A 57,671-nucleotide genomic window follows, 5' to 3' on the forward strand; every position below is an offset into this window, starting at 1 on the left:
CAGATAAAGCAGGTAACACAGGTGAATCTCAGCCAGAGAGCTTCGAGGTTGACACAGTAGCGCCTGAATTAACCATCGATGAGCTTAAGCCAACAAACGATACCACTCCTGAAATTACTGGTAAAACAGAACCGGGAGCGATAGTTGATGTTGTGATCAAAGACAAAGACGGTGAAATTGTCTCTGAAGGTAAAGCAGAAGTTGATCCAGAAGGTAACTGGACGTATACACCGACTGAAGAATTACCAGAAGGTCATTACGATATAGAAGTAACTCCGACTGATAAGGCGGGTAACAAAGGTGATACTTCTAAAGAACAGTTAGAAGTTGATACAACACCTCCTTCTGACATTACTATTGATCCAATTGGTGGTGATGATTTCGAATCGAATGATCCTCAACCGGAAATTACAGGAACAGGTGAGAAAGGTTCGCTAGTGGATATCGTGATCACTGGTCCAGATGGCTTCGAAGAGAAGGCAACTGTTGAAGTTGGAGAAGATGGTAAATGGTCGTATAAGCCAGAAGCTGAGTTGGAAGAAGGTGACTACAAAATCGAAGCTACTCCTAAGGATGAAGCTGGAAACGTAGGTAATCCAACTGAACAAGATTTTGTAATCGACTTGACACCACCAGATATCGATATTGATCCGTGGGAAGATGATAATGATCCTTGGTTAGATATCGATCCTTGGGATGATGAAGAAGCAGCATGGGACGTGAGTGAAGCTGCATCTGTACAGGCTGTATCATTAGTTGCTGAGCCTCAAATTGCTGCATTCTCTGCTTTCGCTGCACGCTCACTATTTGTAGCTGAACCAGTAGTAACAGCATCTCAAGTAACGGCGGTTGATCCAAGTATTAATTATACTAATGATCCACAACGTACGATTAGTGGTAATACAGTAAATCCTAAAGAGGTAGCTGTAGAGATAAAAGATGCTAACGGTGCTGTGGTATCTAGTGGTTTAGCAGTGTTGTCTGCAGGCCGTTGGAGTTATAAACCAGCAGAACCTTTAGCAGATGGTATATATACACTTGTAGCCACTGCACGTGATGCTGCTGGTAATACTAGCCGTACAGTTTCTTTAAAATTTGGTGTAGATACACTTTCACCTGATTTGTCAGTTGAAGAGTTATATCCTACAAACGATACTACTCCAGCAATTTCTGGTTCAACTGAACAATATTCTAAAGTTCAAGTCGTGATTAAAGATAAGAATGGAAATACTGTTGTAGATGCACCAGCTTCTGTAGATAGCTCAGGCAATTGGACATTTACACCGCCAAGAGATTTAGCGGATGGAAATTACACAGTTGAAGTAACATCTACTGATTTAGCTAAGAACAAAAAAACTGAAACTCAGCAATTAACAGTTGATACTCAAGCTCCTGATGCTGTGATTATTAATCCAATTACAGATCCAAGTGACTTGAAACCAGTATTAACAGGTAAAGCTGAAGCGAATACTACTGTCGAATTAGTGATTAAGGACTCTACAGGTCGAATTATTGATTCTGCACTTGTTCCTGCTGATCAAAATGGTAATTGGACATATCCAATCAACAATAATTTACCAGAAGGTACAATTATCGTTGAAGCTAAAGCGATTGATGAAGCTGGAAATATCGGTCCTTCATCAAGCATCGGCTTCGATTTGGATGTAACTCCTCCAGATGCTCCAACGGCAACATTTAATGCAGATGGTTCATTAGTAACAGGTACTGCACAAGCTTTATCAACTGTTAAAGTAAAAGATGCAAACAACAACGTGATTGGTACAACCACTGCGGATAGCAATGGAAACTACTCAATTAAGTTGATACCAAGTTTGAATGATGGACAAAATGTATCTGTGACCGCTTCTGATGTAGCGGGTGAATCTGCACCACGTCAAGTGACTGCTCCAAACATTCTGTTGGATGCCATTGATAATGTTGCTAAAGCTGGTATTGAATACGAGTATCCTGTTACAGAGAAATTCATTAAAGATGCAATTTCTTATAATTGGTTGATTGGCTTCGCCGGTTTTGCGATTGGTAAAACAAGTGGTGCTACAGAGTTTACAATTGGTGCAAACAAAACTGCAGATGTGCAGCTTCAAGTAAAATCAGCATCATGGGGAACATTATTAGACTCAGTATCAATTGTTCTTTACCAGCAAAATAGTTCTGGTAAGTGGGTACCAATTGCCAATAATAAATCTGCAGGATTATTTGATTTCATCGGCTTATTTGGAGAAGTTGCTCATATCAATTTAGAAGATTTACCTGCAGGTAAATATTGCATAGAAATGAGTAATGGTAACCTTGCTTCTTTACCAGGTTATGTACAGACTAATTTAGTAATTAAAGAAACTAATACAAGTACAACGCCTGTTGTGAAGTCAATCACTGAAGCGAAGGGTAATGTCATTACTGATCTTGATGCTGTACATGGTAAAGATCTTGTAGTTGCCGGTGCTGTTGTGAAAGCTGTAAATGGTGTTGCGATTAATGGTGCAACAACAATTAAAGGCGAGTTTGGTACATTAACTATTGATGCAAACGGTACATATGCTTATAAGCCAAATGCAAACCTTAACGCGATTGGTAAAACGGATGTATTTAAATACACGATTACTGATCCTGTAACTGGTAAGTCTGATACAGCTCAATTAGTACTTCAAATTGATTCTAAATCAGGTTCACCATTGGCTTGGAGCAAATTCACACCAGAAGCAAACGCGAATGATGCTGATGCATTGGCGAATGAAACAGCAGGTAAGTTTAATTCTACTTACTTGAATGAAACAGTTTCTGCTAAAGGTTTGGATAAGTTGATCTTTAATGTGTTAAATGACAACAGCCATAACGGTGGTAACGGCGTTGACACAATCAATGACTTCCAATTAGGCAGCAGTGTGAAGATTGATGTTTCTGAGTTGTTATCTGATAGTGCAACTGCTCAAAACATTGATAAATTCATCTTTGTCGAGAAAGACGGAAACAATACGAAGTTAAGTATTGATCGTGATGGCGCAGGTACAACTTATAACAAGGTTGACCTAATTACTTTCAACAATACTGATGTTTCACTTCAAGACTTGTTGAACAAAAACCACTTGTTGTTCTAATAGACTAATGTGAAAAAGAGGAACTTCGGTTCCTCTTTTTTTATTCAAGAATAAAAAAAATGGGACATTTAAAATGTCCCATTCATTGTCTATAACTTATTTGAGTAGATTAAGAAAATTTAAATAATGTTGTACGAGGATTTGTTCTTGTTCCAATATTGGTGTATGACCTACACCTTTTAAGATGATAGGCTCTTGAGCATTTTTCAGTAATCCTTTCAGTTCAGCTGCAGCTTCTACATTAATAATTTGATCACGATCTCCCCAAATGATGAGTGTTGGTTGATCGATTGAACGAGCAGCTAGCGCAAATGTTTCAGGTGTAAATGATTTGGACATGAGAATAAGTTGCTCAACGAGTTTCGTGTTATTCGTAACATTGGATATCATGAGCTTTTCTTGTTCGACTTTCAGTTCGTTCGGTATAAATGGAGGTTGCTGCGTAGCAATTTTAAATAATCGATCAAAATCTCCAGGTTTAGAAACGATAAAATTTTTGAGTAAGTTTGGGTCTTTTAAGTAAGGCGTATTGGCAGATTTAAATACACCTGCACTGTTAATGAGTAGTAATGATTTAGTATCGATTGGATACTGCGCAGCATAAAGTAATGCTACAGCACCGCCCATAGAGTGACCGGCAACATTTAGATTTTGATCAACATGAATGGCTTCCGCAAAGCGACGTAATTTTTCGGTTAGATTTGGAATTGAATAATCAAAATCTGCAGCTACTTTACTATCACCTTGTCCAGGTAAATCAGGGATAATGACGTGATAATGTGGTGTCAGATAGCGAGCGACTCGGTTCCAATTATCCCGACTGCCTGCAAGACCATGAACAAGCATAAGTACTGGTTTGCCTTTGGTTCCACCTTCACTGTAAGCCCAATCGATGTCGGAGACTTTAATGCGCTTGGTATTCAGTCCAGCCCAAGCACGTTCTTGTTGTAAAATATTTTGTATATTTATACTGCTTGGCGCGGCTTGAGTTGTCGATGTAATAGAGATTGTACCGACTGCAATTGAAGCAGCAAGTAAGTGTGAAAATATCCTTTTCATTGTATTTCTCTGTGTATTGTTATTGTGCAAATTTAGATTAAGTGAGTCTGTTATGAAATGCATTTGCTCAAATCAATCATCCGATAAACTATAGGTCAATTATTGATGAATCGATCAGTATCAGCGGAAATGGCACAGTTGATCTTGGCCACAGTATCACAAATTCCTTATGGGAAAGTAGCCAGTTATGGTCAAATTGCTGCGATGTCAGGACTGCCTAAACATGCCCGTTTGGTTGGTCGTGTTTTGAATCAATTAGATGTGAGTAGCGACTTGCCTTGGCATCGTGTCATTAATGTGCAAGGTAAAATTAGTCATCTGCGTTTGGATGATCAAGGTTTTAATTGCCAGCAAGCTAGATTGCTTAAAGAGGGTATTGTGTTTAACAATGGCAAAATAGATTTTAAAGTTTTTGGATGGTTCGAGTAGCTCCGTATGATGGTATACGGAGCTATCAGTTATTATTGCTTTACGACAAAAACAGGTACATTGACTTCAGTGATGAGGCTTTGTGCGACACTGCCCATAATTAATTTCTTGAATCCTGAGCGACCGTGCGAGCTGATAACAATCAGATCAATATTAAGCTCATCAATTGACTTCATTATTGTGCGGTGAATACTTTCTCCTTCGAGTATTTTAGTCTCTACGTCTACTCCATATTCATTAAACTTTGCTTTAGCTTGAGCTAGGTTATCTTCAATAAATTTTCGTGCTCGTTCAATTAAAAGATTTGACTGCCCATCTGAGAGATATTCTGCTGCGATATAGGGATCGAGTGTCATCACTTGAACAACAGTAATGTTGCTGTTAAATGCTTTAGCCAAATCAACAGCATGCTGAACGACGTTGAGTGCTACTTCTGAACCATCCACTGGAACGAGGATATGTTGATAACTCATGTTGTTCTCCTTTTTTAACCGTTTTAATTAAAAGTGTATAAGTTCATCATAGACCTTAATTGTTCAAAATAAAACCAAGTGTAAAACTATGGTTTTTTATATTAAGTTATTGTTTTTGATTTATTATCTTAAATTTTAGAGATATAAGATAGTAACGAACTATGAAGAATGAAATTTGATTAACTGAATCATAAAAAGATCAATTTGAAAGTATTGTAATGAGTAGAGATGTAATTATGGGTGTTTCAGATCTCTATAAACTCTAGAGTTGATATTTAGAATTAAAAAAAGTATTAGCCTTACTTTAGCGACTATATTTTGAAAACCCACTCCGTTTGAGTGGGTTTTTTTATGTCTTTAAGAGTGATAATGATAAGATATTTGGAAAATAAGCAACTGAATTCTATATTTAATGAATAAGAAGTTTTTTGAATGGATTAAAGTAAATATTGGAAGTTGTTTATCATGGGCGATAACTTTTGGTTGGTTAATTTTTATCTATTTAAAAATTCACAACGGTGTAATACCTAAAGATTTAAATGAATTTGGTGATTTTATTGCGGGAGCTTTTGCTCCATTAGCATTTTTTTGGTTGGTTAGAGGTTTTTATCAACAGGGCAAAGGCCTTAAGCAAAATTCAGAAGCTTTAAAACTTCAAGCAACTGAGTTAGGAAAAACGACTCAAGCATTGGAATTGCAAGTAAAAGAAATGCAGGCTTCTGTAGAGCAGCAGTCACGTTTGACTAAGGTGTACGAAGAAGAACTTCAGCAAAAGCATTTTCAAGTGCAACCTTATTTTGAATATGCTTTTAAAGTGACGAAGAATTATTTAATTGATGAGCCTATATTTGATGTAGATGATAATGTCATTGATATTTATGAGGAAAGAAGAATCGAGTTTACTTTAACAATTAAGAACTTTGGTGATAGGGCAAGAAATTTGATAATTAGATCTCGTAAAGGACAACCCTATATTCAAAGAAAACAGTATAAACTTGAGAATTCAGAAAACTTTATTATAGTTTTTGAAGTTGATGGTAAGTTCGCGCAAGAATTAAGTGAGGGAAAACACAATTTGGTAAGGATGTTCAAAGTTCAATACCAAGATATATATGGTAAATCTTACGATGAATACATTAAGTGTACTGTCAACCCAATTACTTTCCATGATGATGACAATATTTATTTACATGAAGAAATTAATTTGGTTGCAAGAGAAGAAGCACTACAATCTTAATATAATTTTACGTAGATGATGTAATGTACTTCACTAAATTTTCAATATTATCGGTCTGCAACTGTTCACGCATTTTTAAAAACTGCTTTTCGTCTAAATCATAAAGTTTTAGAGAAAGCAGTTTTTTAATATCTTGTTCAGAAAAGCGATATTTAATAATTTTCGCAGGTACACCACCTACGACAGCATAAGGTGGCACGTCTTTGGTGACGACAGCACCAGTTGCCACCACTGCGCCTTCACCAAGTTTTACCCCTTGCATAATCATGGCACGACTACCAATCCAACAACCATCACCAATGACAGTATCGCCAGCAGGCACAAAACTACGCGTATCAAAAGGAAATGCTGAAATCCAGTCGGTACGGTGTAACTGATTTCCACCCATCATGATGACACACTCAGCGCCAAAACAGACAAAATTGCCAATATAAAGCTGATCGATGGGTTTTTCTGGTGTCGAAGGTTTGTCATGTAGATAACGCACTACACAACGCTCAAAACCTTGATCCCAATAGGCTGAGTAATAACTGTAATTGCCTTTAATATGAATATTCGGATTTTTGACTGTTTTAGAGATAAATTCGAATTCGCACCAGTGATTGATAGGGGAGTTGATCAGCTTTTCAGACATGGTGAAATAAAAGGAGAATATTTTAGGGCATTATATACCAATTAAAACTTACATCCTGAATAAAAACTTTTATATTCATTGAGCATTAGAAGAATGGAAAAGCTATGTTTGTTGAAACAGAATTTAGAGAAGATAGACCTGAAGAAATATATAGAATAATAAAGGAGTATCCTCTTGCATCTTTGGTCGCACAGACCCAAACAGGGTTAATTGCTGAACATATCCCGCTCATATTAGTAGATGAACAAACATTGAGAGGACATGTTTCATTGCAGAATACACTATTCAATCATTCGATTTTGAATAATCAAATACTATGCATCTTTAAAGCAGAGGATGCTTATATTTCACCGAATTATTATCCTTCAAAATTTGAAGATCACAAAAAAGTACCTACTTGGAATTATCAAGTCGTACACATTAATGGTGAAATTCAGTTTTATCATGATCAGAAAACTAAACTTGCAGTATTAGGTCAACTCACCCAACAACATGAACGTATCACGAATGGTAAAAATGCTTGGAAAATGGCAGATGCACCAAAAGATTTCTTGATGGAAATGCTCAACCATTTTGTTGTATTTGAAATTAAAATTGAAAGAGTCATTGCTAAATCAAAACTAAGTCAAAATAGAGAGGAAAAAGATTTTCGTAATGTTATTACGAAGCTTCATGAAGCTGGAAAAGTGCATCTAGCAAAAACAATGAATCAATTAAAATGAAAATAAAAAACCCCTCATCAGAGGGGTTTATAGCCTAAAATCTCAAGAATTAAAGATATTCTACGCTCACAATTTCGTATTCAACTTCACCTTGAGGTGTCGTAATTTTAACTTCATCGCCTTCATTTTTACCCAAAAGACCACGCGCGATAGGGGAATTCACAGATATTTTGTTAATTTTAAAATCTGCTTCGTCGTCACCAACAATTTGATACGTCTTACGTTCTTCAGTATCCAAATTTTCAATTGTAACTGTCACGCCAAAAACAACGCGTCCATTTTGCTCAAGTTCTTTAACGTCAATCACTTGTGCAGCACCCAATTTTCCTTCGATATCTTGGATACGGCCTTCACAGAAACCTTGTTGCTCACGTGCAGCGTGGTATTCCGCGTTTTCTTTAAGATCTCCGTGTTCACGTGCTTCAGCAATCGCTGCTGTAATACGAGGACGATCTACAGTTTTAAGTTGGTGTAATTCTTTCTCAAGCGCTTCTTTGCCTTGAGGTGTCATAGGATAACGTTGCATAGTTGTCCCTCAAAAAAGTAAGTATGAAAAATACTAAGTCTATAAATGAAAAAAAGCCCGCCACCAAGAGGTGGCGGGACTTCTTGGTAGTGTATTAACCTACTGTTTGTAAGTCTTGCAAACGATATACATCCATTGGCAATTTGATTGCTAAAGCTTGGCAAACTGCATCTGCACCATTAAGGGTAGTCGTATGATAGACCTTACCTTGAAGTGCAGAACGGCGGATTGAGAACGAATCCTGCTGAGCTTGTTTACCTTCTGTTGTATTGATAATGAGGTGTATTTCGCCATTTTTCAAGCGGTCCACAATATTTGGACGACCTTCAGTCACTTTATTTACACGTTCACATTCAATACCAGCCGCTTTGATGACATCGTAAGTGCCACCAGTAGCAAGTATTTTGAAGCCAAAGTCAGCAAGTTGTTTTGCAATACCAGCTGCACGCGGTTTATCAGAATCACGTACAGAGATGAACGCATGTTTAACTTCACCTTCCGTTGGAAGACCTGGTAAACGCTCATTTGCACCTAATACAGCTTTATAGAACGCTTCACCAAATGTTTTACCAACACCCATTACTTCACCTGTAGATTTCATCTCAGGCCCAAGGATTGGATCAACACCAGGGAACTTGTTGAATGGGAACACTGCTTCTTTAACAGAGAAGTGCTCAGGGATAATCTCTGTAGTGAATCCTTGAGATTCTAAAGATTGACCCGCCATACAACGTGCAGCGACTTTCGCTAAAGACTCACCGATACACTTAGATACAAATGGAACTGTACGTGATGCACGTGGGTTCACTTCTAAAATGTAAACGTCTTCGCCTTTAACAGCAAACTGTACGTTCATTAAACCAACAACACCAAGCTCTTTCGCCATCGCGATAGTTTGACGGCGCATTTCGTCCTGAATCTCTTTAGAAAGAGAGTAAGGAGGGATCGAACATGCAGAGTCACCTGAGTGGATACCTGCTTGTTCGATGTGCTGCATGATACCGCCAATCACCACGTCTTTACCGTCAGATACGCAGTCTACGTCAACTTCGATCGCGTCGTCTAGGAAGCGGTCAAGAAGAACAGGGGCATCGTTAGAAGCTTGAACAGCATCACGTAAATAGCGACGTAATTCTTCGTCGTTATATACGATTTCCATTGCACGACCACCAAGTACATAAGATGGACGTACTACAAGTGGATAGCCAACTTTTGCTGCTTCAGCCATACCTTCTTCAGCAGATTTTACAATGCTGTTGTTTGGTTGACGAAGTTGCAGACGTTGAATCATTTGTTGGAAACGTTCACGGTCTTCTGCACGGTCAATCGCATCAGGAGATGTACCAATAATTGGTGCACCAGCTTCTTCTAAAGCACGAGCCAATTTAAGTGGTGTTTGACCACCGTACTGTACGATGATGCCTTTTGGCTTCTCAATACGTACGATTTCTAACACATCTTCAAGTGTAATTGGTTCGAAGTACAGGCGATCAGATGTGTCATAGTCAGTAGAAACCGTTTCTGGGTTACAGTTCACCATGATTGTTTCATAACCGTCTTCACGCATTGCAAGCGCCGCGTGTACACAGCAGTAATCGAATTCGATACCTTGACCAATACGGTTAGGACCACCACCAATCACCATGATCTTGTCTTTGCTAGACGGGTTTGATTCACATTCGTCATCGTAAGTTGAATACATATACGCTGTGTCTGATTCAAATTCAGCAGCACAAGTATCTACACGTTTGTAAACTGGGGTTACGCCCAAGTTCCAACGATGTTTACGGAATTGTTTTTGTGAAATACCCATCAAGTTCGCAATACGAAGGTCAGATAAACCTTTACGTTTAAATGAACGGATGTTGTCCGCATTTAGATCGCCAAAACCTAAAGTTTTGATTTGGTTTTCTGTTTTGATGATGTCTTCGATTTGGATCAAGAACCATTTGTCGATCTTAGTAGCTTGGAATACATCTTCTAATGTAAAGCCGTGACGGAAAGCATCAGCAACATACCAAATACGCTCAGGACCCGGAACACGAAGTTCTTGTAAGATTTTCTCACGCGCGCCTTCAGCACCCACTTCGATTTTTTCATCAAAGCCAGTTGCACCCACTTCAAGACCACGAAGTGCTTTGTTCATGGACTCTTGGAAGTTACGACCAATCGCCATCACTTCACCAACAGATTTCATCTGTGTGGTTAAAGTTGCGTCAGCTTGTGGGAATTTCTCAAAGTTGAAACGTGGAACTTTAGTTACAACGTAGTCAATCGCAGGTTCGAAAGATGCTGGAGTTGTACCGCCAGTGATGTCGTTTTTAAGCTCATCAAGGGTATAACCAACCGCTAATTTCGCAGCGATTTTCGCAATAGGGAAACCAGTTGCTTTTGAAGCCAATGCAGAAGAACGAGATACACGTGGGTTCATCTCGATCACAACCATACGGCCAGTATTTGGACAAATACCAAACTGTACGTTAGAACCACCTGTTTCTACACCAATCTCACGTAACACTGCTAAAGATGCATTACGCATTAACTGATATTCTTTATCTGTTAATGTTTGTGCAGGTGCAACAGTGATTGAGTCACCTGTGTGTACGCCCATTGGGTCAAAGTTTTCAATCGAACATACGATGATACAGTTGTCGTTTTTGTCACGAACAACTTCCATCTCATATTCTTTCCAACCAATTAAAGATTCATCGATCAATAATTGTTTAGTTGGAGAAAGATCGAAACCGCGTTCACAGATTTCAAGGAATTCTTCTTTGTTGTATGCGATACCACCGCCTGAACCACCCATGGTAAATGATGGACGGATAATCACTGGGAAGCCGAAACGTGCTTGAATTTCTAAAGCTTCTTCCATTGATTCAGCGATTGCTGCTTTTGGACATTCAAGACCAATTTTACGCATTGCTTGGTCGAAAAGTTTACGGTCTTCCGCTTTTTCGATCGCTTCTTTCGTTGCACCAATCAATTCAACATTGAATTTTTCTAAAATGCCATGCTCATCAAGGGCAAGGGCACAGTTCAATGCAGTCTGACCACCCATTGTTGGAAGAACTGCGTCTGGGCGTTCTTTCTCAATGATCGCTGCAACTGTTTGCCAAGTGATTGGCTCGATATACGTTGCATCTGCCATTGCAGGGTCAGTCATGATCGTTGCAGGGTTAGAGTTTACCAGAATTACACGGTAACCTTCTTCACGTAATGCTTTACATGCTTGTGCACCTGAGTAGTCAAACTCACACGCCTGACCGATAACAATTGGACCAGCACCAATAATTAAGATGCTTTTAATATCCGTACGCTTTGGCATTATTTGCTCCTCAATTACTTCTTAGATGCTTCAATAAGTTCGATGAAATGATCGAACAATGGTGCGCAGTCATGTGGACCTGGGCTTGCTTCTGGGTGACCTTGGAAACTAAACGCAGGCTTATCTGTACGATGAATCCCTTGAAGAGTTTGATCGAACAATGATTTGTGCGTCGCTTTAAGGTTTGCAGGTAATGTTTCTGCATCCACTGCGAAGCCATGGTTTTGAGAAGTAATCATCACTGTACCATCTTCGATGTTTTGTACAGGATGGTTCGCACCATGGTGACCATGAGGCATTTTCACCGTTTTAGCGCCAGAAGCGAGAGCAAGAATTTGGTGACCCAAGCAAATACCAAATACAGGTACGTTACGAGCATCTTCAACAATTGTTTTTACAGCTTCAATTGCATAGTCACATGCTGCAGGATCGCCAGGACCATTCGATAAGAATACGCCATCTGGATTTAGAGCAAGAACTTTTTCAGCAGGAGTTTGTGCAGGTACAACAGTTAATTTACAACCGCGGTCTGCGAGCATACGTAAGATGTTGGTTTTGACACCGTAATCATATGCGACAACATGAAATTTTGCTTCTGGTTGGGAGAAACCTTGACCTAATTTCCAAGAACCTTCAGTCCATTCGAAACCGTTTGGATCACAGCATTCTTTCGCAAGGTCTAAACCATTCAGACCGCCGAATGCACGAGCTTTTTCTAAAGCTTCTTCTTCTGTAATATTTTCACCAGCTAAGATACAACCGTTTTGTGCACCTTTAGCACGTAAAATACGTGTCAGTTTACGTGTATCAATGTCAGCGATAGCGACAACATTGTGAGATTTTAAGTATTCGCCTAAAGATTGCGTAGATCGGAAGTTGCTGTGCAATAAAGGTAGGTCACGAATGATCAATCCGTTTGCCCATACTTTATGAATTCGACCTGACTCAGCGTCTTCATCATTACAACCTGTGTTACCAATGTGTGGATAGGTAAGCGTAACAAGCTGTTGTGCATAACTTGGGTCAGTCAAAATTTCTTGATAGCCAGTCATGGCAGTGTTGAAAACGACTTCACCAGTCGTACTACCCGATGCACCGATTGACGTTCCTTTAAAGATCGTACCATCGGCAAGGGCTAAAATTGCTGGGGTGCTCAAACCAAAGCTCCTGAAATTTAGGCTGTAAAAAAGCGAGTAGACGAAAAAAAAGGAAGGCTACTTTAAAACCCACCCTCCTTACATCTGCTCGCTTGAACTTAACACGGCATTATACGCAAACACCTTGATAAAGTCCACGTAAATAAACCTGAATTCGTCAGATATATACCTTGTAATTTGTTTAAAAGTCTGCTTTTTAAACTTTGGACAAAAGTCTAAGAATGTAAGAATTGTTTAATAATTCAAAAGTTAAGTTTTATCACGATTTATCAAAATTTATGTAGACTTACAATTAATAAGCTAAGTTTCTGAAACAGAATAACAAAGCTTCTGAAAAGCTGATTTGTTAACTAGAACAAATGTTGAAGTTGCTCCAAATGCTTCCTAAAAGTTCGAAAAAAGTACTGATTAGGTCAATTTACCAGTATTTTAGAAAGGACTGATTAAATATGGAAAATAGAGGTAAATAATGAATTGCTTGTTAAAAGCGTTGGTTCAATTATTCAAAGATGAAATTGGTAGTTAGCATGCTGGGTTTTAAAAATTAAACCGAGATCGAATTTAAAGAGATTTGACGCTACTTCGGTGTTTGTGAAGAAATATTTAAGAGCAGATTTGGCTGTTCAAGTGATTAAGGACAATTTTGAAAATTAGAAATGAATAACAGGAATTACAAATATAACTAGATATAACACGTTGAGATCAGCTGTATAAAACTTAACTCTAAAAGAGGTCGGAAGAGTCTACAACTATAGAACTTAAATATTGGGGTAAAAAAATAGTGAGATTAAATCTCACTATTTTTTTTAAAACTGATGCAACCAATCGCGCTTGTTATGGAAGTCAGCTTCAGGACTACTATGCTGCATCGCATAATAATGTTTAGCTTGCGATGTGTTTAATACAGCGGATAAGCCAATAAAAATATCCTGCCATTTCAATTTATGTTTTAACATAAACTCCGTTAGATCAAGGCTCACATTTAAACCATAGTGCGTTTTTTTGAGTGAATTCAGTTCTATGTCATAAGCTGCTTGAGGTGGCATATCTTCAGGGTAACGATACTCTTCAAATTGATACGCTTGCCAAGCTTGAGAAGGGGAGAGATTGACTTCACGATAAAAGTCCTGATCTTTCACCCCAATGAAAATTTCAAAGCAGGTTTCTTCCCAAAGAAAATCTCGTCGTGGATGACCAGCTACAATTTCCGGATAAACTAAGTATTGATTTGGGTCACGTAACCAATAGCCCACATTTAGTGTGTATGGACTCGCTTGTTCAATTGCACCAACCAAGGAGATATCAAAGTAACGGTCAAAAGAATTTAGTTCGTAACTTGCCATTCAATGCAACTCAAATTAATTAGAAAGATGTGCGTGGCGAACAAGATTCGAAAGTTTAGGATTTTGTTTTGCCGCTTTCTTATATAAAAGTGCAATCTTTCCAATGGTTTGAACAACCTCTGCGCCAGTGACTTCGGCGATTTCAGTAATGACTGCTGCACGAGCATCACGATCTTTACCGCCAATTTTTACTTTAATTAACTCATGATCATTTAAAGCACGTTGAGTTTCTTCAATGACATTTTCAGTTAAACCTTGACCACCTAACATTACCACTGGGTTAAGTGCATGTCCGATTTGACGCAAACGTTTGCGTTCCTGAATTGATAAAGCCGCCATAAAGATAACCTAATTTTAAAAACGACTTAGTATAGCAAATCAAGAGATCAAACGCTTATGTTTCTCAGAAATAATCGATCAACTTAAATCAAAAAAACATAAACGATAATCTTGAATTAGATACAGATGAATACTGCAAGGGGGATAAAATTCACGTACAATAAAAAGTTAGAAGATTACGTGTATTTAAAGAGTTATGGCAACACGCATTACCAATCAGAAGTTATCCAAAAGTAGTCGTGCGTGGATGAGAGAGCATTTAGATGACCCGTTTGTGAAAAAAGCACAAAAGGAAGGTTATCGTGCGCGTGCTGCATATAAATTGCTTGAAATCCAAGAGAAATACAAAATCATTAAACCTGGTATGACTGTTGTGGACCTTGGTGCTGCTCCTGGTAGTTGGTCCCAAATCGCCGGAAAATTAGTGGGTGATAAAGGTTTAGTGATCGCATCAGATATTTTGGAAATGGATGCACTTCCAGATGTGACGTTCCTGCAAGGAGACTTTCGAGAAGAGGAAGTTTTCGAAAAATTGTTAAATATTTTAAATGGACGAACTGTAGACGTTGTAATTTCAGATATGGCCCCCAATACATCAGGTAATAAGGCCGTTGATCAACCTCGACAAATTTATTTGTGTGAACTTGCATTAGACTTTGCCAATAAAGTTTTAGGTCCGAAAGGACAGTTTGTTGTCAAAGTTTTCCAAGGAACTGGTTTTGACGAATTCCGTAAGGAAGTTGTAGACAGTTTTGAAGTATTAAAAACTGCAAAGCCTGCTGCCTCGCGTGCTCGTTCGAAGGAAGTTTTTTTAATTGGACAGGGCCGTAAAAAGAATTCGCAATAAAGTGACTTGCCAAGTCGCTAAAAAATGTGCATTTTGTACCTTTTGAATATTTTATTGCGAAATTGATTTACTCGCTTTTTGTTAAAGGTCACCCAATTTTGGGCATGATCAAATTAGATTGATATGGGAATAAAGCTTTGAGCGATCTCTTTAAGAATGCCGTTTTATGGCTTGTTATACTTGGTGTGCTGATATTAATTTTCAGCAACATTAGTGACCGTGATAAGCCTGCTGCATTGAACTATTCAGAATTTGTTGCAGCGGTTAATGCTGGTCAAATTAAACAAGTTACCATTGACGGTGAACGAATTAGTGGCGAAAAAGTAAATGGTTCTCCATTTGAGAGTATTCGTCCTGCGGTTCAAGATCCTGAGTTAATGCCGAATCTCATCAAAAATAATGTCGTTGTTGAGGGTACTGCTCCGCAACGTCAAGGTTTATTGATGCAGCTTTTGATCGCAAGCTTTCCAGTACTTTTAATCATTTTGTTATTCATGTTCTTTATGCGCAACATGGGTGGCGGTGCTGGTGGTAAAAACGGCCCGATGAGTTTTGGTAAGTCAAAAGCAAAAATGCTTTCAGAAGACCAAATCAAAGTCACTTTCACTGATGTTGCGGGTTGTGACGAAGCGAAACAAGAAGTCGTTGAAATTGTGGATTTCTTGAAAGATCCAACAAAGTTTAAGCGTCTTGGTGCGAGCATTCCTCGCGGTGTCCTGATGGTAGGTCCACCGGGTACAGGTAAAACTTTACTTGCGAAAGCGATTGCTGGAGAGGCTAAGGTTCCATTCTTTAGTATCTCAGGTTCAGACTTCGTAGAAATGTTCGTTGGTGTTGGTGCATCACGTGTACGTGATATGTTTGAGCAAGCGAAACGCCATGCGCCGTGTATCATTTTCATTGATGAGATTGATGCGGTGGGTCGTCATCGTGGTTCAGGTACTGGCGGTGGTCATGATGAGCGCGAACAAACCTTGAACCAGATGTTGGTAGAAATGGATGGTTTCGAAGGTAATGAAGGTATCATCGTTATTGCTGCGACTAACCGTGCTGACGTGCTAGATAAAGCTTTACTTCGTCCGGGACGTTTCGACCGTCAAGTAATGGTTGGACTTCCAGATATTAAAGGTCGTGAGCAAATCCTGAATGTGCATTTGAAAAAATTACCTTCAGTGACTGGTGTGGATGTCAAAGTATTGGCACGTGGTACTCCAGGGTTCTCTGGTGCGCAATTGGCAAACTTGGTCAATGAAGCTGCGTTATTTGCTGCACGTCGTAATAAAAATACGGTCGATATGCATGACTTTGAAGATGCAAAAGATAAGCTTTATATGGGGCCAGAGCGTAAATCAATGGTTCTTCGTGAAGAAGAGCGTCGCGCAACGGCTTATCATGAAGCAGGTCATGCGATTGTAGCTGAAATGCTTCCAGGCACAGACCCAGTACATAAAGTCACGATCATGCCACGTGGTTGGGCATTAGGTGTAACTTGGCAGCTTCCAGAGTTTGATCAAACCAGTCATTACAAAGACAAAATGTTGAATGAGCTTTCTATTCTGTTTGGTGGTCGTATTGCAGAAGAAATTTTCATTAATCAGATGTCAACTGGGGCTTCTAACGACTTTGAACGTGCAACAAAAATGGCGCGTGCAATGGTGACTAAGTACGGTATGTCTGACAAGATGGGTGTCATGGTTTATGAAGAAGATGCTCAACAGTCATTTATGGGTAGTCTAGGTGGTCGTACTATTTCTGAAACGACTCAACTTGAAGTTGATCGTGAAATTCGCCGTATCCTAGATGAGCAGTACAAAGTTGCACGTGATATCTTAGAAAATAATAAAGATATTGCCCATGCGATGGTAAAAGCTTTGCTTGAGTGGGAAACGATTGATCGTGATCAAATCCGTGACATTATGGAAGGTCGTGAACCTCAACCACCTAAGGTATATGTGGCTGAGAATCCAATTGTAGATGTAACCCCTACAGATGGTCCTTCAACGCCTCCACCTTTACCAGCAAGCTAAAATGAAGGAGCCTCTTATGAGGCTCTTTTTTTTTGTGTTGAAATTATCCCTCATGTTTAAATTTTACTTGATATCATGTGAATAGATTTTCTAGGAACATCAATATGCAACTTATCTCTTTACCTAATCAGATTCTTAAATGTGGTGCATTGGAACTTGATTTGTCAAAGCCTCATGTAATGGGTGTGTTAAATGTAACGCCAGATTCGTTTAGTGATGGTGGTAAACACAATAGTGTAGAGGCGGCACTAGAGAGAGCAAAGCAAATGATTGCTGAAGGGGCGAGTGTTATTGATGTAGGTGGTGAGTCAACTCGCCCTGGCGCATCTGCTGTTGATGTTCAAGATGAAGTAGATCGTGTAGTTCCGGTCGTTGAAGCGTTGTCAAAATTGAATGTAGTGATCTCAATCGACACTTCTCAACCAGAAGTGATTAAAAAGGCGGTTAAAGCTGGAGCGCATATTTGGAATGATGTCAGAGCATTAACAAAGCCACATGCTTTAGAAACAGCTGCGGAATTAGATATTCCAGTCATTATCATGCATATGCGTGGTGAGCCAACCACAATGAACCAGTTGGATCAATATGATGATATTACTTTAGATGTGATTTCAGAATTGCAAACTCGATTAGATGCAGCATTAAATGCAGGAATTAAACCTGAAAATATCATGATTGATCCGGGTTTCGGATTTGCAAAAAATGCACATCAAAACCTGAAATTATTAAAAGAGTTGTATAAATTAAATGAGTTGGGCTATCCAATGCTTTCTGCATTATCTCGTAAGCGATTTATTGGTGAAGCTTTAGGTGGTGTACCTGCCCATGAACGTGCAGTGGGTTCGGTGACGGGGCATCTGTTAAGCATACAGCAAGGAGCATGTATGGTCAGAGCACATGATGTAAAAGAAATGGTGCAAGCTATTCAAATTTGGGCAGCAATGAATAGTGTTAGTTAAATTAAAGGCAGATTTAAGACGGTTAAAATCATCAATGAAAATATTAGCTTAGTTATACTTTGATTAAAAGTGAGATTTACTCCTCGTTTTTATTGTTGGTTTAATGTCTAGCTTGTGTTATATAAGCTCGGTTTTTGTTAATGCTATTACTTGAGCTTTAATATGTTGAATGATGTACTTCTCCCGATGTTCGACGATGAATATTATCCTGATATTCTCGTGGCTGAAATTCAGCAACTCATTGAAAAATTCTCAAAAAAGGTATCTAAGGTGAATTCCGATGCTGAGATTTATCAAATCGCCAATGATATTGTGGCGGAAATTAATGAGATGAAACCTCAGTTCGAAGATCTTGATTCTTCTCTTGATGATGCAGCAGCAGACTATATTGCTGAGGCAATGATGATGGTCGTTCAGGAAGAGGGATTCTTAGATATCGAAATGGAAGAACTTGTTTCAAATAGAGAGTGGTAAATCGCTCTCTATTTTTTTGTGTTGTTATTGTTGTGGCTAAACGTTAGGCATAAAAAAACCAGCTTACGCTGGGTTTTTTATTTACACCATTATTCTCTATTAGAAGAATGGTGCCCGAGGCCAGACTCGAACTGGCACGCTTTGAGGGCGGGGGATTTTAAATCCCCTGTGTCTACCGATTTCACCACTCGGGCATGTGCGCAATAATAGAGGACACTTTTAAGCTTGGCAAGAGAAAATCGTATTATTTGCTTTCTTTTCAATCAACTTGCATTGATTAGGTTAAAAATTATAACTTTGGGGGCGATGGTTTAAGATATTTGGACATTAAATTGTCATCTGATTGCAATTTTAACTTCATAAATATGGTTTAAGTTCGAAGTTAAAATAACTCGCCAATTCATAAATAAAATGAAAAATAAAATCTCAAGACGCGCATTAATTAAAAATTCATTGGCTGGATTAGGTGCGATTTCACTGCCTGTTCTGATTACAGCATGTAATGGCGATGGTCAAACCAGCAATGAGCATAAAGTTGATTTTTTGCATGGAGTGGCGAGTGGAGATCCATTACAGGATCGAATAATTCTTTGGTCGCGAATAACACCTACAGATGTGGCGGCAACATATGAATTAGATTGGGAAATTGCACTTGATGAGAATTTTTCAAATATTGTTCAGATGGGGAAAATCAAGACTTCTGCTGCAAAAGACTTTTGCTTGAAAGTCGATGTACTTAATTTGAGTGCCGATACTCGTTATTATTACCGATTTAAATATGGGCAGATACATTCTCCAATTGGTCGTACGAAGACCTTAGCAACCAAGACCAATGCGGTTAACTTTGCCGTATGCTCATGCTCAAATTATCCAGCTGGTTATTTTTATGTGTATCGTGAAATTGCGAAGCAGGACGTGGATGCTGTGCTGCATCTGGGCGACTATATTTACGAATATGGCAAAGATGGGTATGCAACTGAACAAGCCGAAAAGCTTGGTAGAACACTCGATGTGGATAATCAAAACGAGATTTACCGTCTAGAAGATTATCGAAAACGTTATGCAAAATATCGAACAGATCCTGATTTACAAGCGGTTCATCAACGTCATCCATTTATTCTGATTTGGGATGATCATGAGCTGACAAATGATGCATGGAGAGCTGGTGCGCAGAATCATCAACCTGATTTAGAGGGAGATTTCGTAGCACGAAGAACAGCAGCCCTAACCGCTTATTTTGAGTGGATGCCAATCCGCGAAAAAAGCAATAACGATATTCTTCATATTTATCGTCAGTTTAATTTTGGTGATTTAGTTCAACTTAATATGCTAGATACACGTATGTTGGCACGAGATGAGCAACTGGCTTTTGCTTCATTTATGGATGGTGAAAATCTAAATGTTGAGCAATTTAGAGCGGCATTATTGAATGAGCAGCGACAGCTAATAGGGATAGATCAGTTAAATTGGTTGGCGAATAGTCTTCAGAGTTCTCGTGCAATATGGAATGTATTGGGTCAGCAAGTATTGATGGCGAAAATGTTGGTACCTGCTGAAGTATTGCAAATATTAAATGTTGCCAAAAGTGGAATGGTAGATGACAACTTTTTAATAGAAGCTCAAAAACGTCTGATGGAGTTGGTCGCGATTAAATTGCGTTATAAAAATAGTGACCCGAGCTTAACTGACGCTGAATTATTAAGAATCCTAACCGTGATTCCTTATAATTTAGACGCTTGGGATGGTTATTATGCTGAGCGTGAGCGTGTTTATGCTTTGTATGAGCAGTATCAGAAGAAAGTTGTTGTGTTGGCTGGAGATACACATAATGCGTGGGAGTCTGCATTACATCAACAAAATGGTGAGAAGGTGGGGATTGAATTAGCAACAAGTTCAGTTTCTTCACCAGGTATGGAGAAATATCTCAATTTACCTGAGAACTTAATGCAACAATTTGAACAAGTGTTTATCCAATTGATTGATGAATTAAGCTTTTGTAATTTGAATCAACGAGGCTATTTAAAATTGAGCTTTGATTCTACGCAATTGAGTGCAGATTGGTTGTTTTTAACAGATATTCATTCACAGAAGTATCAAGTTGATCAACTCAGATTGCACTCAACAACGTATGATACCAATTTGAATATAATTAAAGTAATGCAGCAAGCAAGTTGATCGTAGCGCTACATGATGCTATCGATATATTTTTCTATATCGGTATGCTTGTAGCGCATACACAATTTGTTTTCATAGTTCATCAAATGAACATAAAGTTGCGCATTTTTTTGTTTTTGTTCAATCAATAATTGATGCTGCTTTGAGTTTTTGGATGAAAAGATTAGTTTTAAGTAAAGCTTAAAATTTTGTTTATAACTCCAGAAAGCCACTCTACGAATTTCTTGAATGTAGTAATAGTTTTCTTTCGAAGTATTTTCTCGGAATAAATTCTCTTTATAAAATTTAACGAAACCAAAATTCATAGCGAAATAAAACAAAATTCCCTGTAAGAACCAACTTTCCATAAAAGCGATATTTAAACTTTGTAAAAGAATGAGGATGGTCAGTTTGAATGGGGTATTTTTAAGTTGCTGGTAAGTTGAGATGCTACTATGCTTGATCTGTTTGAGGATGATTGGCGTAATCAGCATAAAAAATAACATGATACACAACACAGCACTCCCGCCAGATTGAAAGCCTTCTAAAAAAACAATGTGTTGTTTAAGCAAAAGGGTTAACAAATATGAGCAAGGGAGGAAAATCATTAATGCAAGTGCAAGCGGGATCAGTTCTTTACGCTCATCTAGAATCCCTTTGGTCTTTAACTGACTATAGAGCAAGAAGTTTTTTTTAAACGCTTGAGGATATTGTTGTTTTAGTTCTTGAAGATATTGAGCAACTTGCTGATTTTGATTCATTTGAATATGAAATTCTGAAGATGAGTGATTATAGCAGATGAGTTTAAAGAAAATGCAGACATAAAAAAACCAGCTTACGCTGGGTTCTTTATTTACACCATTATTCTCTATTAGAAGAATGGTGCCCGAGGCCAGACTCGAACTGGCACGCTTTGTGGGCGGGGGATTTTAAATCCCCTGTGTCTACCGATTTCACCACTCGGGCTTAACAAGATGGAGGCGGAGGTCGGAATCGAACCGGCGTACACGGAGTTGCAGTCCGCTGCATGACCACTCTGCCACCCCGCCATGTCTTGTTGATGCGTATATTAACAAGCTCTGAAAAAAAAACAATAGTGCTTTTATTCGTATGTGCAGAAAAACAGCATATAACGGAAATTATTTAAAATATTCATGTAGAATGTGCGAAATTGATTCATATCAACACTTGGGAGATGTGCCGTGGCATTAGTTTTAGATGGTCGTGCATTGGCAAAACAAATTGAGGCTGATTTGTTAACTCGCGTAGAAGCGTTAAAAGCAAAATCAGGACGTACTCCAATTCTTGCGACGATTTTAGTAGGTGACGATGGTGCATCTGCAACTTATGTGCGTATGAAGGGTAATGCATGCCGCCGTGTTGGTATGGATTCACTTAAAGTTGAACTACCAAAAGAAACGACGACAGAACAATTGCTTGCTGAAATTGAAAAACTCAATGCAAATCCTGATGTTCACGGTATTCTTTTACAACATCCAGTACCAGCGCAAATTGATGAGCGAGCGTGTTTTGATGCGATCTCACTTGAAAAAGATGTGGATGGTGTTACTTGCCTTGGTTATGGTCGTATGGCAATGGGTGAAGCGGCTTACGGTTCTGCGACACCTGCAGGTATTATGACGATTCTGAAAGAAAACAACATCGAAATCGCAGGTAAGCATGCGGTTGTTGTAGGTCGTTCTGCAATTTTGGGTAAGCCAATGGCAGCTATGCTTCTCGAGGCGAATGCTACTGTAACGATTTGTCACTCTCGAACACAAGACCTTGCTAGCTTTGTGAAGCAAGCGGATATCATTGTGGGTGCAGTGGGTAAAGCTGAATTGATTCAAAAAGATTGGATTAAACCTGGTGCAGTAGTTGTTGATGCTGGTTTCCATCCACGTGATGGCGGTGGTGTGGGCGATATTCAACTTGTTGGTATTGAAGATATTGCTTCAGCTTACACACCAGTACCGGGTGGTGTAGGTCCAATGACAATCACAACGTTGATTCGTCAAACAGTTGAAGCAGCTGAAAAAGCTTTAGGTTAATATTATCTCCCTCTCTTGCGCCGTATACGGCTCAGGGAGAGGTTCGGGGTGAGGGTATTGAGTTAGATAAATCCTCTCGCTAACCCTCTCCTTTAAAAGGAGAGGGAATTCTCTTTATTAATTTAGGTTTCGTATTTGAAACTCAAATTTTGTATATTTAAAAATAAAATCCAATGAGCTGTACTTTCCAATTTCCTAAAGCGCCTGAACATTTACTAAAAGCCTTACATGATGTGATTCCACATTGTGAACTTCATGCACAGCAATTGCCTGATACACCAATTTCACTTTGGCTCATTCCACCCATTTTTCCAACCGATAAGCTAGACGATGAAGTTATTCGTCGTATTTGGAATGATACTCCATATTGGATTTTCTGTTGGGCATCAGGTTTAGCAATGGCACAATGGTTATTGACTGAACCGCATCATGTGAAAGACAAAGTGGTTTTAGACTTTGGCGCAGGTTCAGGCGTAGTTGCTATTGCGGCGAAAATGGCTGGGGCAAAACGAGTCATTTGTTGTGACATTGATCAAGTTAGTTTGGATGCGTGTCGTGCCAATGCTGAATTGAATGATGTTGAGCTTGAATATTTGGATGACTTATATAAAGCTGAGCAGGTTGATATCTTGTTGGCGGCTGATGTGTTGTATGACCATTGCAATCGTTTCTTCTTAGATGAGTTTTTAAAATTTGCACCCGAGGTATGGGTGGCGGATAGTCGTGTGAAAAACTTTAGTCATCCGAAGTATGAAAAGCTTGATGAGCGCAGTGCAACGACATGGCCAGACTTAGATGAATCACCTGAATTTAGAAATGTCAGTTTTTATAAGACACTCAATGAAGTACATTGAGTGTCTTAAGTTTAGAGTGTGCAGTTAAAGCGAACCACTTGTAAGAGACTAGGCTTAGTTTCTAAAGAAAGACGTGTATTGTAGTCTTCATTGCTGTATAGACTTTGAGTGTTTGAGAGTCCGAAAGATGTTCGTGATTGGCCAATTTGAACCTGTTGAGTTTCTTGAGTTTTGTAATTGGGATTGGCAATTTCATTTACACTCAAAATGGTGGTTTTATACTGTTGAGTATGTCCTAAAACTTGTTGGCAAGTGCGTTGCAATTTGTGTTCATCAATATTTTGGTTGGCACGTGCAGAGAGGGTATACGAAATAGTGGCAGAATTCTCTGATTTATTTTCAATTTGATATCCTGTAGCTCCATTGTGCTGTCGCGGAACAGATTGACAGGCTGTAAGCATAAGGGCGATTAAACAAGAGCCAATCATTTCTATTTTTTTCATTATTCGATCCTAATAAGCTGTTTAAATCAGTATGCCATAAGTGTGACAACTTATTGGTACTAATAAACGTTACTAAATACACTTTATTCAGTTTGTTTGAAGTAAAAAAAAGGTCACCGAAGTGACCTTTTTTCTCATCATGCTTAAGCAGATTTAACCGCTTCTAAAAGCTCAGCTTGACGTTTTTTCAACGCTTCTGGTAAACGATCACCAAGTTTGTTGAATAATTCAGTGTGGCTTTCAAGTTCTTTGATCCATTGATCTTTGTCTTGAGAAGTCACAAGGTCAAATTGTTCTTTCGTAAAGTCAGAACCAGTCCAGTTCAACTGTTCGTATGTTGGAACACGACCAATTGGAGTTTCAACAGCGTCAGCACGACCTTCACAGCGATCGATAATCCACTCAAGAACACGCATGTTTTGACCGAAACCAGGCCATACAAAGTTGCCTTCAGCATCACGACGGAACCAGTTCACATTGTAAATACCAGGAAGCTTGTTACCAGCAGCTGCAGCTTTCTCGCCAACTTTCTCACCCATTTCTAACCAATGCGTGAAGTAGTCAGCCATGTTGTAGCCAGCAAATGGAAGCATCGCAAATGGATCGCGACGAACAATACCTTGTTGACCAACAGCAGCAGCAGTTGTTTCAGAGCCCATCGTTGCAGCTTTATAAACACCGTCAACCCAGTCAAATGCTTCTGAAATTAGAGGCACTGTGTCCGCACGGCGACCACCAAAGATGAACGCAGAGATTGGAACACCTGCTGGATTTTCCCAGTCAGCATCAATAGAAGGGCATTGACCAGCTGAAACTGTGAAACGCGCATTTGGATGAGCCGCTTTTTCTTCACCAGTGTGTGGTTGACCTTTCCAGTTAGTTAGGTTAGCAGGCGCTTCTTTAGAAAGACCTTCCCACCATACTTCACCGTTGTCAGTCACAGCAACGTTTGTATAGATCACGTCTTTATGAAGCGTAGCCATACAGTTCGGGTTCGTCTTCGTGTTAGTACCAGGCGCTACACCGAAGAAACCTGCTTCAGGGTTGATTGCATATAAGCGACCATCTTCACCTGGTTTGATCCAAGCAATATCGTCACCTACAGTTTCAATTTTCCAACCTTCATAACCTGCTGGTGGAATTAACATTGCAAAGTTTGTTTTACCACAAGCAGATGGGAATGCAGCTGCGATGTAGTGTTTTTCACCTTGTGGATTTGTCACACCAAGGATGAGCATGTGTTCAGCTAACCAGCCTTGTTGACGACCCATGAATGATGCGATACGTAATGCTAAGCATTTTTTACCAAGCAATGCGTTACCGCCGTAACCAGAACCGAATGACCAAATTTCACGAGTTTCTGGGTAATGCACGATGTATTTTTCTTTGTTGCAAGGCCAAGCAACGTCTTTTTGACCTTCTTCCAATGGTGCACCTACAGTGTGTACACATGGAACAAATTCGCCATCAGTACCTAGAACGTCATAAACAGCTTTACCCATGCGAGCCATTTTAGACATGCTGACTGCAACATAAGGAGAGTCAGTAAGTTCGATACCAATGTGAGCAATATGAGAACCTAAAGGACCCATAGAGAAAGGTACAACGTACAAAGTACGACCTTTCATAGAACCGTCAAATAAACCGTTTAATTTTTCACGCATAACCGCTGGAGCTTCCCAGTTGTTAGTTGCGCCAGCATCTTCTTTGTTTTCAGAGCAGATAAAAGTACGGTCTTCAACTCGAGCAACGTCAGAAGGATCAGAGTTTGCAAGATATGAACCAGGGTGCTTTTCTTGGTTAAGCGCTTGCATTGTGCCGTTAGCGATCATCAAGTCGATATAACGTTGATATTCTTCTGCGCTACCGTCACACCATTCAATTTTTGCTGGTTTTGTTAGTTTAGCAATCTCTTCCACCCAAGCAATAAGCTTAGGGTGACGAACGAATTCTGGTGCGTTCACTTGGGTCATGGTGAGGCCTATATCAAAAGTGTACAATGTGGTGTACAAATAATATCTAGATGCTGGTTTGCAGACTCTAGATTCAGTATGAAAAAAAAGTGGCTGTATTAAAGCATATTTTCATAAAAAAAATAAGACCAAAGGCTGAAATACCGCTTAAGACTTTGATGGTATTAAGTGTATGTAATCATTATATATTTTTTTTAAAAATGAATGATTTCTTTTTCATGTTTAATTTTTATGTTTAGTATTTTTAGTTAAAATATTTATATTAAACAATAGTTTGGTTAAATTTTGAGATCAATTCTCATCATCGAAAAATCAAATGAACGTCATTTAAAAATTACATAAATTGGCTTTTAATTGAGTAGTAAATAGACGAAATTTTAAAGTAATTCAATTTTTAAAGCCATAAAATGAATTCAATGCTTAAGCCTTTGTCTATGATTTTTAATGAAAAATCTGGATTTCATGCCACCAATAATGATCAAATTTATGAGCAACTCATGCGTTATTGGACAGATCTAGGTTTTGAAATACAAGTTTTTGATATTGCATCAGAAATGAGTATTCAAGCACTCATCGAAAAAGTTCATCTTCGACATTTAAATCATGATAATCAGGGGGTAATTGTGGTTGCCGGGGGAGATGGAACGTTAAATTCTGTGGCTAATTATTTATTACATCAAACCATCCCTTTGGCAATTTTACCTTTAGGCACATTCAATTATGTTGCACGGGTTTTAAATATTCCTTTAGATATTCTCGAAGCTGCAAAACTTGTGGTTGAAGGTAAGCCTAAAGCAGTGCATGTGGCAAAAATTAATGATGCTATTTATCTAAATAATGCGAGTTTGGGTCTTTATCCATTGTTTATTAAAAAAAGAGAGTTATATAACCAAAAACTAGGGCGTCTGCCATTACATGCCTATACTTCTGGCTTAGATGTGTTGATTCGTGATCGTAAAGAATTAAAGTTAGAAATTGAGGTGGATGGTGTAAATTATGCAGTTAAAACCCCTTTATTATTTTTAGGCAATAACCAACTTCAATTAAAAGAAATGAACCTCAATATCGCTAAAACGGCAGAAGAGGGTCGGGTTGCGGGAGTTGTGCTTGCTCGCACGGATAAGCTGAGTATTTTTAAAACACTCATCCAACTCGTTCGTGGAAAATTAGATCAGGCAGCAGACGTATATAGTTTCAGTGCGGATCATGTGCGTATACGTTCTCATCAAAAAAAAATGACAGTAGCAATCGATGGAGAAATTATTCAACTGGATTCACCATTAGATATTCATGTTGAAAGAAATGCACTGACCTTGATGGTGCCACAATGATTTTACATTTGTCTGATTTGCATTTTGGAACTGAGCAACAAGACTGTTTAGATGCAATTGCTCACTTTGTTGCAGAACATTTGATCGAAGCTATTGTGGTCAGTGGTGATCTCACTCAAAGGGCAAGATTTTCACAGTTTTATCACTGCAAAAAATTTCTAGAAGAACTTAATGTTCCTTATATTGTGATTCCGGGTAATCACGATATTCCTTTGTTTCATTTATGGCGCAGATTTTTAAGTCCGTTTCATCGGTATAAGTTGTTTTTTGGTGAAATGGAACAGACCTTAGAGACTGAGCATTTTTATATTATAGGAATCAATACAATTCATCCTAAGTATCATACGAAAGGTCGTATTACTGAGTTTCAAATTCAGGAAATTAATCAAAAAATGAAATTGGCTCCTCAAGATAAATTAAAAATTCTGCTTACGCATCAACCTTTCTATAGTGGTGATCATGGTATAAATATGTCTAAAGATCGTCCTAAAAATACTGAAAAAGCCCTAAAGACATGGGCAAGCTCAGGGTTGAATGCAATTCTACATGGTCATTTACATGTATCTGCTGTTTATGATCTGAATAAGATTTTCCAACTTAATGCTCAACATCCAATATTGGATATTCATGCAGGTACCGCTACGTCACATCGTTTACATCATGACTTTTCTAATAGTTTTAATCTAATTGATGAAAAACTGAAGGTGCGTGAATATCGCTTTGATTCGAGATTCAAGAAATTTTATTTAGTTGCAAATCGGAATGAAGGCTAAACTATCGAAATGCCTAAAAAAAATACAAAAAATTAAATTTTTTTTCATTTTCCCCTTGAAGCAATTTTTTCCATCCCCACAAAAGTGACATCAAATAATTTTGGTGGTGATCTAAGGAAATTAAGATCACGACTATTAATCAAAAGACTTAGTCTGATGGAGTATTTTTATGAGCAACATTCGTCCATTACATGACCGTGTAGTAATTCGTCGTGTTGAAGAAGAAACAAAAACAGCTGGCGGCATTTTATTGCCAGGTTCTGCTGCAGAAAAACCTGCTCAAGGTGAAATTATTGCAGTTGGTAATGGTCAGATCACTGACAATGGCGTTCGCGCTTTAGATGTAAAAGTAGGTGACAAGGTATTGTTTGGTACTTATGCAGGAACAACTGTGAAAGTAGATGGCGAAGAACTATTAATCATGAAAGAGTCAGATATTTTAGCTGTTTTAGAAGGCTAATTTATTCTTTTTAATACTACTCATTTAATCAATCAGATTTAGTAATTTTAATAATATTCGGAGTCAAATATGTCAGCTAAAGACGTTAAGTTTGGTGATTCAGCTCGCACAAAAATGATCGCAGGTGTGAATATCCTTGCAGATGCGGTTAAAGTTACACTTGGTCCTAAAGGCCGTAACGTTGTTATCGATCGTTCATTCGGTGCGCCACACATCACTAAAGATGGTGTTTCTGTAGCGAAAGAAATAACATTAAAAGACAAGTTTGAAAACATGGGTGCTCAACTTGTTCGTGAAGTTTCTTCTAAAACAAATGACATCGCAGGTGACGGTACTACAACGGCAACTGTTTTAGCTCAAGCAATTTTGAACGAAGGGATCAAGTCAGTAACTGCGGGTATGAACCCAATGGACTTGAAACGCGGTATTGATATTGCAGTTAAAGCTGTTGTTGCAGATATTAAAGCAACGGCTAAACCAGCATCTGATTCTAAAGCGATTGAACAAGTTGGTTCGATTTCTGCGAACTCTGATACGACTGTTGGTTCACTGATCGCTCAAGCGATGGAAAAAGTGGGTAAAGAAGGTGTAATCACTGTTGAAGAAGGTTCAGGCTTTGAAGATTCTCTAGATGTTGTAGAGGGTATGCAGTTTGACCGTGGTTATATCTCTCCATACTTCGCAAACAAACAAGATACATTGACTGCTGAATTGGAAAACCCATTTATCCTTCTTGTTGATAAGAAAGTAAGCAACATTCGTGAGTTGATTACTGTTCTTGAGGCAGTTGCGAAAACAGGTAAACCACTTCTTATCATCGCTGAAGATGTCGAAGGTGAGGCACTTGCAACGCTTGTTGTAAACAACATGCGTGGCATCATCAAAGTATGTGCTGTTAAAGCACCAGGCTTCGGTGATCGTCGTAAAGCAATGCTTCAAGATATCGCGATCTTAACTGGTGGTACTGTGATTTCTGAAGAAATCGGTATGCAGTTAGATCAAACAACACTTGAACATTTAGGTACTGCACACAAAGTAACTGTATCTAAAGAAAACACAGTGATTGTTGATGGTGCAGGCGATGCGAATCAAATTGCTGAGCGTGTTCAACAAATTCGTGCGCAAATCGAAGAATCAACTTCAGAATACGACAAAGAAAAACTTCAAGAGCGTGTTGCTAAATTAGCTGGCGGTGTAGCAGTGATTAAAATCGGTGCTGCAACTGAAGTTGAAATGAAAGAGAAGAAAGATCGTGTAGACGATGCTCTTCATGCAACTCGTGCTGCTGTTGAAGAAGGTGTTGTTGCGGGTGGTGGTGTTGCATTAGTACGTGCAGCTAAAGCACTGGATGGTGTAACGGGTATTAACGATGATCAAAACGTAGGTATCAACATCCTTCGTCGTGCGATTGAAGCGCCACTTCGTCAAATCGTATCTAATGCAGGTGACGAACCATCTGTAGTGATCAATGCAGTTAAAAATGGCGAAGGCAACTTTGGTTATAACGCTGCGACTGGTGAATACGGCGATATGCTAGAGATGGGTATCCTTGATCCAGCGAAAGTAACTCGTTCTGCTCTTGAACATGCTGCATCTGTTGCGGGCTTAATGTTAACAACTGAGTGCATGATTACAGAGATCCCAGAAGATAAACCAGCTATGCCTGACATGGGCGGTATGGGTGGTATGGGCGGTATGATGTAATTCATCCCACAGCCTAAAAAATCCCCGCATTAAGCGGGGATTTTTTTGTCATCTGTCTGATAAATATTTGAATACTATTGTAAATATTGAATAAAAGCCTAGTAGAGCGCTAATCTAAAGGAACATTAACACCATGATTGGGGGTGATGATGTTAACTGTTCAAGAAAATCAAATCATAGAAGAAATTTATGAGGCTGCCTTAAAGCCACATCACTGGGAAAATGTTTTAAAACAGGTCGTGGAATTTACACAGAGTTCAACGGCGATCTTTACTTACTTTGATCAGCTTCGGCCCGAACAAAATTTTATTTACACTATTAATATCCCGATTGATGGAATTCAAAATTATCAAACGTATAACTTAGATGTCGTAGACATGCGCATTCATGGTGAGTTAATGAATACCTATGGATTAGAGCATGCCTATCAAATTGATTGTCGATCATACGCTGAAACAGATAATGAGGATTTGAAAAGCTTTTATGAATATTGTTTAGTTCCTTCAAACATCTGTCATCTTAGTGGGGTATTGCTAGAGTATGGAAAATATAAATGGGGCGTACTTGCGGTACATCGACCATCAGATGCAGTTGCTTATGAGGCTGCTGAATTACAAAGTTTAGAACGAATCGCTAAACACTTTAGAAGAGCAATTCAAATTCATCGACAAATTAAGCATCTTCAACATGATAGAAGTAATTACACCGAAATTTTAGATAAGTTGAATGTGGGTGTACTCATCATTCAATCTGATCTAGAAGTTAAATTTGTGAATCAGTATGCGAGGGATTGTTTGAATGATACGAGTATGATTGAAATAGATTTGCATAACAGATTAAAAATAATCGAGCCTTATAATACTCAATTAAAAAAATTAGTGCAGAGCACATTCAAAAAGAATGAGCGTTATTCATTAGAGAGGCATGATCAAGAACAAGTTGGGGGTGCAATGCAATTATACAGCGATGGACATCAATCAGCGTACTTAATCACAGTCTCACCACTTAAGGTGCTGTCAGCTTCAATGATCTTAGACAATAATCAAATTGCATTATTCTTATCAAAAATGCAGGATCGAAAACGCTTGTCTAAAACATTACTGAAGTCAACATTCCAACTGACAGCTCGAGAAATTGAAATTTGTCAGCATTTTATGGACGATCAGCATCTTGAAAATATTGCTTTGAAATGTGGGATTACGCTGAGTTCGCTGCGGACATATCTGAAAACGATTTATCAGAAGTTAGGATGCTCCTCACAAGCTGAAATGATGCGGATTTTGATCGAATTTATTGATGCTTTTCAGCACATTGAGTAATCCCCCTTTAACGAAGATGTTGAAGGGGGATAAAATTAATTCATTCTGGTCAGTGTAAATGTGCCTTCATCAGCTACGGTAAAGCTTAAACTTTGAGTAGAGATTTGTAATGGTAAGCCTAAATGCGCGTCTGTATCGGATAATCCAGCACAACCATTTGTATCAATGCTGAGGGGCGTGGTAACAAAGAGCTTGTTGTCGCGTAATTGATAACGACCATACTCAATACCAGGGCCACCACAAGGTCCGTCATATGGATCTGGTTGATCATCGCCAATAGCATCTACCATAATGAAAGTGTTATTAGAATTAAATACGAAAATTTGTTTACCACTTGAGGACTGCCATGCGCCTACAATTCCACTATTATTTCGAGGAACTCGCGTAAACTCTGCACTTTCATCAGGATTTTGAGCTTCAGAAATCTTAAGTACAGAACCGTCAAAAGATAGTTTCATTGAACGCGATTCCCCATGATCGAGAAGTCCCCAATCTTCATTGGTATCAATCACAGGCGTAGTACTATTTATTGAAGAAGCGTATAAACTTCCACTTAGGGCATCTAGATTTATTTTGGCGTATTCCATGCCATTTGAAGAACTATTAGGCTCGTTCGGGATTGGTTCACCGAGCATATATTCGCCATTCTCTCCAATAAATAACACAATTTCAGACTCATCATTTTTTGCATACCATACGCCTTGAATGTCTTTGAGCATTGAGCCGCTAAAATGTTCTTTAGCTTGCTCTTCACTGACTACTATATTGGAGGCAATTTCAGGAATATTGATAATTTGACCTTGAAGTCGCTCTCTAAAATCACTTGTCGTGTTGCTGAAATCAATCGCTGAAGGCGAGAGAGTTGAAACATCATCTGGGATTTGTATGGTCTCTTTATCCTCATCGATATCCAATGATTGTAAAAAAATCAGTAGATTGATAATTCTCTTGTTACGTTCATCTGTATTTAAATCTTCATCCACGAGTTCATTCGGTGTCACACGAGCTAAGCCTTGTACAGTACCAATTTCGATATCACCAATTTTAAATGTAATGACATCTCCATCTTGATATTCAAATTCCCCATTTGCATTGGTTTTCTTCGCATTGTCATTATTGCCATTCACGATATACGTCGCACCTGCTACTGGGCTGTCAGTAAGTATTCCTATTTTAATCTGATCATCATTTTTTGCGGATTTATCCGAACCACCACAAGCTGCTAAATAGGTGCTGAGCGCCAGTGTTAGAAGAGCTTTTTTCATCATTTCCCCCAAATCATTCGTATTTTTGTACCTCGAATATAGTTTTAAAAAATTGAATATGACTATCCTCAAATTGGGAGGGGGTGATGGCATTAATGCTGCGTAATTTTAGAAGTTTTTTACTTTTGAGAAATTGCGCATATTTTTTTCATAAGGATCAGATAAGCGGTTCAAGATAAAGGCTTCATATTTTCTTCTTAATTCGATCAATGTTGATCGTTTCTGTTATTAGTTCTTGTTTTTTTATTCATAGTCACTGAATATCAATTAAATTTTTATATATTTTAATGAAAACACTTTCTAGAATTCTTTTGACGGCTTAACGACTATGTTATCTAAGTTCTTTATTGAACGACCTATTTTTGCTGGCGTACTTGCGATTATTGTCATGGCAATTGGTATATTTGCGGTGATGAGCTTACCGGTAGAACGCTATCCTGATATTGCTCCGCCAAGAATTACTGTATCAGCAACTTACACAGGAGCTGATGCCGAAACAGTTGAGGAAAGTGTCACACAGGTCATAGAACAACAAATTAAAGGAATTGATAACTTACTTTATTTTAGCTCTACCAGTAATGCATCTGGAAATAGTCGAATTAGTTTAAGTTTTGAAAATGGAACTGATCCAGACACAGCACAAGTCCAAGTTCAAAATAGCATTAATGGCGTGATCAATCGTTTGCCTGAAGATGTGCAGCGTCAAGGGGTCAATGTTTATAAATCCTTAGGTGACACCTTTATGGTGGTGGGGTTATATGACACTACGAACCAAAGTAACAATATTGCGTTGTCAGATTATTTGGCTGATCACATTGAACCAGAAATTGCGCGTGTAGAAGGTGTTGGTGAGGTTGATGTCTTTGGTTCTCAATATGCCATGCGTATTTGGTTAGATCCGAATTTACTAAAACAATATCAGTTGATGCCTAGTGATATTCGTGCTGCAATTGAAGCACAAAATACACAAGTTGCTGCAGGTGGAATCGGAGATTTACCGACACTAGCAGACCAGTATCTTAATGCAAAAGTTACCGCTGGATCACGACTAAGAACAGTCGATGAATTTAAAAATATCATTGTCAAAGCGACCCCTGATGGAAGTTTTATTTATTTAAAAGATGTAGCACGCGTTGAGTTAGGTGCTGAAAATTATCAAGCTTTTAATACCATTAATGGATCACCTTCAGCAGGCTTGGCTGTTTCAATGTCCTCTGGTGCAAATGCTCTTGCAACCTCAGCTAAAATTAAAGAAGTACTTGAGGACATTAAGAAAAAACTTCCTGAAGGCTATCAAATTGTCTACCCACGAGATAACACGCCGTTTGTTCAAGAGTCCATTAAAGAAGTTGTAAAGACCTTAGTTGAAGCCATTATCTTGGTCGTGTTGGTCATGTTTATCTTTTTACAAAGCTGGCGCGCAACACTTATTCCAACGGTCACGGTTCCAATTGTTATTTTGGGCACTTTCGCCGTCTTATTTGCACTCGGAATGACCATCAATACGTTGACACTTTTTGCCTTAGTTCTTGCGATTGGATTGCTTGTAGATGATGCAATTGTGGTGGTCGAAAATGTCGAACGTTTGATGCATGAAAAGGGGCTATCTGCAAAGCAAGCGTCCATCTTATCTATGCAAGAGATGACGGGGGCTTTAATTGGAATTACAGTGGTGCTAACTGCAGTATTTATTCCGATGGCTTTTTTTACAGGATCGACAGGGGTTATATACCGTCAGTTTTCAATTACCTTGATCGCAGCCATGTCACTGTCATTGTTGGTCGCGTTAATTCTCACACCTGCATTGTGTGCGATTATTCTTAAACCCAAACAAAAAGAAACAAAATGGGCGAAATGGTTTAACGCAAAAATGGAATCATTACGATTGCATTATCTAAAGTGGGTTGAAAAAAGCCTGTCACTAAAATGGATCGTTTTAACCAGTTTTGCTGGGTTAATTGTGATTTTTGCTTTGTTTTATAAGTCGCTTCCAACCAGCTTTATTCCAAGTGAAGATCAAGGTTTTATCAGTGTCCAATTCAGTTTACCTGAAGGCGCACCTATGACAGAAAGTCAGCTTGTTGGTGAAAGTATTCGAGAGTATTTTCTTGAACAAGAAAAACAGAATGTTAGGTTGGTTCAAATTCGTTATGGACGAAATTTTTCAGGAACGGGTCAAAATTTAGGAACAGGATTTGTAGCATTACATCATTGGGATGATCGTCCGGGCGAGGCAAACTCTGCACAAGCCATTCGTGAACGAGCGATGGAGTTCTTTAGAAAAGACAGTCGCGCTCGGATTATGGTGAGCTTACCAGGTTCTGTAAGTGGTCTTGGCGATACCAACGGTATCGAGTTTTGGCTTCAAGATTTAAATGGACAAGGACGACAGTATTTAGAAGATCAATTTCAAGCGCTAGAGCGACAGGCAATCAACTTCACAACTTTTGAAAATTTGGGCAAACGCTCTAATCCAGATAAAGCCAAGTTGAAAGTGAATATCAATCAAAAATTAGTGATGGCGAATGGTCTTTCACAATCTGCGATTAATAGCACTTTGGCTGCAGCTTGGGGTGGTTCCTATGTGAACGACTTTATTGATCGCGGACGTATTAAACGCGTCATGATGCAGGGTGATGCCGAGTATCGTTCAAAGCCTGAAGATATCAATTTATGGTCTGTACGAAACAATCAAAATCAAATGATTTCATTTGGTAATTTTGCCACTGTGGATTGGGATGGAGGCCCTGATGTGGTGACTCGTTTCCAAGGTTATTCCGCGCTACAAATGGAAGCTGACACTGCAAAAAATGTGAGCAGTGGTGCTGCAATGCGTGATATCAAGTCTATGGTTGATCAATTGGACGGGGTTGGGCTAGCGTGGAGTGGATTATCGTTTCAAGAGCAACAATCGAGTACACAAGCCATTTGGCTTTATCTCATCTCTGTTGGCTTTATCTTTCTATGTTTGGCTGCCTTATATGAAAGTTGGTCGATACCTTCTGTTGTGATTGCTGCTATTCCATTGGGTATTGGCGGTAATATTATTTTTAGTAGTTTGGTCGGATTTCCAAATGATATTTACTTCCAAATTGCGTTACTTACGACGATTGGGTTGTCATGTAAAAATGCCATCTTGATTGTTGAATTTGCGGCAATGGCTCAGGAGCGTGGAGCTAACGCGATTGCTGCTGCTTTACAAGGTGCAAGTTTACGCTTACGTCCAATTTTAATGACTTCACTTGCTTTTGGTGCAGGGGTTATACCTTTGGTATTTGCATCAGGTGCGGGTGCTGCCAGTCGTCAAGAAATTGGTGTCAGTGTCCTTGGAGGGGTAATTTTCGGCACAATTTTAGTTCTTGTCTTTATTCCCTTTATGTTTGTTATCGTTCGGAATATTTTCAAATATAAATCAAAATCAGCATCTGAAACTTAATATGGTATCCGCAGTACAGCGAGTATGGTAATGCGGTTGATCTAATCCATTTTTAAATATCAGTCTTTGACAAGATCAATACGCACTAACATTTTCAATTAGTGTTAGCATGCCTTGCGTAATTCTAAACGATAATAAATGAAGCGATTATGGATCAAATTAAACAAGATCATAAAATTGAAGCATTACAACAAGCATTGATCAATTCTGATGTCGCTCAGATTGATCATATTGCGGATACGATTAATCCTGCAGATTTGGCTTTGTTTTTACAGCAATTAGAAATTGATCAACAAATACAACTTATCCACCATTTAGAAAACGCAGCATATGTATTTGAATTTCTGCCACTCAATCATCAAGTACAGTTGGTTAAAAAAATGGACGGTAAAAGTACAGTCCAGTTAATTGGTTCAATGCATTCAGATGCTCGAACTGATTTGTACAAAGCTTTACCGGATCAAATAAAAACATTTGTTTTTGCGAATTTAGATCGAGAAACAAAGCAGCAAGTTCAATCTTTGGCACTGTATGCTGAGGAAACGGCTGGTGCGATCATGACATCTGATTATGTCACTTTGCCATCAGACATCTCAATGCAACAAGCTTTAGAGATTTTGCGCCATTCCGCCAAAGATACTGAAACCTTATATCTGATCTATATTACCAATCAATTTCAGAAACTTGAGGGTGTAATTTCTCTTCGAGAAATTGTGCAAGCACCTTTGGATAAAACGGTACAAGAAGTCATGACCACTGAGGTCATTTACGGACGGGTGGATGAAGATCAGGAATCAGTGGCAAAAAAATTAAGCCACTATGATTTTATCGCCTTACCCATTTTAGATCATGATGATCATCTACTCGGTATCGTCACTTATGATGATGCTATGGATGTATTCCAAGAAGAATTTACCGAAGACTTTTTGAAAAGTGGGGCGGTAGAGCTTAAAGAAAATATCAGTATTCGTTCAGCACCAATATTATTGTTATTTAGACAACGTGTTTTTTGGCTAGTATTTCTGGTCTTTGGCAGCCTACTTTCGAGTATTGGGATCGCCCATTATGAAGACATCATTGCTGCGCATATTGTTTTGGTTTTCTTTTTACCGCTATTGGTTGGGAGTGGTGGTAACGCAGGCTCCCAATCTGCAACCTTGATGGTTCGAGCAATCGCAACTGGGGATGTAAAAACAAAGGATTGGCTTGTGTTGATTGGTCGTGAAGCGATGGTTGCTCTATGTTTGGGTGCAACGATGGCTGCAGCTGTTTCAATTCTTGGCTATATCCGTGGAGATATGATGGTCGCTTTAGTGCTTGCGATCAGTATGATGGGTATTGTCATGATGGGCTGTCTGATCGGGATGAGTTTACCATTTGTACTCAATAAATTAGGACTCGATCCTGCAAGCGCATCTGCGCCCTTGGTCACTTCAATATGTGATGCAACTGGTGTATTGGTCTATTTATTTATTGCTTCACAACTCTTATTCTAAGGCTATGACTGATGGAGTATCTTTGCAGGATGTTGCTTAAATGACAAATAAAAATAAATTAACCCAAGCTGAAGTCATCAAAATGGAACGCGATCTTGCCAAGTTCGCAAACATGATGGATTCCGTCGTAAGAATTCCATTCACTAAACAAGGGGTAGGGGCTGATGCAGCATTGAGTACGATTCCTGTGGCGGGTGACGTAGCTGGATTTGTACTTACGTGTTATGCAGTATTACAAGCTCGAAAAATCGGTGTGCCCCAATCTAAATTGAATGGCGTGCTTAAACTTGCTGTGATGGATGGTGTAGTAGGTTTAATCCCTGTTGCAGGTACACTCTTTGATGTGTTTATTCGACCGAGTCGCAAGGCTTTAGATGTGGTTCATGATCATATTCGTGAAGAGTATCAGATTCATTCAGACCATCATGTGGTACACCCATTTTTACATGAAAACTTAGAGCGTAAACAGCAGAACTCTGCCTTCTGGCGAAATCCTGTCGTGGCATGGATTTGGATTCATATTCCTGATTTACTGGGTCTTCTGTTTTTAATTATTTTTGGTGTTGCCTTATGGTTTGGTGTCACGTTCTTATGGCAATGGTTTCAATCTATTTAAAGTCTTATAGATTGAGTCCATTAAAAAAGCCTCCCTATGGAGGCTTTTTTTAGAAGCAGATTAAGGACAATCAAGTTGTTGTAATGCTGCTACACGTTGCTCAATTGTTGGGTGTGTTTGGAAGAGTGCAGCAAGGCTGAATCCTTCTTCACGACCTGATGAAATTGAGAAAGCTTTCATTTCTTTAGGCATTTGATCTGGCATTTCAGTTTCTGCTTGTAAGCGAAGTAATGCACTGATCATCGCTTGTTTACCTGCTAAACGCGCGCCAGCCTCATCAGCACGATATTCACGATAGCGAGAGAACCACATCACAATTGCCGAAGCAAGAATACCGAATACGATATCTAACACGATTGTAATGAGGAAATAGCTCCAGCCCGGTGCTTCACCTTCTTCACGACCAAATACGTTGCGATCTACAAAGTCGCCGACTATACGTGCGAAGAACATCACAAACGCGTTGACTACACCTTGGACTAAAGCAAGGGTGACCATGTCACCATTTGCAACGTGACCAATTTCATGCGCCAACACTGCACGTAATTCATCTTTATTCATGCGTTCCAATAAGCCTGTTGAAACAGCGACTAAAGCATCGTTTTTGTTCCAACCGGTTGCGAAGGCATTTGATTGATAAGATGGGAAAATACCAACTTCTGGCATTTTAATACCAGCACGTTGAGAAAGTTGTGCCACTTCATTGAGTAACCATGCTTCCGCTTGGTTGCGTGGAGCATTGGGATCAATTAACTCTGTACCTGTGGTTTTCTTTGCAATCCACTTTGACATGAATAGGGAGATTAAAGAACCCACCATACCAAAGACAAAACAGATCACAAGTAAATTGCCAAGATTCAAGCCACCCGCGCCATGGTAACTACCGACACCGAAGAGTGACAAGATTATGCCAGCTACCACCAGTACCGCGAGGTTGGTCAGCAAAAACAAACCAATCCGCATCATCGAGAAAATCCTCTTATAAATAAAATTTAATAAGCTTTTTGAATTAAAAAACCTAACTCAAATATGCTTTCGAATAGGGAAAATTTCAAGATAAAAATAAAAAATATAACGAAAAAAAATTGAGATTAATTCGAAATATAGATTTTCGCTGATGCTGTGGCATTATTTGTAGAATATGAACCAGCTGGTGCGTCAGTAAAACTGCCATCAGCGGCCACAATAATTTGGCGAGGAGGTGACTTTGGCTTAGCTGGTGCAGTCACTTGAGCTGATAAATTCTGATTGTTATAGCTCGGTGTACTTGACTTAGAAGATGCTGAAGCTGAATAACTATTGGTTGGATTTGAGCCTACACCATTGGCGTATAAATTATTGTAACGACTGAGTACACGTCTGACATAGTCTTGAGTTTCACGAAAGGGCGGTATTCCACCATATTTAGCAACATTTCCCTCGCCAGCATTATAACCCGCTAATGCCAATTGCGTATTGCCATTAAAGCGTTTCAATAGCCAAGCCAAATATTTTGCACCAGCGAAAATATTTTGTTCAGGATCATATGCATTATTGACATTAAATCGTTGTGCAGTCGCAGGCATCAATTGCATAAGACCCTGAGCACCAACAGGGGAGCGTGCATGTATATTAAAACCAGACTCGGTGTGCATCACCGCTTTAATGAGACCCTCAGAAATGCCGTGTCGTTGAGCTGCTTGGCGAATATAGCCATCAAAGGCATTTCGATTTTTACTATGGCTTGGGAGAACTGATGCTTCGTTGCTTCCCCAATTGCTGTAACTATGAATATTGCTGTCTGGATAGTAGGTTTTCTTTTCAACTTTAAGATGGTTGTATTTGTTTTTGCGGTTGGTCAGAACAGTAGTACCGTTTGAATCTTTCAGCTGATAGATTGTTTGACCTGCAGAAGCCTGTGGCGAGAATATTAGAAAATTCACACACCCAAATAACGCTATGACTTTTATTTTATTTGTAGTTTTCATCATTCGAACACTATTTTTGTCCCTAAATGATATGTGGGTGATTTTCTGCAATGGAGATGTCTCTCGACTATGTAATGTTTTTTAACAATTCGTTGTGAAAAAATCAAGTCTTAATTGTTGGCTTAATATCCAAAAAAATTATTTATTTTTATTTATAAACAACTGCTTGACACATATAAGTTATTGAATTTTAAGGATATAGAATAGTGGTTAAAAAATGATCAATCTGAGGGAAAGCACCATCTTATCTTGCCAAAACTTTGTCAACCCCTAAAAAGTCCACAATTTTATCCACAGGTTTTGTGGAAAACTGTGGAAAAGTCCAAAAGATAAGCAATTCGACTAAAAAATGAACCCAAGCGTCCATTTTAGATGCGTGAATAAGACAGTGTTATGAAAAAATAAAAATTAGATGTAAAAAACAGATTCTTTAGATGCGATTAAGCACTGAATCGGCTAAAATTGCGCAGTATTTTTTTTATGGTTAATGTCGTCTATGTACTCGCCAGTTGAATCCAACCAAGGATTTAATTTTAAGCCAGAGCCACCTACGAGTTCTGCATATTATCGTTTATTGAAAAAACTTCGTCGTCAAGTAGGTCATGCAATCCGTGACTACAAAATGATTGAGGATGGCGATAAGGTCATGGTATGTATTTCAGGTGGTAAAGATAGCTATACCATGCTGGACATTCTCCTGCAGTTTAAACGCATAGCACCAATCAATTTTGATGTTGTGGCTGTGAATCTTGATCAGAAACAACCCGGGTTCCCTGAGGATGTATTACCCCGTTATTTAGAAGAAAATAACATTCCGTACTACATCTTAGAAAAAGATACATATAGCATTACCAAAAAGCTTACACCTGAAGGTAAAACCTATTGTGCAGTGTGCTCACGCTTGCGCCGTGGTTCTTTATATGGTTTTGCTCAAGAAATTGGCGCGACCAAAGTTGCCTTAGGTCATCATCGTGATGATATTATGGCAACGTTCTTCTTGAACCTATTCCATGGTGGTAGTTTAAAGGCGATGCCACCAAAACTACTTTCATCGGATAAAAAGAATATTTTGATTCGTCCTTTGGCGTATGTTGAAGAGAAAGACATCATCAAATACGCTGAAATGCGCAAATTCCCAATTATTCCATGTAACTTGTGCGGTTCGCAGGAAAACTTACAGCGTGCAATCATCAATGATATGTTGCGTGAATGGGATAAAGCTCATCCAAAACGTTTACACAGCATTTTTGGCGCGTTACAGAATGTCTCGCCATCGCAATTGGCCGACCGAGATCTTTTCGATTTTGAAGCCTTAGATGGACAACGTGAAGTTGATTTTGATGTAACTTGTTCAACAGCCGAAGGGGACACACCAAATAAGCGTATTAGCATGGTCAATCTCGGTTTTGCTGCTGAATAACTCGTCTTAATTTAAAAAGCACTTTTCGAAGTGCTTTTTTTATTTCTTAGATTTTTACATTTTAATGAAGGTGTTGAGTCGATTTACAAAATGATGTTTTTTGTCACTTTAGGTCGTAGTACCGATACAAAAAATCATTGACAAACTTGTGAAAAAATAAAGATTTGATGATATTTAGACGAATAGTTTTATTTACAAAAAAAATCGAACGCCGAGTACAAAAAAACGTATCGCATTTGGAAAATATCATGCTATAACTCTCTCAAGCGTAAAGCTTCTACATGTTGTTATCTTGGATAGGTAACGCAATAAATTGAATAAATACATCGAGGAAAGAACATGCCTGCATTTTTAACTGATGATTGGTTTGCAAACGTTGAGAAACTTACAGCTGAAGCTGGTGATTTGAACTTACCACCATCATTAGCAAATCTAGCATTGAATCTTGTAGTAACAGGTAGCGAAGGAACGACTGAATTAGCGCTTGATAGCGGTAAGATCCAAAAAGGCGCTTCTGCGAATGCTAAAACAACTTTAAACTTAGATGCGGATACTTTACGCAAAGTATTCTTAGAGTTTGACATGGCTGCTGCTATGCAAGCATTTATGACTGGTAAAATCAAAGTTCAAGGCGATATGTCTCAATTGATGGCTTTACAAACAGCGAAGCCAAGCCAAGAACAAAAAGATTTGTTCAAAAAAGTTTTAGAGCAAACTACTTAAGACTTTTTAAACAAAAAAAAAGCTTACCTTTAGGTAAGCTTTTTTTGTTAAATACTCACCAAACTTGGTGTCGTTTTAATATGTTCTAAATAAGCACGAATACGAGTGACGTATTGGATCGCTTGCTTATAACGCGTATTGTGCGATTGATTACGGTAAAGAAAATCATATACCTGTATCCAATCATTCGGATTTTTTCCTTGGGCTTTTAGGCGCTTCATAATCGCATCTGTGGCACCTGGCCCCATATTGTAAGCCACGAGGGCATACCAATAACGATCATGTTTAGGAATGTAATCATATTTCGACATCATCAGATCAAAATACTTCGCACCACCTGCAATACTTTGAGCAGGATCAACACGATTCGACACACCCATTGCTTTTGCTGTGTTGTTGGTGAGCATCATGATGCCACGCACACCTGTGGGAGACACAGAATTCGGTTTTAAGAAAGACTCTTGATAACCTATCGCAGCGAGGAAGTGCCAATCTAAGTCGTATGTTTGGGCTGACTTCTTAAAGCTTGCTTTATAAATTGGCATACGTGTTTTCAGATTGCGCTGTATAGTATCCCAATCATCTTGTTTAACCACATTGCGGTTGTAGAAAGATGCCATTTGACGGATAGCACCATTTTGCTTGCTTTGACAAACAAAACCACTTGCAGTATCTGTTAAAGGATCAGCAGCATTTTTAAAAACCCAATTGATTTCTGGATTAAGTCCATTTTTGCGTAAGCTTTCAAGGTCACCACATGATGCGGAAAAACCTGTAAGATTCTTTTGCTCAATGGTCATGATCGATGCTGTGGTCACCGCAAAATGAGCTTTACCTTGCTGCACCATTTTCAAAGCGGCTTCATTACTTTGAACCGTTTTAAAATCGAGTTTTACATTTAAATTTTGAGCATAACTGCTCACCAAGTCATAGCCAAAGCCATGTTTGAAGTTACCGTCTTTAAAAACCACGGTGGGATTTGACACGGCCACCACTGTAAGTTTGTTCGAATTTACAATGGAGTTGTATTGGTTGTCGGTCTTTGTTGCATTTAATGCATGAAATGGGATAAATGCTGTAGCGAGGACCATCGCTTTAAACGAGAGAGAAGAAGTTAGTGAATTAAGGCAAAGCCTCGATCCAGTGTTTGAACTACTGCGCATGTTGTCTCCGCTACAAGTAATTTATGCCCAAAAAAAGCAAAAGCAGTACCGCCTTAAACTTTTATTTAAAGTTGATAAATTCAATTAGGGTGGGCGTCATGAACGTCATTCAAAATGACATGTGTGGGTGGATAAAATATTGAAGAAAAGATCTTCGTACAAAAAGTAATCAAGCTAAAACATGGGCGCATATTAATGGTCAATTTTACTCATGTCAAATTTTGTACAAAAAAAAATAAAAAACATGGTTTTAAGGTTTTGATTAATAAAGAGAAAAAACTTTATAAAATTTTTCCATGTAGAAATGCGGTATAAAATGTTGCAATGTGTCGCTATAACGTAAGCAAAATACTCATTTTATCGCCTATGAAATCGAATTTAATTACCCGAAGTGGGCATGACAAATTGGTCGCAGAACTACAATATTTATGGCATGAGGAACGACCTGAAATCACCAAAAAAGTGAACTGGGCTGCCAGTTTAGGTGATCGTTCTGAAAATGCAGATTATCAATACAATAAACAAATTTTACGAAAAATAGACCGTCGTGTTCGTTACCTCGGTAAACGACTTGAAGAGTTGCGGATTATCGATTTTTCTCCTGAACAAGAGGGCAAAGTATATTTTGGCGCTTGGGTAGACATCGAGAACGAGGAAGGACAACTAAAGACGATTCGGATTGTCGGTGTAGATGAAATTTATGATCATCATCCTCAACATATTTCAATAGATTCACCTATGGCACGTGCAATGTTAGGTAAGCAAGTAGATGATGAATTTGAGGTACATACACCCTTGGGGAAAAAAACATGGTTTATTAATTCAATTCGCTATGAAAAGCTCGAAAATTCAGCAAAATAGTGCTTTTTGATTTAAAAATAGGCAGGTGAGCAAAATTTCTTAGAAAAGTGTTTGCCAATTTTAAAAAATATTTATATGATAGCCGCCATTGGAAGCGTGGCAGAGCGGTTTAATGCACCGGTCTTGAAAACCGACGAGGGTGTGAGTCCTCCGTGAGTTCGAATCTCACCGCTTCCGCCAAATTTTTAAAAAGCCACTAATCATTAGTGGCTTTTTTTATTTTCTTCATATTCGTGCGATATTAAGACTGATATTTACTGTTTTATTTAATTTTTTGAGCAAGTCATAAAAAAACCACCCTAAGGTGGTTTCTCTACAGCGTTTAAGCCACTTTTTCTGGAAGATCGAACCAAATCACACGAGCATCTTCTGATGCTTCAATCTGCGCTGGATCAATAAATGCAATAGCATCTCCAGCATTCACAGTGTGTTCAGCGACTTGAATTGAACCACTAATCACATGTAGATAGCTGACATGTTGTGTTGGAACAACTTCAAGTGAATGACCTTTCTCCAAAACAGCTGTTTTAACCTCCGCATTTTGGCGAATATGCATGGGTGCTTGTTCTGTGGGCCCACAAATCAGATGCCATTTGTTCGGTTGTTCAGCAGGATCGAGTTGAATTTGTTGGTAATTCGGCTCTGCATTGCGCTGATTTGGAATAATCCAGATTTGCAGTAAATGAACTGTTTCATCACCTTGATTGATTTCACTGTGTTGAATGCCTGTACCAGCACTCATCAGTTGCCATTCACCAGCTTTGATATCACCGTGGTTACCCATACTATCTTTATGTGTAATCGCTCCCTGTAATACACAGGTGAGAATTTCCATATTGTCGTGTGGATGTGTACCGAAACCTTGATGACCAGCAATGAGATCATCATTAATGACACGGAGAGCACTGATGCCCATGTGGTTAGGGTCATACCAGCTCCCAAATGAGAAGCTGTGTTTGGATTCTAACCAACCCATTTTTACATGACCACGTGATTCACTGCGATGTAAATAAGCATTCATGATGATGCTCCTTTCATTATTCTTAAAGATGATGTTATTTTAATAGTTTAAAATGAATAAGATAGTGGATTAGGACAACGTATCGTTCTAATTTTGAAACGTAAAAAGGATAAAAAAGCCTGCTTGAAGCAGGCTTTTTAAAATTAGATTATTCTAAGAATTTTACGGTAACGCCAGAACGAACTTTATTACCCAAATCATTCGCATCCCAGTTGGTTAAGCGGATACAACCGTGTGAAGCTGTCTTTGAAATACTTGATGGATTAGGTGTGCCGTGAATACCGAACGATTTTTTGCTTAAACCGATCCAGATATTACCTACAGGGCCATTAGGACCAGGTGGTAATGAAAGTGGCTTCAAGTTTTTACCTTGTACAAAGTTACTTGGTGAATAGCTATACCAAGGGTTTTTCGCTACGCCAGTAATTTTGTATGTTCCTGTCGGCGATGGAGTGTCAGCACTACCGATGGTTGCTGGGAATGAACCAACCATTTGGTTTTGTTGGTTAAACAAATAAAGTTGTTTAGCGCCTTTATGTGCCACGATTAAATGAATATTTTCTGGAAGTTCATTGCGAATGTTGGTCACAATAAGCTTTTCACCCGCTTTCTTAAATGTCGCTTTAGGATTTAGTTTCTTGAGAAACTCTTCATCCATATGGAATTTTTCAGCCAGCATTTCACTTACACGAGTGTAATAAAGACCTTTCATTTTCGCTTGTAAAGCATAGTCATGAGGAATTGAGGCTGCATAAGGACCTTTTAGGTCTGCTTCAGTAATCGTATATTCAACATAAGCAGGTTTACCAGCTTGGCGTGCAACTAGAGCATCCCAAGTTTCTTTCGTCAAAACACCTGTAGCCTTTAAGCCATTCATTTGCTGGAATGAAGCAATTGCTTTAAGTGTATTTTTTCCACTTGTACCGTCAATAGCACCTGGTGAAGCATGTGAATTATTTAACATTACATGTGCACGGGCATATACAGGGAACTGACCTTTGCCAATATTTTCATACCATTCAGCATTATTCAGACTGTCTAGCGTCCATGAATTTGCTGTAGCAGGTGCTGATGTAGATGGAGCTGGATTTGTCACTGCTGAAGATGCAGGTGCACTGCCAATGTCCGCAGTGCTATCCTCAGTTCTTTCTAGGTTTTGAAGCGTATCTGCAGCTTGATTTAGATCATTTTGCTCTTGCTGGCTAATTTGGGCTTCAGAGCTAGATTCTACCGCGAGAGGATCAATTGGATCTTGAATAGTATCTAAACTCGTTTTTGTAATTGGAGAAAGCGGTTGTTCAGCAGTACCAGAAGCAGCCAATGCAGTTCCAGACATAATACAACTTAAACTCAAAGCAAGAATTGAGCGAACGAACATGTAATTCAACCTTAAGAATTATTCATATTGATTTATAAAAACACGGACAAAGTATTGCAGAAAAAACACGGATATGCAGTATTTGTTTTGTTTAAATCAAATAAATTCCGATAGTCTCAATCTTTATTTTCATTCTAACTAAATACTTTAAAGTGCAGCTTTTTGGTATGATTAATGGAATTTCAATTTTGCATCGAGAAAGTAAATGACGACCTTAAAAAATGATCGTTTTCTGCGTGCCTTATTACGTGAACCTGTGGACTGCACGCCAGTTTGGATGATGCGTCAGGCTGGTCGATATTTACCTGAATATCGTGCGACACGTGCAACTGCGGGTGATTTTCTTTCTTTGTGCAAAAATAATGACTTTGCTTGTGAAGTGACTTTACAGCCGCTTCGTCGCTATGACTTAGATGCAGCCATTCTATTTTCAGATATTTTGACTGTTCCTGATGCTTTGGGCTTAGGACTATATTTTGAAGCAGGGGAAGGACCAAAATTTAAGAAAACAGTCCGTACTGAACAAGATGTAGCCCAATTACCAAAAATTGATGCTAAATCGGACTTAGACTATGTCATGAATGCAGTGTCGACAATTCGCTCAGCATTAGGTGGTCAAGTACCGCTAATTGGGTTTTCTGGAAGCCCATGGACACTCGCAACTTACATGATCGAGGGTGGGTCGAGTAAAGATTTCCGTTACACCAAGCAAATGATGTATGCACAACCTGAAGTTTTACATGCCTTGTTAGATCATTTGGCTGATTCAGTCATAGATTATTTGAACGCACAGATTGAGGCAGGTGCGCAGGCGATTCAAATTTTTGACAGTTGGGGGGGGGCACTCGCACATCGAGAATATCAAGAATTTTCACTCAATTATATGCACAAAATCGTGAAAGGTTTAAAGCGTGAAAATGATGGTCGCAAAGTACCAGTAATTTTATTTACCAAAGGTGGTGGTCAATGGTTAGAGCCTATGATCGCAACTGGCGCTGATGCGTTTGGACTGGATTGGACAACCCCTTTAAATGTTGCACGTCAAACTGTTGCTGGTCGCGCTGCCCTACAAGGTAATTTAGACCCTGCAACATTATATGGCTCTCCTGCGAGTATCGAAAAGTCAGTAAAACTAATGCTCGATGATGCCTATGCTGCTGGTGAAAAAACGGGTTATGTTGCAAACCTTGGACACGGTATCACCCAATGGGTAGATCCTGCGAATCCTAAAGTTTTCATTGATACGGTACATGAGTACAGCGCAAAATATTTAGGCTAAACATTTAGGATGAATGTGTGAGCTTTTTAAAATCATTGTTTGAGTTTCATTATAAGGCAGCATCCGCTGCCTTATTTGGTATTTTATTACTGCTAGCCTTTGCTTTGACGGCTTCGATAGGGCATCAAGAATATTATGGATTGTACCGATACGACTACCTCTTGATTTATGCAGTGGTTATTCAGGTCTGTTTACTGCTTTTAAAGTTAGAGTCGTGGGCTGAAGCCAAAGTTATTGCAATATTTCATATGTTGGCAATGGTCATGGAGATTTTCCTGACACATCCACAGATTGCATCATGGCAATATCCGCAACCTGCGGCATTTAAGATTATGACCGTACCACTTTTTGCGGGATTTATGTATTCTGCCGTAGGCAGTTTTTTTGCTCGTTCACTCAGGCTCTATCGCGTAGAAATTGAGAACTTACCTAGTTTTTTCAATATGATGAGTTTAGCGATCTTGTCCTATTTAAACTTTATGACGAAGTTCTTTATCCCAGATATACGATACTTATTGTTTGCATCGAGCGTGTTGATATTTTGGAAAACTAAAATAACGTTCAAGCTTAAATATCATGAGATGACCTTGCCAATGCTTCCTGTGCTTTTGTTGTTGGCATTTATTATTTGGATTGCTGAAAATATCAGTACTTTTTATCAAATTTGGTTGTATCCAACGCAAGTGGAACAGTGGCATATGGTGGGATGGGGGAAACTTGGTTCTTGGTATCTCCTACTAATGCTGAGTTTAGTATTGGTGTTAAAAATCTTAGGTGAACGTAATTCACAGGGTTTGTGGCGATTGAAGGGCGAATAAGTTAATTCATCAAAAAAACTCAATACTTGATGGCATTGGTAAGATTTGTTTTGCGTTCTTGGCTTGATATCGCTATGTTAAAGAAGTTCGTAAAAGAACAAAATTGGAACAATAAAGAACACTTGAGCACATCAAGTTTGGAGTGATGTTATGTATAAAAAATTAGCTTTAGCTGCGGTATTGGCAGTAGGATCAACAGCTGCATTTGCTGACCGTGATGTTGGTTGTGGTATCGGTTCACAAGTTTGGGCAGGTCAGTCTGGTAAAGTTGCAAAAATCTTAGCAGGTACGACCAACGGTTTATTTGCTAACCAATTATTCGGTATTACTTTCGGGACGTTAGGCTGTAGTGGTACAGGTACAGTAACAGCACAAGCAGTAACATTTACAAATGAAAATTCCGAAGCTCTTGCACGTGATATGGCGGTAGGTGAGGGGGAAAGTCTTAACGTCCTTGCAGAGCTTCTGAATATTAAATCTGAAGATAAAGCACGTTTCTTTGCAGTATCAAAAGAAAATTTCTCTGAAATTTATTCAGCGGACAATCAAGATGCATTCCAAGTCCTTGCATCTCTTCAAACTGTTATGTCTCAAGACGAAGTTTTAAAAGCTTACGTTTAATTGCGAAAACCCTGTCTTATGGCGGGGTTTTTTTGTTTCATCATTATTAAGTTCATTTTATGAAATTTGCTTTTTTTTCTGCCTTGATTGTCAGTAGCTTTCTGACACATGCATATACTTCTCCAGTTGAACAATATATTGCACAAGCACAACACCATAAGCTTGATAAAAATAAAACTTGGCAAAGATTAATGTATGCACATCAAGCGAAGAGTGAAGTCAGCTATTCAGGATTTTTTTTTAGTGCAAATGGTGCAGATAATTTAGAAGATGAGCTGAATGCAAATATTCGTGAATTATTTATAGATCGAGGACAAGATCAATCCATTATATGTCGTTTCCCAGCTCGCTCTGCATGGTTAATAGAACAACTGAAAATAAAACAAGAGGAGCTTCCTAAAGCAGATTGTCCTGCTCTAGAGGAATGGATTGGACAGATTAAACCGTATCAAGCAACATTGATTTATGCGACAGATTTCATGGGAAATCCAAGTTCGATGTTTGGTCATACCTTGCTACGTCTTGATCCTAAAGATCAAAAAGAGCTTAATCTTATTTCTTATGCAGTCAACTACGCTGCGACGGTCGAAAATAGTGATAGTTTTTCTTTTGCTTGGAAAGGCTTAACGGGTCAATATCCAGGTGAATATTCGTTAATGCCCTACTATCGAAAAGTAAAAGAGTATGGTGATTTCGAAAGCCGTGATTTGTGGGAATACGAATTAGCATTAAACCCAGAAGAAACCACACGTTTAGTACAACATATCTGGGAGTTAAAGCATGTCCAATTTCCCTATTATTTTATAAGTGATAATTGTGCCTACCGCTTATTGGGACTCATTGATTTGGTAAAACCCGATGCCAATCTACAAGCACAGTTTAGTCATATTGCAATTCCAGTCGAAACCATCAAAGCGGTGCAGCAGCAAGGCCTCATTAAAGATACTGTTTATCGCCCAGCACTTGAAACGCAGTTACTTCATCAAGCAAAACAACATGGTAATGACTTAGCACATTCGGCACATCAATTAACGCTGGTGCAACCAGCACAAATGCGTGAATTTTTAGCTCAATTTACGGCCAAGGATCAGGCGCGTATTCTTGAGATGGCATATGATCATTTGTATCTACAGCTCATTTCTCAAAAAATCGAAGCGAGTATTGCGCAACCTAAAATACGACAAATTTTGAGTTTAAGAAGCCAACTTCCTGTTGAAAAACAACGTACTGAAGTGGCAAGACCACGAATTGACCCTGTGGATGGGCATCATGCTCGAAAAACATCGATTGAATTTGGACGAGTGCAGGACGATACGTTTGTGCAGATCAACCATCGACAAGCCTATCACGATTTATCTGATCCTCAGGGTGGATACCGACTTGGAACACAGTTGAAATTTTTTGAGGGAAGTCTCGAGTTACGGAATGATCAATTCAAGTTGGCTGATTTAGATCTTTTAGAAGTGAATTCTTATAATCCAATTACGCCTTTTAAGACGCCGTTGAGCTGGGGATTTGGATTCGGTTGGAAGCAAATCTCAATTGATGATTCTGGAAATTTCAGTGATACCGAGCAACATGGTGTTTTGAATCTATCAACACAGTTTGGATATAGTTGGGCAGATGCAGATCGTGAACAACTGTGTTATGCGCAGATGCAAAATCATATTCAAGCTGGAAAAAGTTTAGAAAAGGGTTGGAGATTGGGGCTAGGGCCAACTGTAGGTTGCCAAAGTTTATGGTCAGATCGAGTGAATAGCTTAGTGCAAATTGAAATCCCTTTTTGGGAAGATCAGCAGGCTTGGCAGCTCGGACTACGATCCTCAGTTCAGTATGCACTTAACTCGCAAAGTGCTATCTCTATTCACTGGAATTATCAATTACAAGAACAGCATGATTGGCATCAAACTAGTTTAGGATTTACACGCTATTGGTAAATACACAGTACTAGGAAGTACTGTGTTGAAAGGAGAAGCTTGTTTTTAAACGATTACATTCACATAGTACTTTTTCACTTTCTCAACGACTTCAAATGTTCCAATGAATCCTGGTGGTATTACACCTGCTTGACCTGCAGAAACTTCGATAAAGTGATTTTTACTTTGAATGTGGATGCGAACTTTTCCTTCTATAATTTGAAAGAATTCTTGTTTATTGTCGGCAAATTGAATATTCCAAGCACCAACTTCACATTCCCAAATCCCACATTCCATATGCTCGTGTTCATAAAGACTGTAGGTGTGACGTTCGGGATTGCCTTGGACGAGACGATCAGGACGCGGGAAGTCGACTGATTTTTCTGCGTGTTGTTGACCTTGACCTGCAACATGAAGAGATGTCATATATTCACCTTAAGAAATTGAGCCTTGGAATACGGTCTAAAAAAAACCTCAACAGGGTTGAGGTTTTATGAATTAATAACTTTCTGGAACAGCGCTCAGAAACTCGCGACGTTCATCTTTGTTAGTTTTAAAGTCCCCAACAAATGATACTGTACGAGTAGTTGACTCTTGTTTGCCTACACCACGCATCATCATACACATATGTGCTGAATCAATGACAACAGCTACGCCTCTAGCACCAGTCACTTGAGCCACAGCTTCAGCAATCTGTTGAGTTAGATTTTCTTGAATCTGTAGACGACGGGCAAACATTTCAGTAATACGTGCAAATTTAGATAAACCTAAAACTTGACCTTCTGGTAAGTAGGCAATATGCACACGTCCATAGAACGGCAGTAAATGATGTTCACAAAGCGAATAGAATTCGATGTTCTTGACCAAAACCATTTCACGGTTGTCTGAAGGGAAGACCGCATTGTTGGTCACTTCTTCAAGCGTTTGGCTATAACCTGACGTCAAATACGAAAAAGCTTTAGCAGCACGCATTGGTGTATCTTTAAGACCAGGACGAGTAAGATCTTCGCCAACGGCAGTTAAAATGTTGGCGTAGGATTGCTGCATAGACATAAGACGTGTTCACTTACACAGATGTTGAACAAGGACGGCATTGTATCAGAAAACGATTACAATGCCGTATATTCAGAAAAAATTCCGATTATTGAGTAAATTTTGGATTCTTTTCTGCACGTTTAAGCAGAACTAAGACCGCGCCAGTGCCACCTTGTTTTTCAGGCGCACTGACAAAAGCCAAAACATCACGATGTTGTCTGAGCCAACTATTAACATAGGTTTTTAAAACAGCTTCAGGGCCTTTACCATGAACAATTTTAATGACGTTTTGATTTTGCTCTTTCGCCATCTGAATAATTTGCAATACAGCTGAACGTGCTTCTTCTACGGTACAGCCATGCAAATCAACTGCTTCAAACCAACGTAAATTTCCAGCTTTCAGATCTTCAAATACTTTATGTTGTAAGGTCGCAATTCGATAACTGAGACTAGCCTGACTGCCAACTGGATTGAGCATGGCTTGAGTATCAGACATCACAGTTTCATCAGTATGCATTGGACCTTCAGCAGCAGCACGTTTTGCTAAGGTTTGAGCATCCAATTTCTTTTTTAATGGTTTCTCAATTTTTGCAATATTGCCATGATCAATTTTTTGAACACCTTGCATCTGCTGACGAAAGAGTTCTAAATCTTCCTCATGCTCTTGTTCAACCGTCTTTTCAATAGGTTTAGGAGCTTCAACACGAGGAGCAGGATTACTGATTTGTTTCTTAAACTGTTTCAGTAAATTAAATTGATCTTTTGATAAAGAAGAATCATGTTTACTCATAACGTGTTTGTAACTTTAAAGTGGAAGATGAATGAATGTGATTATAATCCGAAAACCCCTCAACTTTGTAGTGAGGAGTATTTAAGTTGATTTTAACAGGTTAAATTAAGTGGAGATAACTTAAGGGACAAAGCTAAAAAATAGGTATGTGGCAAAAATACACAGATGTACAATGCCTGGCAAAATGGTGGTGTATCCAGTACGCAGAGAATTTGAAACAACAAAAAGTGATAGTACGAGTAATGCTAATGATTTTGCATCTAAACCTAACTCGAGTGTCCAGCCCATGCCGATCGCAAAAAAAGCCACCACAGGAATCGTAAGTCCGATACTTGCAATTGCAGAACCTATGGCTAAATTTAAACTTGATTGAAGCCGATTTGCTTTTGCTGCACGAATAGAAGCTCCAAACTCTGGCAGTAATACAATTGCTGCAATTATGATCCCAAGGGTCGCTAACGGTGCGCCAAACTGAGTCAGTAGGCTTTCAAGTGTTGGAGAAATTCCTTTTGCTGACAATACCACAGCAATCAAAGAGACGATCAGCATTATTAAGCTGATCATGACAGTATGAATACTAGGAATGAAGACATCTTCTTCTACAGCATTCTGATCGACTTCTACTGGTAGGAAGTAGTCACGATGACGTACAGTTTGGAAAAAAGTAAACGCTGAAAATAATATCAAAGTAATGATGGCGATAAAAAATAATTGTGAATTGTTGTAGCTGCCAATAGCTGGTGAGTTAGTCACATAATTTGGCAATACCATGGCAATAACAATAATGACGGTCATGGTGCCTAAAGCAGCAGTGACACCTTCTAAATTAAAGCCTTGAACTTGATGTTTAGTGGCACCTAATAATAAGCTTAGACCAATGATTGCATTTAAGATGATCATCACCGCTGCAAAAATCGTATCACGTGCAAGCCCCATGGCTTCAGGACCACCTGACATCATCATTGAAACAATCAGTGCAACTTCGATAATCGTGACGGATAATGCCAACACTAACGTACCAAACGGTTCTCCTACTTTATGAGCAATAACTTCTGCATGATGCACAGCAGTCACTACACTGCCAATCAGACCAACACAAAGTAATGTGACAATAAATGGAAAGCTTGGAACAAGATGATATACACCCAGAATAACCAGTGAAACTATAGGTATAGCAATGGTCCATGTGGGATTAAAGCGATTCGTTTTCATAAGATTATGTTCTATTTATTGTTGAAAAATAATGATAAGTGTTTGATGGTTTATTAATCAAATTTATTTTGAATTTGTTCTAGCTATTGTTGTTGGAATTAATGGAGGCAAGAATGGATTCGGGAATCCATTCTTATCAGGTCTAAAGCTTAGAATTTGAAAACCTTACCGCAGAATATTAGAGTTAAATATTCTGAGGTTCGCCAAATAATGCTGTAAAGGCATGATCAGGACGAGGCTGTTTCATAAAACTTTCACCCACAAGGAAAGTGTGAATGTCATTTTCTTGCATCATGGTGACATCCGCTGAGGTTGCAATGCCGCTTTCCGTCACTAATAAACGAGATGGTGCAAGTTGTTTTTTTAGACGAATTGATGTGTTCAAATCAACATCGAAAGTTTTTAAATTACGATTATTAACGCCTAATAAACAACGATCTGATAATTTGAGAGCACGTTCTAGTTCATATTCATCATGCACTTCAACCAGTACATCTAAATGATGTTCAAATGCAGTTTTCGACATTTCCTCAAGTTGTTGATCTGAAAGACATGCAACAATGAGAAGGATACAGTCTGCATGCAATGCACGAGCTTCAATCACACCATAAGGATCGATTAAGAAATCTTTTCTTAGTGCAGGCAAATCACAGTGAGAGCGAGCAATATGAATGTTCTCATCGGCACCTTGGAAGAAATCAATATCTGTAAGTACTGATAAACAAGCTGCACCCGCTGATTGATACTGTTCAGCTATTTCAGCAGGATTGAAGTTTTCTCGAATAATGCCTTTAGAAGGAGATGCTTTTTTGATTTCAGCAATGACAGCAGGACGTTTGTGTTGTAGTGCTTGAGCAAAACCGCGAACAGGGCTAGCGGCTTGAGCGAGTTCTTCGACGTCCTTATAACTACGTTGTTTTAATCGTGCAGCAAACTCTTCTTGTTTACGGTCAACAATTTTGCCAAGAATAGTATTCGCGATATCTAACATAAGAATGTCCTGACTTAATTAAGCTTCATAATGTTTTATTGTTTTTGTGAATTCAGAAAGTACATCCATCTTTTCAAGTGCCTGACCACCATAAATGATGTCATGTGCTAATGCCACACCTTGTTTATAACTCGAAGTTAAACCTGAGACATAAATACCAGCACCAGCATTCAATGCAATCATACTGGCCGCTTTTTCACCTTTCGGTGATTTTTTCTTACCTAGTGCATCTTTGATCAGTGCCAAACTTTCAGCAGAGCTATCAACAGATAAATGCGTCAATGTTTGAGATTCAATCTCTACATCCTCAGGGAGGATTTCCCACTCAGTAATTTCACCATTTTTTAACTCAGCGACATAGGTGGATGAAGCAAGACTGATTTCATCTAGTCCATCTTTAGAGTGAACAACCATGACGTGCTCAGCACCAAGTTGCTTAAGAACTTCAGCAATAGGTCGACATAATTCTGTTGAGAACACGCCAATTACAAAGCGCTTTACACCAGCCGGATTCGTAAGCGGGCCAAGTAAGTTGAAAATGCTTCTGAAGCCCAATTCTTTACGAGGACCTGCTGCATACTTCATTGCTTTATGATGGTTTGGAGCAAAGAGAAAACCCACACCCAAATCGCGGATACAGCGTTCAGTCTGTGCCATATTTAGGTCGAGATTAATACCAGCTTGTTCTAATAGATCTGACGAGCCTGATTTTGATGACACACCTCGGCCACCGTGTTTGGCAATCGTTGCACCTGCAGCTGCAATTACAAAACTTGATGCAGTTGATACATTAAACAGGTTTTGTCCATCACCACCCGTGCCAACGATATCGACTAAGTATGGAAGATCACTGACATCAATCTTGATCGCATATTCACGCATCACACGTGCAGCAGCAGTAATTTCGTCAATACTTTCGCCTTTTAAACGCAAACCCATCATCAATGCACCGATTTGTGCATCAGTCGCTTCACCATCCATAATGGTGCGCATAACAGCTTCCATTTGAGGCTGTGTTAATTCAATATTTTTCGTAATGTTGTTTAATGCTTGTTGAATATTCATGTCTTGCTCTTACGCATAAATTTCTAAGAAGTTTTGGAAAATTTTGTGGCCATGTTGGCTGAGTATCGATTCTGGATGGAACTGAACACCTTCAACGGGAAGGATTTTATGTTTCACACCCATAATTTCTTCCATAGAACCATCTTCTTCATTGGTCCAACACGTCACCTCTAAACATTCAGGTAAAGTCGCTTGATCAATGACTAAAGAGTGATAGCGAGTCGCTGAGAATGGAGAGGGTAGATTGCTAAAGATCCCTTGATCAGAGTGGTACATGTCAGATAAACGCCCGTGCATTACTTTTTTTGCACGAACAATATCTCCACCAAATGCTTGCCCGATACTTTGGTGACCTAAGCACACCCCAAGCAGTGGAATCTTGCCTGAAAAGTGTTGAATCGCTGGGATTGAAATACCTGCCTCAGAGGGAGAGCAGGGACCAGGTCCAATGACGAGATATTTTGGTTGCCATCGCTCAATATCCTCCAAAGTCACGGCATCATTACGGACCACTTTTACTTCCTGATTTAACTCGCCAAAATATTGGACGATGTTGTAGGTAAAAGAGTCATAGTTGTCGATCATCAGAAGCATTTTAAGCTTAACCTCTTGAAATTTATAATTTAACTTAATTTAGCTTTGTTATTCACATTAATAAGATACATCACAGGGTGTTGACTGCATCCTTGTCTAGTAACTCAAAGCGATTAAGTGGCAGTTATCATAGCAGATTCTTTTATCAGCGCAGGTTAAATTTTGGGGTTCAAAACATCAGCAATATTGATCACTTAAATCAAATTAATGTGTGAATGAATGGTTCTAGGTGAAGAGCGCTAATAAATGAAATATTGATCTGAATCTAAAAG

General features: G+C 38.9%; 50 protein-coding genes and 4 tRNA genes. 27 read left to right on the forward strand and 27 right to left on the reverse strand.

Annotation, left to right across the window (positions count from 1 at the left end; translation table 11 throughout):
- A partial coding sequence (locus tag AC1M9P_RS01535; protein ID WP_481586557.1) for a BapA/Bap/LapF family large adhesin occupies positions 1-3,116 on the forward strand: 3,116 nt, incomplete at its 5' end.
- A 96-nt stretch (positions 3,117-3,212) separates the two neighbouring features.
- Here AC1M9P_RS01535 and AC1M9P_RS01540 read toward each other — a convergent pair.
- Entirely contained in the window at positions 3,213-4,175 is a 963-nt protein-coding gene (locus AC1M9P_RS01540; RefSeq protein WP_092765922.1) for an alpha/beta fold hydrolase, read from the reverse strand.
- Between the two features lie 105 nt (positions 4,176-4,280).
- Here AC1M9P_RS01540 and AC1M9P_RS01545 point away from each other — a divergent pair, with 105 nt between their 5' ends.
- Positions 4,281-4,604, forward strand: a complete 324-nt coding sequence (locus AC1M9P_RS01545; RefSeq protein ID WP_171260656.1) for an MGMT family protein — start codon at positions 4,281-4,283, stop codon at positions 4,602-4,604.
- Positions 4,605-4,636: 32 nt separating this feature from the next.
- On the opposite strand, the gene AC1M9P_RS01550 is transcribed toward AC1M9P_RS01545, so the two are convergent.
- On the reverse strand, positions 4,637-5,077 hold the full coding sequence (locus AC1M9P_RS01550) for a universal stress protein (RefSeq protein ID WP_092765923.1): 441 nt from the start codon (positions 5,075-5,077) through the stop codon (positions 4,637-4,639).
- Positions 5,078-5,489: 412 nt separating this feature from the next.
- Between AC1M9P_RS01550 and AC1M9P_RS01555 the strand changes: the two genes are divergently transcribed.
- Positions 5,490-6,314: a hypothetical protein gene (locus AC1M9P_RS01555; RefSeq protein ID WP_228143061.1), complete on the forward strand. Its 825-nt coding sequence runs from the start codon at positions 5,490-5,492 to the stop codon at positions 6,312-6,314.
- Between the two features lie 7 nt (positions 6,315-6,321).
- On the opposite strand, the gene AC1M9P_RS01560 is transcribed toward AC1M9P_RS01555, so the two are convergent.
- Positions 6,322-6,948 (reverse strand): CatB-related O-acetyltransferase, encoded by a 627-nt coding sequence (locus AC1M9P_RS01560; protein ID WP_481586558.1) that lies wholly within the window; start codon positions 6,946-6,948, stop codon positions 6,322-6,324.
- A 104-nt stretch (positions 6,949-7,052) separates the two neighbouring features.
- On the opposite strand from AC1M9P_RS01560, the gene AC1M9P_RS01565 reads away from it, so the two are divergent.
- Positions 7,053-7,670, forward strand: coding sequence for an FMN-binding negative transcriptional regulator (locus AC1M9P_RS01565; protein ID WP_481586559.1), 618 nt, complete (start codon positions 7,053-7,055; stop codon positions 7,668-7,670).
- 49 nt (positions 7,671-7,719) lie between these two features.
- On the opposite strand, the gene greA is transcribed toward AC1M9P_RS01565, so the two are convergent.
- From greA to AC1M9P_RS01590, 5 genes are all read right to left on the reverse strand, one after another.
- Positions 7,720-8,196 carry a transcription elongation factor GreA gene (gene greA / locus AC1M9P_RS01570; protein WP_035266896.1) on the reverse strand — a complete coding sequence of 159 codons (477 nt, stop codon included), beginning with the start codon at positions 8,194-8,196 and terminating at the stop codon, positions 7,720-7,722.
- A 94-nt stretch (positions 8,197-8,290) separates the two neighbouring features.
- Positions 8,291-11,524: a carbamoyl-phosphate synthase large subunit gene (carB, locus tag AC1M9P_RS01575; protein WP_180028121.1), complete on the reverse strand. Its 3,234-nt coding sequence runs from the start codon at positions 11,522-11,524 to the stop codon at positions 8,291-8,293.
- A 14-nt stretch (positions 11,525-11,538) separates the two neighbouring features.
- On the reverse strand, positions 11,539-12,681 hold the full coding sequence (gene carA, locus AC1M9P_RS01580; protein ID WP_035266900.1) for a glutamine-hydrolyzing carbamoyl-phosphate synthase small subunit: 1,143 nt from the start codon (positions 12,679-12,681) through the stop codon (positions 11,539-11,541).
- A gap of 806 nt (positions 12,682-13,487) precedes the next feature.
- Positions 13,488-14,024, reverse strand: coding sequence for a DOMON-like domain-containing protein (locus tag AC1M9P_RS01585; RefSeq protein ID WP_180028122.1), 537 nt, complete (start codon positions 14,022-14,024; stop codon positions 13,488-13,490).
- Positions 14,025-14,039: 15 nt separating this feature from the next.
- On the reverse strand, positions 14,040-14,363 hold the full coding sequence (locus AC1M9P_RS01590) for a YhbY family RNA-binding protein (protein ID WP_481586560.1): 324 nt from the start codon (positions 14,361-14,363) through the stop codon (positions 14,040-14,042).
- A gap of 196 nt (positions 14,364-14,559) precedes the next feature.
- Here AC1M9P_RS01590 and rlmE point away from each other — a divergent pair, with 196 nt between their 5' ends.
- The 4 genes from rlmE to AC1M9P_RS01610 all read left to right on the forward strand — a co-directional run bounded on the left by rlmE (position 14,560) and on the right by AC1M9P_RS01610 (position 18,670).
- Positions 14,560-15,210, forward strand: coding sequence for a 23S rRNA (uridine(2552)-2'-O)-methyltransferase RlmE (gene rlmE / locus AC1M9P_RS01595; RefSeq protein ID WP_179998526.1), 651 nt, complete (start codon positions 14,560-14,562; stop codon positions 15,208-15,210).
- 137 nt (positions 15,211-15,347) lie between these two features.
- The gene (gene ftsH / locus AC1M9P_RS01600) at positions 15,348-17,237 is read left to right on the forward strand and encodes an ATP-dependent zinc metalloprotease FtsH (protein WP_035266907.1); all 1,890 of its coding nucleotides are present in this window, start codon (positions 15,348-15,350) and stop codon (positions 17,235-17,237) included.
- A 104-nt stretch (positions 17,238-17,341) separates the two neighbouring features.
- A complete protein-coding gene (gene folP, locus AC1M9P_RS01605; RefSeq protein WP_481586561.1) occupies positions 17,342-18,196 on the forward strand; it encodes a dihydropteroate synthase in 855 nt (284 codons plus the stop codon).
- 162 nt (positions 18,197-18,358) lie between these two features.
- Complete coding sequence (locus tag AC1M9P_RS01610) at positions 18,359-18,670, forward strand: DUF5713 family protein (RefSeq protein WP_035266912.1); 312 nt, start codon at positions 18,359-18,361, stop codon at positions 18,668-18,670.
- A 108-nt stretch (positions 18,671-18,778) separates the two neighbouring features.
- On the opposite strand, the gene AC1M9P_RS01615 is transcribed toward AC1M9P_RS01610, so the two are convergent.
- A tRNA-Leu gene (locus AC1M9P_RS01615) sits at positions 18,779-18,864 on the reverse strand.
- A gap of 217 nt (positions 18,865-19,081) precedes the next feature.
- Here AC1M9P_RS01615 and AC1M9P_RS01620 point away from each other — a divergent pair.
- A complete protein-coding gene (locus AC1M9P_RS01620) occupies positions 19,082-20,845 on the forward strand; it encodes an alkaline phosphatase D family protein (RefSeq protein WP_481586562.1) in 1,764 nt (587 codons plus the stop codon).
- Positions 20,846-20,853: 8 nt separating this feature from the next.
- Here the strand turns inward: AC1M9P_RS01620 and AC1M9P_RS01625 are convergent, their stop codons facing one another.
- From AC1M9P_RS01625 to AC1M9P_RS01635, 3 genes are all read right to left on the reverse strand, one after another.
- On the reverse strand, positions 20,854-21,585 hold the full coding sequence (locus AC1M9P_RS01625; protein ID WP_180028125.1) for a hypothetical protein: 732 nt from the start codon (positions 21,583-21,585) through the stop codon (positions 20,854-20,856).
- Positions 21,586-21,704: 119 nt separating this feature from the next.
- Positions 21,705-21,790 (reverse strand) — tRNA-Leu (locus AC1M9P_RS01630).
- Positions 21,791-21,799: 9 nt separating this feature from the next.
- Positions 21,800-21,873, reverse strand: a tRNA-Cys gene (locus AC1M9P_RS01635).
- Positions 21,874-22,026: 153 nt separating this feature from the next.
- Here AC1M9P_RS01635 and folD point away from each other — a divergent pair.
- Together folD and AC1M9P_RS01645 are read left to right on the forward strand one after the other, a co-directional pair.
- On the forward strand, positions 22,027-22,875 hold the full coding sequence (gene folD, locus AC1M9P_RS01640; protein ID WP_092765931.1) for a bifunctional methylenetetrahydrofolate dehydrogenase/methenyltetrahydrofolate cyclohydrolase FolD: 849 nt from the start codon (positions 22,027-22,029) through the stop codon (positions 22,873-22,875).
- A 173-nt stretch (positions 22,876-23,048) separates the two neighbouring features.
- Complete coding sequence (locus tag AC1M9P_RS01645) at positions 23,049-23,729, forward strand: class I SAM-dependent methyltransferase (RefSeq protein WP_481586563.1); 681 nt, start codon at positions 23,049-23,051, stop codon at positions 23,727-23,729.
- A gap of 11 nt (positions 23,730-23,740) precedes the next feature.
- Here AC1M9P_RS01645 and AC1M9P_RS01650 read toward each other — a convergent pair whose 3' ends face one another.
- Positions 23,741-24,172: a hypothetical protein gene (locus AC1M9P_RS01650; RefSeq protein ID WP_035266928.1), complete on the reverse strand. Its 432-nt coding sequence runs from the start codon at positions 24,170-24,172 to the stop codon at positions 23,741-23,743.
- A gap of 143 nt (positions 24,173-24,315) precedes the next feature.
- A complete protein-coding gene (locus AC1M9P_RS01655; RefSeq protein ID WP_035266931.1) occupies positions 24,316-26,145 on the reverse strand; it encodes a phosphoenolpyruvate carboxykinase (GTP) in 1,830 nt (609 codons plus the stop codon).
- A 407-nt stretch (positions 26,146-26,552) separates the two neighbouring features.
- Here AC1M9P_RS01655 and AC1M9P_RS01660 point away from each other — a divergent pair, with 407 nt between their 5' ends.
- The 5 genes from AC1M9P_RS01660 (at position 26,553) to AC1M9P_RS01680 (ending at position 31,732) form a co-directional block, all read left to right on the forward strand.
- Positions 26,553-27,476, forward strand: a complete 924-nt coding sequence (locus tag AC1M9P_RS01660) for a diacylglycerol/lipid kinase family protein (protein WP_035266932.1) — start codon at positions 26,553-26,555, stop codon at positions 27,474-27,476.
- Entirely contained in the window at positions 27,473-28,249 is a 777-nt protein-coding gene (locus AC1M9P_RS01665) for a metallophosphoesterase family protein (protein WP_035266935.1), read from the forward strand. Before AC1M9P_RS01660 ends, AC1M9P_RS01665 begins: the two co-directional genes overlap by 4 nt.
- A 169-nt stretch (positions 28,250-28,418) precedes the next feature.
- On the forward strand, positions 28,419-28,709 hold the full coding sequence (locus tag AC1M9P_RS01670; protein WP_004810787.1) for a co-chaperone GroES: 291 nt from the start codon (positions 28,419-28,421) through the stop codon (positions 28,707-28,709).
- 69 nt (positions 28,710-28,778) lie between these two features.
- Positions 28,779-30,413, forward strand: coding sequence for a chaperonin GroEL (gene groL, locus AC1M9P_RS01675; protein WP_035266940.1), 1,635 nt, complete (start codon positions 28,779-28,781; stop codon positions 30,411-30,413).
- Between the two features lie 149 nt (positions 30,414-30,562).
- Positions 30,563-31,732 carry a LuxR C-terminal-related transcriptional regulator gene (locus AC1M9P_RS01680; RefSeq protein ID WP_481586564.1) on the forward strand — a complete coding sequence of 390 codons (1,170 nt, stop codon included), beginning with the start codon at positions 30,563-30,565 and terminating at the stop codon, positions 31,730-31,732.
- Positions 31,733-31,767: 35 nt separating this feature from the next.
- On the opposite strand, the gene AC1M9P_RS01685 is transcribed toward AC1M9P_RS01680, so the two are convergent.
- On the reverse strand, positions 31,768-32,997 hold the full coding sequence (locus AC1M9P_RS01685) for a hypothetical protein (RefSeq protein WP_481586565.1): 1,230 nt from the start codon (positions 32,995-32,997) through the stop codon (positions 31,768-31,770).
- A gap of 328 nt (positions 32,998-33,325) precedes the next feature.
- Between AC1M9P_RS01685 and AC1M9P_RS01690 the strand changes: the two genes are divergently transcribed.
- The 3 genes from AC1M9P_RS01690 to AC1M9P_RS01700 all read left to right on the forward strand — a co-directional run bounded on the left by AC1M9P_RS01690 (position 33,326) and on the right by AC1M9P_RS01700 (position 38,545).
- Positions 33,326-36,433, forward strand: coding sequence for a multidrug efflux RND transporter permease subunit (locus tag AC1M9P_RS01690; RefSeq protein WP_481586566.1), 3,108 nt, complete (start codon positions 33,326-33,328; stop codon positions 36,431-36,433).
- Positions 36,434-36,591: 158 nt separating this feature from the next.
- Positions 36,592-37,929, forward strand: a complete 1,338-nt coding sequence (mgtE, locus tag AC1M9P_RS01695) for a magnesium transporter (protein WP_416202015.1) — start codon at positions 36,592-36,594, stop codon at positions 37,927-37,929.
- 40 nt (positions 37,930-37,969) lie between these two features.
- On the forward strand, positions 37,970-38,545 hold the full coding sequence (locus tag AC1M9P_RS01700; RefSeq protein WP_035266953.1) for a DUF4112 domain-containing protein: 576 nt from the start codon (positions 37,970-37,972) through the stop codon (positions 38,543-38,545).
- A gap of 60 nt (positions 38,546-38,605) precedes the next feature.
- Here AC1M9P_RS01700 and htpX read toward each other — a convergent pair whose 3' ends face one another.
- Both htpX and AC1M9P_RS01710 read right to left on the reverse strand, forming a co-directional pair.
- Positions 38,606-39,511, reverse strand: coding sequence for a protease HtpX (gene htpX / locus AC1M9P_RS01705; protein ID WP_035266954.1), 906 nt, complete (start codon positions 39,509-39,511; stop codon positions 38,606-38,608).
- A gap of 125 nt (positions 39,512-39,636) precedes the next feature.
- Positions 39,637-40,494, reverse strand: a complete 858-nt coding sequence (locus AC1M9P_RS01710) for a lytic transglycosylase domain-containing protein (protein ID WP_416202016.1) — start codon at positions 40,492-40,494, stop codon at positions 39,637-39,639.
- Positions 40,495-41,008: 514 nt separating this feature from the next.
- Between AC1M9P_RS01710 and ttcA the strand changes: the two genes are divergently transcribed.
- Together ttcA and AC1M9P_RS01720 are read left to right on the forward strand one after the other, a co-directional pair.
- Positions 41,009-41,932 (forward strand): tRNA 2-thiocytidine(32) synthetase TtcA, encoded by a 924-nt coding sequence (ttcA, locus tag AC1M9P_RS01715; protein ID WP_035266955.1) that lies wholly within the window; start codon positions 41,009-41,011, stop codon positions 41,930-41,932.
- A 339-nt stretch (positions 41,933-42,271) separates the two neighbouring features.
- On the forward strand, positions 42,272-42,655 hold the full coding sequence (locus tag AC1M9P_RS01720) for an SCP2 sterol-binding domain-containing protein (protein WP_092765941.1): 384 nt from the start codon (positions 42,272-42,274) through the stop codon (positions 42,653-42,655).
- Positions 42,656-42,702: 47 nt separating this feature from the next.
- Here the strand turns inward: AC1M9P_RS01720 and AC1M9P_RS01725 are convergent, their stop codons facing one another.
- Positions 42,703-43,818, reverse strand: a complete 1,116-nt coding sequence (locus AC1M9P_RS01725; RefSeq protein WP_481586567.1) for a transglycosylase SLT domain-containing protein — start codon at positions 43,816-43,818, stop codon at positions 42,703-42,705.
- A 366-nt stretch (positions 43,819-44,184) separates the two neighbouring features.
- Between AC1M9P_RS01725 and greB the strand changes: the two genes are divergently transcribed.
- Together greB and AC1M9P_RS01735 are read left to right on the forward strand one after the other, a co-directional pair.
- Positions 44,185-44,679: a transcription elongation factor GreB gene (gene greB, locus AC1M9P_RS01730; protein ID WP_092765943.1), complete on the forward strand. Its 495-nt coding sequence runs from the start codon at positions 44,185-44,187 to the stop codon at positions 44,677-44,679.
- Between the two features lie 90 nt (positions 44,680-44,769).
- Positions 44,770-44,859, forward strand: a tRNA-Ser gene (locus AC1M9P_RS01735).
- 142 nt (positions 44,860-45,001) lie between these two features.
- On the opposite strand, the gene AC1M9P_RS01740 is transcribed toward AC1M9P_RS01735, so the two are convergent.
- Complete coding sequence (locus AC1M9P_RS01740) at positions 45,002-45,700, reverse strand: pirin family protein (RefSeq protein ID WP_481586568.1); 699 nt, start codon at positions 45,698-45,700, stop codon at positions 45,002-45,004.
- Positions 45,701-45,848: 148 nt separating this feature from the next.
- Positions 45,849-47,078, reverse strand: a complete 1,230-nt coding sequence (locus AC1M9P_RS01745) for a L,D-transpeptidase family protein (RefSeq protein ID WP_035266970.1) — start codon at positions 47,076-47,078, stop codon at positions 45,849-45,851.
- A 205-nt stretch (positions 47,079-47,283) separates the two neighbouring features.
- Here AC1M9P_RS01745 and hemE point away from each other — a divergent pair, with 205 nt between their 5' ends.
- From hemE to AC1M9P_RS01765, 4 genes are all read left to right on the forward strand, one after another.
- Positions 47,284-48,357 carry a uroporphyrinogen decarboxylase gene (gene hemE / locus AC1M9P_RS01750; protein WP_035266972.1) on the forward strand — a complete coding sequence of 358 codons (1,074 nt, stop codon included), beginning with the start codon at positions 47,284-47,286 and terminating at the stop codon, positions 48,355-48,357.
- Between the two features lie 17 nt (positions 48,358-48,374).
- Entirely contained in the window at positions 48,375-49,175 is an 801-nt protein-coding gene (locus tag AC1M9P_RS01755) for a DUF817 family protein (RefSeq protein ID WP_481586569.1), read from the forward strand.
- A gap of 150 nt (positions 49,176-49,325) precedes the next feature.
- Positions 49,326-49,796: a DUF3015 family protein gene (locus AC1M9P_RS01760; protein WP_481586570.1), complete on the forward strand. Its 471-nt coding sequence runs from the start codon at positions 49,326-49,328 to the stop codon at positions 49,794-49,796.
- Between the two features lie 59 nt (positions 49,797-49,855).
- Positions 49,856-51,733 (forward strand): Lnb N-terminal periplasmic domain-containing protein, encoded by a 1,878-nt coding sequence (locus AC1M9P_RS01765; protein ID WP_481586571.1) that lies wholly within the window; start codon positions 49,856-49,858, stop codon positions 51,731-51,733.
- 45 nt (positions 51,734-51,778) lie between these two features.
- Here AC1M9P_RS01765 and AC1M9P_RS01770 read toward each other — a convergent pair whose 3' ends face one another.
- The 7 genes from AC1M9P_RS01770 to AC1M9P_RS01800 all read right to left on the reverse strand — a co-directional run bounded on the left by AC1M9P_RS01770 (position 51,779) and on the right by AC1M9P_RS01800 (position 57,399).
- Positions 51,779-52,138, reverse strand: coding sequence for a cupin domain-containing protein (locus AC1M9P_RS01770; RefSeq protein WP_481586572.1), 360 nt, complete (start codon positions 52,136-52,138; stop codon positions 51,779-51,781).
- A gap of 72 nt (positions 52,139-52,210) precedes the next feature.
- Positions 52,211-52,759: a GTP cyclohydrolase I FolE gene (folE, locus tag AC1M9P_RS01775; RefSeq protein ID WP_171076769.1), complete on the reverse strand. Its 549-nt coding sequence runs from the start codon at positions 52,757-52,759 to the stop codon at positions 52,211-52,213.
- A gap of 94 nt (positions 52,760-52,853) precedes the next feature.
- Positions 52,854-53,537 (reverse strand): Smr/MutS family protein, encoded by a 684-nt coding sequence (locus AC1M9P_RS01780; RefSeq protein ID WP_035266985.1) that lies wholly within the window; start codon positions 53,535-53,537, stop codon positions 52,854-52,856.
- A 120-nt stretch (positions 53,538-53,657) separates the two neighbouring features.
- The gene (locus AC1M9P_RS01785; protein WP_035266988.1) at positions 53,658-54,749 is read right to left on the reverse strand and encodes a calcium:cation antiporter; all 1,092 of its coding nucleotides are present in this window, start codon (positions 54,747-54,749) and stop codon (positions 53,658-53,660) included.
- Between the two features lie 184 nt (positions 54,750-54,933).
- Entirely contained in the window at positions 54,934-55,740 is an 807-nt protein-coding gene (gene trpC / locus AC1M9P_RS01790; protein ID WP_481586573.1) for an indole-3-glycerol phosphate synthase TrpC, read from the reverse strand.
- An 18-nt stretch (positions 55,741-55,758) separates the two neighbouring features.
- Entirely contained in the window at positions 55,759-56,805 is a 1,047-nt protein-coding gene (trpD, locus tag AC1M9P_RS01795; protein ID WP_035266991.1) for an anthranilate phosphoribosyltransferase, read from the reverse strand.
- A 9-nt stretch (positions 56,806-56,814) separates the two neighbouring features.
- Complete coding sequence (locus tag AC1M9P_RS01800; RefSeq protein ID WP_481586574.1) at positions 56,815-57,399, reverse strand: anthranilate synthase component II; 585 nt, start codon at positions 57,397-57,399, stop codon at positions 56,815-56,817.
- Between the last annotated feature and the right edge of the window lie 272 nt (positions 57,400-57,671).

Source organism: Acinetobacter sp. 25-47-122 (assembly GCF_056779695.1).

Excerpts from the sequence above, each read along its gene's own strand:
- trpC (WP_481586573.1), bottom strand. The coding sequence starts at position 55,740 with ATGTTAGATATCGCGAATACTATTCTTGGCAAAATTGTTGACCGTAAA.
- AC1M9P_RS01680 (WP_481586564.1), top strand. The coding sequence starts at position 30,563 with ATGTTAACTGTTCAAGAAAATCAAATCATAGAAGAAATTTATGAGGCT.
- AC1M9P_RS01590 (WP_481586560.1), bottom strand. The coding sequence starts at position 14,363 with ATGGCGGCTTTATCAATTCAGGAACGCAAACGTTTGCGTCAAATCGGA.
- folE (WP_171076769.1), bottom strand. The coding sequence starts at position 52,759 with ATGCAGCAATCCTACGCCAACATTTTAACTGCCGTTGGCGAAGATCTT.
- hemE (WP_035266972.1), top strand. The coding sequence starts at position 47,284 with ATGACGACCTTAAAAAATGATCGTTTTCTGCGTGCCTTATTACGTGAA.
- AC1M9P_RS01765 (WP_481586571.1), top strand. The coding sequence starts at position 49,856 with ATGAAATTTGCTTTTTTTTCTGCCTTGATTGTCAGTAGCTTTCTGACA.
- AC1M9P_RS01700 (WP_035266953.1), top strand. The coding sequence starts at position 37,970 with ATGACAAATAAAAATAAATTAACCCAAGCTGAAGTCATCAAAATGGAA.
- folP (WP_481586561.1), top strand. The coding sequence starts at position 17,342 with ATGCAACTTATCTCTTTACCTAATCAGATTCTTAAATGTGGTGCATTG.
- AC1M9P_RS01655 (WP_035266931.1), bottom strand. The coding sequence starts at position 26,145 with ATGACCCAAGTGAACGCACCAGAATTCGTTCGTCACCCTAAGCTTATT.
- AC1M9P_RS01720 (WP_092765941.1), top strand. The coding sequence starts at position 42,272 with ATGCCTGCATTTTTAACTGATGATTGGTTTGCAAACGTTGAGAAACTT.
- groL (WP_035266940.1), top strand. The coding sequence starts at position 28,779 with ATGTCAGCTAAAGACGTTAAGTTTGGTGATTCAGCTCGCACAAAAATG.
- AC1M9P_RS01565 (WP_481586559.1), top strand. The coding sequence starts at position 7,053 with ATGTTTGTTGAAACAGAATTTAGAGAAGATAGACCTGAAGAAATATAT.
- htpX (WP_035266954.1), bottom strand. The coding sequence starts at position 39,511 with ATGATGCGGATTGGTTTGTTTTTGCTGACCAACCTCGCGGTACTGGTG.
- AC1M9P_RS01725 (WP_481586567.1), bottom strand. The coding sequence starts at position 43,818 with ATGCGCAGTAGTTCAAACACTGGATCGAGGCTTTGCCTTAATTCACTA.
- rlmE (WP_179998526.1), top strand. The coding sequence starts at position 14,560 with ATGGCAACACGCATTACCAATCAGAAGTTATCCAAAAGTAGTCGTGCG.
- AC1M9P_RS01585 (WP_180028122.1), bottom strand. The coding sequence starts at position 14,024 with ATGGCAAGTTACGAACTAAATTCTTTTGACCGTTACTTTGATATCTCC.
- AC1M9P_RS01785 (WP_035266988.1), bottom strand. The coding sequence starts at position 54,749 with ATGAAAACGAATCGCTTTAATCCCACATGGACCATTGCTATACCTATA.
- AC1M9P_RS01610 (WP_035266912.1), top strand. The coding sequence starts at position 18,359 with ATGTTGAATGATGTACTTCTCCCGATGTTCGACGATGAATATTATCCT.
- AC1M9P_RS01670 (WP_004810787.1), top strand. The coding sequence starts at position 28,419 with ATGAGCAACATTCGTCCATTACATGACCGTGTAGTAATTCGTCGTGTT.
- carB (WP_180028121.1), bottom strand. The coding sequence starts at position 11,524 with ATGCCAAAGCGTACGGATATTAAAAGCATCTTAATTATTGGTGCTGGT.
- AC1M9P_RS01800 (WP_481586574.1), bottom strand. The coding sequence starts at position 57,399 with ATGCTTCTGATGATCGACAACTATGACTCTTTTACCTACAACATCGTC.
- ttcA (WP_035266955.1), top strand. The coding sequence starts at position 41,009 with ATGTACTCGCCAGTTGAATCCAACCAAGGATTTAATTTTAAGCCAGAG.
- AC1M9P_RS01745 (WP_035266970.1), bottom strand. The coding sequence starts at position 47,078 with ATGTTCGTTCGCTCAATTCTTGCTTTGAGTTTAAGTTGTATTATGTCT.
- greA (WP_035266896.1), bottom strand. The coding sequence starts at position 8,196 with ATGCAACGTTATCCTATGACACCTCAAGGCAAAGAAGCGCTTGAGAAA.
- AC1M9P_RS01540 (WP_092765922.1), bottom strand. The coding sequence starts at position 4,175 with ATGAAAAGGATATTTTCACACTTACTTGCTGCTTCAATTGCAGTCGGT.
- AC1M9P_RS01620 (WP_481586562.1), top strand. The coding sequence starts at position 19,082 with ATGAAAAATAAAATCTCAAGACGCGCATTAATTAAAAATTCATTGGCT.
- AC1M9P_RS01665 (WP_035266935.1), top strand. The coding sequence starts at position 27,473 with ATGATTTTACATTTGTCTGATTTGCATTTTGGAACTGAGCAACAAGAC.
- AC1M9P_RS01645 (WP_481586563.1), top strand. The coding sequence starts at position 23,049 with ATGAGCTGTACTTTCCAATTTCCTAAAGCGCCTGAACATTTACTAAAA.
- AC1M9P_RS01545 (WP_171260656.1), top strand. The coding sequence starts at position 4,281 with ATGAATCGATCAGTATCAGCGGAAATGGCACAGTTGATCTTGGCCACA.
- AC1M9P_RS01760 (WP_481586570.1), top strand. The coding sequence starts at position 49,326 with ATGTATAAAAAATTAGCTTTAGCTGCGGTATTGGCAGTAGGATCAACA.
- AC1M9P_RS01560 (WP_481586558.1), bottom strand. The coding sequence starts at position 6,948 with ATGTCTGAAAAGCTGATCAACTCCCCTATCAATCACTGGTGCGAATTC.
- AC1M9P_RS01690 (WP_481586566.1), top strand. The coding sequence starts at position 33,326 with ATGTTATCTAAGTTCTTTATTGAACGACCTATTTTTGCTGGCGTACTT.
- AC1M9P_RS01550 (WP_092765923.1), bottom strand. The coding sequence starts at position 5,077 with ATGAGTTATCAACATATCCTCGTTCCAGTGGATGGTTCAGAAGTAGCA.
- AC1M9P_RS01740 (WP_481586568.1), bottom strand. The coding sequence starts at position 45,700 with ATGAATGCTTATTTACATCGCAGTGAATCACGTGGTCATGTAAAAATG.
- AC1M9P_RS01685 (WP_481586565.1), bottom strand. The coding sequence starts at position 32,997 with ATGAAAAAAGCTCTTCTAACACTGGCGCTCAGCACCTATTTAGCAGCT.
- AC1M9P_RS01625 (WP_180028125.1), bottom strand. The coding sequence starts at position 21,585 with ATGAATCAAAATCAGCAAGTTGCTCAATATCTTCAAGAACTAAAACAA.
- AC1M9P_RS01555 (WP_228143061.1), top strand. The coding sequence starts at position 5,490 with ATGAATAAGAAGTTTTTTGAATGGATTAAAGTAAATATTGGAAGTTGT.
- trpD (WP_035266991.1), bottom strand. The coding sequence starts at position 56,805 with ATGAATATTCAACAAGCATTAAACAACATTACGAAAAATATTGAATTA.
- AC1M9P_RS01660 (WP_035266932.1), top strand. The coding sequence starts at position 26,553 with ATGAATTCAATGCTTAAGCCTTTGTCTATGATTTTTAATGAAAAATCT.
- AC1M9P_RS01780 (WP_035266985.1), bottom strand. The coding sequence starts at position 53,537 with ATGAGTAAACATGATTCTTCTTTATCAAAAGATCAATTTAATTTACTG.
- AC1M9P_RS01650 (WP_035266928.1), bottom strand. The coding sequence starts at position 24,172 with ATGAAAAAAATAGAAATGATTGGCTCTTGTTTAATCGCCCTTATGCTT.
- greB (WP_092765943.1), top strand. The coding sequence starts at position 44,185 with ATGAAATCGAATTTAATTACCCGAAGTGGGCATGACAAATTGGTCGCA.
- AC1M9P_RS01770 (WP_481586572.1), bottom strand. The coding sequence starts at position 52,138 with ATGACATCTCTTCATGTTGCAGGTCAAGGTCAACAACACGCAGAAAAA.